At 40.5% G+C, this 57,671-nt stretch carries 41 protein-coding genes (2 of these 41 cut by a window edge); 19 read left to right on the forward strand and 22 right to left on the reverse strand.

Annotated features, from left to right (window positions below; translation table 11 throughout):
• Positions 1-368 carry the 5' portion of an ATP-binding protein gene (locus N483_RS00225; RefSeq protein WP_023399165.1) on the reverse strand. It extends 2,269 nt beyond the left edge of the window, so only the first 368 of its 2,637 coding nucleotides appear in the window; it begins with the start codon at positions 366-368; its stop codon lies off the left edge, out of view.
• A 504-nt stretch (positions 369-872) separates the two neighbouring features.
• Entirely contained in the window at positions 873-3,395 is a 2,523-nt protein-coding gene (locus N483_RS00230; RefSeq protein ID WP_023399166.1) for a GH92 family glycosyl hydrolase, read from the reverse strand.
• 609 nt (positions 3,396-4,004) lie between these two features.
• Between N483_RS00230 and N483_RS00235 the strand changes: the two genes are divergently transcribed.
• The 5 genes from N483_RS00235 (at position 4,005) to N483_RS00255 (ending at position 10,329) form a co-directional block, all read left to right on the forward strand.
• On the forward strand, positions 4,005-4,571 hold the full coding sequence (locus N483_RS00235; protein ID WP_023399167.1) for a hypothetical protein: 567 nt from the start codon (positions 4,005-4,007) through the stop codon (positions 4,569-4,571).
• A 306-nt stretch (positions 4,572-4,877) separates the two neighbouring features.
• A complete protein-coding gene (locus tag N483_RS00240; protein WP_023399168.1) occupies positions 4,878-5,552 on the forward strand; it encodes a response regulator transcription factor in 675 nt (224 codons plus the stop codon).
• A gap of 40 nt (positions 5,553-5,592) precedes the next feature.
• On the forward strand, positions 5,593-6,927 hold the full coding sequence (locus tag N483_RS00245) for a sensor histidine kinase (protein ID WP_023399169.1): 1,335 nt from the start codon (positions 5,593-5,595) through the stop codon (positions 6,925-6,927).
• A 109-nt stretch (positions 6,928-7,036) separates the two neighbouring features.
• On the forward strand, positions 7,037-8,962 hold the full coding sequence (locus N483_RS00250) for a DUF1800 domain-containing protein (protein WP_023399170.1): 1,926 nt from the start codon (positions 7,037-7,039) through the stop codon (positions 8,960-8,962).
• Between the two features lie 11 nt (positions 8,963-8,973).
• Entirely contained in the window at positions 8,974-10,329 is a 1,356-nt protein-coding gene (locus N483_RS00255) for a DUF1501 domain-containing protein (protein WP_023399171.1), read from the forward strand.
• A 527-nt stretch (positions 10,330-10,856) separates the two neighbouring features.
• Here the strand turns inward: N483_RS00255 and N483_RS00260 are convergent.
• Positions 10,857-11,612 carry a hypothetical protein gene (locus tag N483_RS00260; protein WP_023399172.1) on the reverse strand — a complete coding sequence of 252 codons (756 nt, stop codon included), beginning with the start codon at positions 11,610-11,612 and terminating at the stop codon, positions 10,857-10,859.
• Positions 11,613-11,963: 351 nt separating this feature from the next.
• Here N483_RS00260 and N483_RS00265 point away from each other — a divergent pair, with 351 nt between their 5' ends.
• The gene (locus N483_RS00265; RefSeq protein ID WP_023399173.1) at positions 11,964-13,952 is read left to right on the forward strand and encodes a methyl-accepting chemotaxis protein; all 1,989 of its coding nucleotides are present in this window, start codon (positions 11,964-11,966) and stop codon (positions 13,950-13,952) included.
• A 178-nt stretch (positions 13,953-14,130) separates the two neighbouring features.
• The gene (locus N483_RS00270; RefSeq protein ID WP_023399174.1) at positions 14,131-14,787 is read left to right on the forward strand and encodes a DUF1826 domain-containing protein; all 657 of its coding nucleotides are present in this window, start codon (positions 14,131-14,133) and stop codon (positions 14,785-14,787) included.
• A gap of 63 nt (positions 14,788-14,850) precedes the next feature.
• Here the strand turns inward: N483_RS00270 and N483_RS00275 are convergent, their stop codons facing one another.
• Positions 14,851-15,840, reverse strand: a complete 990-nt coding sequence (locus N483_RS00275; RefSeq protein ID WP_023399175.1) for a hypothetical protein — start codon at positions 15,838-15,840, stop codon at positions 14,851-14,853.
• Between the two features lie 542 nt (positions 15,841-16,382).
• On the opposite strand from N483_RS00275, the gene N483_RS00280 reads away from it, so the two are divergent.
• The gene (locus N483_RS00280) at positions 16,383-18,980 is read left to right on the forward strand and encodes an ExeM/NucH family extracellular endonuclease (protein WP_023399176.1); all 2,598 of its coding nucleotides are present in this window, start codon (positions 16,383-16,385) and stop codon (positions 18,978-18,980) included.
• A 26-nt stretch (positions 18,981-19,006) separates the two neighbouring features.
• On the opposite strand, the gene N483_RS00285 is transcribed toward N483_RS00280, so the two are convergent.
• Positions 19,007-20,536, reverse strand: a complete 1,530-nt coding sequence (locus N483_RS00285; protein ID WP_023399177.1) for a cytochrome-c peroxidase — start codon at positions 20,534-20,536, stop codon at positions 19,007-19,009.
• Between the two features lie 80 nt (positions 20,537-20,616).
• Positions 20,617-21,225 (reverse strand): MarR family winged helix-turn-helix transcriptional regulator, encoded by a 609-nt coding sequence (locus N483_RS00290; RefSeq protein WP_023399178.1) that lies wholly within the window; start codon positions 21,223-21,225, stop codon positions 20,617-20,619.
• 65 nt (positions 21,226-21,290) lie between these two features.
• Between N483_RS00290 and N483_RS00295 the strand changes: the two genes are divergently transcribed.
• The 4 genes from N483_RS00295 to N483_RS00310 all read left to right on the forward strand — a co-directional run bounded on the left by N483_RS00295 (position 21,291) and on the right by N483_RS00310 (position 25,168).
• Positions 21,291-21,884: a carboxymuconolactone decarboxylase family protein gene (locus N483_RS00295; protein ID WP_023399179.1), complete on the forward strand. Its 594-nt coding sequence runs from the start codon at positions 21,291-21,293 to the stop codon at positions 21,882-21,884.
• Between the two features lie 381 nt (positions 21,885-22,265).
• On the forward strand, positions 22,266-22,811 hold the full coding sequence (locus N483_RS00300; RefSeq protein WP_023399180.1) for a GbsR/MarR family transcriptional regulator: 546 nt from the start codon (positions 22,266-22,268) through the stop codon (positions 22,809-22,811).
• Between the two features lie 16 nt (positions 22,812-22,827).
• Positions 22,828-24,174, forward strand: coding sequence for a cytochrome ubiquinol oxidase subunit I (locus N483_RS00305; RefSeq protein WP_063383298.1), 1,347 nt, complete (start codon positions 22,828-22,830; stop codon positions 24,172-24,174).
• Positions 24,167-25,168, forward strand: a complete 1,002-nt coding sequence (locus N483_RS00310; RefSeq protein ID WP_023399183.1) for a cytochrome d ubiquinol oxidase subunit II — start codon at positions 24,167-24,169, stop codon at positions 25,166-25,168. The genes N483_RS00305 and N483_RS00310 overlap by 8 nt, the downstream gene beginning before the upstream one ends.
• Positions 25,169-25,227: 59 nt before the next feature.
• Here N483_RS00310 and N483_RS00315 read toward each other — a convergent pair whose 3' ends face one another.
• Complete coding sequence (locus tag N483_RS00315; RefSeq protein WP_036976022.1) at positions 25,228-26,256, reverse strand: lytic murein transglycosylase; 1,029 nt, start codon at positions 26,254-26,256, stop codon at positions 25,228-25,230.
• Positions 26,237-26,518, reverse strand: a complete 282-nt coding sequence (locus N483_RS00320) for a YcgL domain-containing protein (RefSeq protein ID WP_023399185.1) — start codon at positions 26,516-26,518, stop codon at positions 26,237-26,239. The genes N483_RS00315 and N483_RS00320 overlap by 20 nt, the downstream gene beginning before the upstream one ends.
• Before the next feature lie 146 nt (positions 26,519-26,664).
• Here N483_RS00320 and minC point away from each other — a divergent pair, with 146 nt between their 5' ends.
• The 5 genes from minC to N483_RS00345 all read left to right on the forward strand — a co-directional run bounded on the left by minC (position 26,665) and on the right by N483_RS00345 (position 31,838).
• Positions 26,665-27,366 (forward strand): septum site-determining protein MinC, encoded by a 702-nt coding sequence (gene minC / locus N483_RS00325; RefSeq protein WP_023399186.1) that lies wholly within the window; start codon positions 26,665-26,667, stop codon positions 27,364-27,366.
• A 5-nt stretch (positions 27,367-27,371) separates the two neighbouring features.
• On the forward strand, positions 27,372-28,181 hold the full coding sequence (minD, locus tag N483_RS00330; RefSeq protein WP_023399187.1) for a septum site-determining protein MinD: 810 nt from the start codon (positions 27,372-27,374) through the stop codon (positions 28,179-28,181).
• A 1-nt stretch (position 28,182) separates the two neighbouring features.
• The gene (minE, locus tag N483_RS00335; protein ID WP_023399188.1) at positions 28,183-28,446 is read left to right on the forward strand and encodes a cell division topological specificity factor MinE; all 264 of its coding nucleotides are present in this window, start codon (positions 28,183-28,185) and stop codon (positions 28,444-28,446) included.
• A gap of 1,098 nt (positions 28,447-29,544) precedes the next feature.
• Positions 29,545-30,021, forward strand: a complete 477-nt coding sequence (locus N483_RS00340; protein ID WP_172642407.1) for a PLAT/LH2 domain-containing protein — start codon at positions 29,545-29,547, stop codon at positions 30,019-30,021.
• A gap of 173 nt (positions 30,022-30,194) precedes the next feature.
• Positions 30,195-31,838 carry a hypothetical protein gene (locus N483_RS00345; RefSeq protein WP_023399190.1) on the forward strand — a complete coding sequence of 548 codons (1,644 nt, stop codon included), beginning with the start codon at positions 30,195-30,197 and terminating at the stop codon, positions 31,836-31,838.
• Positions 31,839-31,980: 142 nt separating this feature from the next.
• On the opposite strand, the gene N483_RS00350 is transcribed toward N483_RS00345, so the two are convergent.
• The 5 genes from N483_RS00350 to N483_RS00370 form a co-directional block, all read right to left on the reverse strand.
• Positions 31,981-32,883 (reverse strand): hypothetical protein, encoded by a 903-nt coding sequence (locus N483_RS00350; RefSeq protein WP_023399191.1) that lies wholly within the window; start codon positions 32,881-32,883, stop codon positions 31,981-31,983.
• On the reverse strand, positions 32,883-37,097 hold the full coding sequence (locus N483_RS00355; protein ID WP_023399192.1) for a DUF637 domain-containing protein: 4,215 nt from the start codon (positions 37,095-37,097) through the stop codon (positions 32,883-32,885). The genes N483_RS00350 and N483_RS00355 overlap by 1 nt, the downstream gene beginning before the upstream one ends.
• Positions 37,094-40,159: a hypothetical protein gene (locus tag N483_RS00360; RefSeq protein ID WP_023399193.1), complete on the reverse strand. Its 3,066-nt coding sequence runs from the start codon at positions 40,157-40,159 to the stop codon at positions 37,094-37,096. Before N483_RS00360 ends, N483_RS00355 begins: the two co-directional genes overlap by 4 nt.
• 1,142 nt (positions 40,160-41,301) lie before the next feature.
• A complete protein-coding gene (locus N483_RS00365; RefSeq protein ID WP_023399194.1) occupies positions 41,302-41,805 on the reverse strand; it encodes a YcgN family cysteine cluster protein in 504 nt (167 codons plus the stop codon).
• An 81-nt stretch (positions 41,806-41,886) separates the two neighbouring features.
• Positions 41,887-43,860 carry a 7TM diverse intracellular signaling domain-containing protein gene (locus N483_RS00370; RefSeq protein ID WP_023399195.1) on the reverse strand — a complete coding sequence of 658 codons (1,974 nt, stop codon included), beginning with the start codon at positions 43,858-43,860 and terminating at the stop codon, positions 41,887-41,889.
• A 332-nt stretch (positions 43,861-44,192) separates the two neighbouring features.
• On the opposite strand from N483_RS00370, the gene N483_RS00375 reads away from it, so the two are divergent.
• Both N483_RS00375 and N483_RS00380 read left to right on the forward strand, forming a co-directional pair.
• Positions 44,193-45,332, forward strand: coding sequence for a Na/Pi symporter (locus N483_RS00375; RefSeq protein ID WP_023399196.1), 1,140 nt, complete (start codon positions 44,193-44,195; stop codon positions 45,330-45,332).
• A 118-nt stretch (positions 45,333-45,450) separates the two neighbouring features.
• Complete coding sequence (locus tag N483_RS00380) at positions 45,451-45,945, forward strand: hypothetical protein (protein ID WP_023399197.1); 495 nt, start codon at positions 45,451-45,453, stop codon at positions 45,943-45,945.
• Here N483_RS00380 and N483_RS00385 read toward each other — a convergent pair.
• From N483_RS00385 to N483_RS00425, 9 genes are all read right to left on the reverse strand, one after another.
• A complete protein-coding gene (locus N483_RS00385; RefSeq protein WP_023399198.1) occupies positions 45,934-47,121 on the reverse strand; it encodes an anhydro-N-acetylmuramic acid kinase in 1,188 nt (395 codons plus the stop codon). The two genes, N483_RS00380 and N483_RS00385, sit on opposite strands and share 12 nt — an antisense overlap.
• A 2-nt stretch (positions 47,122-47,123) precedes the next feature.
• Positions 47,124-47,537: a hypothetical protein gene (locus tag N483_RS00390; RefSeq protein ID WP_023399199.1), complete on the reverse strand. Its 414-nt coding sequence runs from the start codon at positions 47,535-47,537 to the stop codon at positions 47,124-47,126.
• A gap of 9 nt (positions 47,538-47,546) precedes the next feature.
• Positions 47,547-48,305, reverse strand: coding sequence for a substrate-binding periplasmic protein (locus N483_RS00395; RefSeq protein WP_023399200.1), 759 nt, complete (start codon positions 48,303-48,305; stop codon positions 47,547-47,549).
• A 148-nt stretch (positions 48,306-48,453) separates the two neighbouring features.
• Positions 48,454-50,913: a glycosyl hydrolase family 18 protein gene (locus N483_RS00400; protein WP_023399201.1), complete on the reverse strand. Its 2,460-nt coding sequence runs from the start codon at positions 50,911-50,913 to the stop codon at positions 48,454-48,456.
• Positions 50,914-50,981: 68 nt separating this feature from the next.
• The gene (locus N483_RS00405; protein ID WP_023399202.1) at positions 50,982-52,415 is read right to left on the reverse strand and encodes a lytic polysaccharide monooxygenase; all 1,434 of its coding nucleotides are present in this window, start codon (positions 52,413-52,415) and stop codon (positions 50,982-50,984) included.
• Positions 52,416-52,495: 80 nt separating this feature from the next.
• Positions 52,496-55,618: a glycosyl hydrolase family 18 protein gene (locus tag N483_RS00410; protein ID WP_036976065.1), complete on the reverse strand. Its 3,123-nt coding sequence runs from the start codon at positions 55,616-55,618 to the stop codon at positions 52,496-52,498.
• Between the two features lie 505 nt (positions 55,619-56,123).
• Positions 56,124-57,074, reverse strand: coding sequence for a sensor histidine kinase (locus N483_RS00415; protein ID WP_023399204.1), 951 nt, complete (start codon positions 57,072-57,074; stop codon positions 56,124-56,126).
• 2 nt (positions 57,075-57,076) lie between these two features.
• On the reverse strand, positions 57,077-57,616 hold the full coding sequence (locus N483_RS00420) for a heme NO-binding domain-containing protein (protein ID WP_023399205.1): 540 nt from the start codon (positions 57,614-57,616) through the stop codon (positions 57,077-57,079).
• Positions 57,613-57,671, reverse strand: the 3' portion of a protein-coding gene (locus N483_RS00425) for a response regulator transcription factor (RefSeq protein ID WP_023399206.1). 1,009 nt of this gene lie beyond the right edge of the window; only the last 59 of its 1,068 coding nucleotides appear in the window; the start codon falls outside the window, past its right edge — the gene reads right to left on this strand; its stop codon occupies positions 57,613-57,615. The genes N483_RS00420 and N483_RS00425 overlap by 4 nt, the downstream gene beginning before the upstream one ends.

Raw genomic sequence — 57,671 nt, forward strand, 5'->3', positions numbered from 1 at the left:
ACCGCGATACCCAGTAGCTTTTTTGCAATGTCTGATAGATAGAGAGAGTGCGACGCAAGATTGTAGCGCCAAACGCCGATATTTGAACTAGCAACGGCATCAATCAAAAAACTCATTTCTTCTTTGTTTGAGTCATGTGTCTGAATCAAAAAACAATACCCGGTCTCGCATGGAAATCTTTTAATGCTAAGAGGGATGTTATTATAGTGGCCAAGAGAAAAGTTACCGCTAATTAGCTCTAGATTGAAGACCTCATTGAGGTCCATTCCAATTATGTTGTCTTCGCCCAGCAACGTTTGCAAGGCGGCGCTAATAAATTGGATTTGTAGACAGTCATTGGTAACCAAGTGAGGGACTTTGCTATCCATTGTCTTCCTTGCCGCCTAATGGTCTGTGGTATATCTAAACTATAGCAGTAATAACGTATATAGGAGTTTTTTATTAGTAGAAGGCTGTTTTGGCGCTGTTGTTGTAGGTCGTTTTAACCACAGACATCTGAGGAGCTTGTAAACTTCTGTTTATTTGAGAGTCTTTCGCAAGTTTCTGATTTATTGGTTAAATCGTTGAAGCTATAGATATGATCAATCTCACGATGCGTTTGGACGCAAAAATCCAACGGTTTTTCTTGGTTCGGCTTAATTGTACTAACTATTTATATTAAAAAGTTATTAATTCCACGTTCTCAATTCGCCGCGATAATAGATATAGCGAGGTTAACTAATATACAGACTATTGTGAGTCGGCTTTTGATCGAAAAAGATTAAACAATGCGGAGTTAAGTAGGTTGAAAATTTGGCACGAATCAGATCGTGCCAAACTTTTATCTAAGGTAAAGACAGTATTTTGTTGTGTGTTTTATATAATACACAAGTTTAAAGAATCGACTTTTCCTCAAGATTTGTTGGAGCATAGCTCGGTGGTCTGTGCTCAACGGCTTTACCAAAATCTTGGTTTGGCTCGCTGCTCAAACTAAAATCCAAAGTGACCGGTTTGTTTATATATGTTTCGTCAATCCAGCTTTTCAAGGTGTCATTACCGTTGACTTTTAGTGAATCAATATAAATGTTTTTGCGAGACGCACTTGGCGCATTTATAGTCAAATTACCGATTTTAGCCTGCGTGAATTGAGGGCTAGATAGCACTAAATCTGCACGTCCAGGATACTTAGGGTAGATCCCAAGACTTGCAAAAACATACCACGATGACATTTGCCCAAGGTCATCTTGCCCCGGTATACCGTCAGGTGTGTCTAACCAAAGTTGTGCCATGGTTTCCCGCACAGTTTGCTGTGTTTTGTATGCATTTCCAGTATGTAGGTACATCCATGGCGATAATATTGAAGGTTGGTTTGAGACATCTGCAAATTGTGCTGAATCGCGATAGAGTACCCAAGTGCCATCGGCTTTTCTAAAATGACTATCAAGCCTCTCACTCATGATACGATCTCCACCTAGGACGGTAGCGAGACCAGCGCCGTCATGGGGAACCATCCATAGGTACTGTGCGGGACTTCCCTCTACAAATAAATGGCCTGAATAAGCATCAAATTCTTGCTTCCATGTTCCATCTTTGTTTCGACCTTGAATGTAGCCCAAAGAGTCAGTCGCCGAAGGATTGTAGATATTTCTCCAATACCCTGCCTCATCGACAAAGCGCGAAGCATCGTCTTGCTTTCCTAATCTGTTTGCCAACTGCGCTAAAGAAAAATAGCTTGATGCTTGCTCAAGTGTTTCTGAAGCGCCTTCCCAGCTGTTAGACTGTTCAGATATATAACCAATGCTTTGCCATTCATCCAATGATGGCTTTTGACCGCGACAAAAAACAGGACACCCGATGTCAGTTAAATCAAATTCGGTTGGCTGAGTTGCAGCCTTACGCAGTGAGGTATATGCACCAGATACATCAAAATTGTCTGCACCAAACGCAACAAAATTGGAAATAGCGATTGTAGAAGGGTCACCACTCATCACGCCAGTTGGACCTGCATTATGAGTCCAACGATCCCACACCCCATCAAATTGATTTGCTTGGTTAAACAACGACTGTGCGATATCGCTTCCCCGTTGTTGATCTAATAAAGTTACCAATTGCAGCTGGGAACGATATACATCCCAGCCAGAAAAGTTAGCGTATTGGGCTGTTTGCGTCGATGATATTGTATGTACTTTTTGATCAAAACCTGTGTATTCTCCGTTTACATCCGAGAACACATTGGGGTGGAACAAACTATGGTACAAGGCGGTATAGAAAATGCGCAGTTTGCTTTTGTCATCAGAGACAACTTTGATTTTTGAAAGCTCTGATTCCCACGCCTGTCGCGATTGTTTACGTAGTGCAGCAAAACTTGTACTACCTTGCTCTTTTATTAGGTTTTCTCTGGCGTTTTCTAAACTGACATAAGAAATACCAACGCGCATTTGGACTGTTTCCCCGTCATTCATGTCTAGGTTAACCCAAACTCCTGAACCTTTGCCAATGTCCGGCCAGCCGTTATCACCATAACCCATTGCGCCTTTTGAGGAAGTTGCGCCATCGGACAATTCTGCATCTTTCCAAGCTCCAGAACCTGATATTGGCTTATCAAGTTTAGCGACGAAGTGTAGAGTGTAATAATCTCGTCGATTGTGCTCACCTAAGTACCCACAGAAGTTACCCGAAGTCACATAACCGGTAATTTCACCTCTCTGTGGGTCTACTTTCGCAAATGCGTCACCACTACCAAGTTGGGAATAGGATGTTCTAAATAGGAGTTTTGCGTTATCAGAGTGCTCAAACGTAAAATTTGCAATACCTGTGCGTGTGGTCGATGTGAGCTCTACGTTTACCCCATTGTCTAAACCAACTTGATAATAGCCAGGTATTGCGGTCTCGTTGTCGTGGCTAAAGGCTGCGCTGTAATATCCGTTTATCGGATCAGTAGCAGGTGAAAAAGTAATATCTTTCGTAAAAGGCATAACGGGTATATCACCTGATGCGCCAAGACAACCTGTTCCAGATAGACGAGTAAACGAAAAGCCTTTTACTCGGCTTGCTTGATAGTTGTATCCACCAGGCGATACCGGTACCCGTTTCTTTTCTTCAAGAATCTTTTTTGAAATGCCTTCAGATTCAGCCATTAAGTCTTCTGTATAAGCGTGTTCAGGGCCAAAATTAAACATACCAAATGGGAGTACAGCACCCGGTGTGACATTGCCTGCTTGACGATGATTAAATGGCCCCTTTGTACCTATTAACGGATTGACGTAACTGACGACATCAGAAACGTAATTGGCTTCGGGTGTACCTTGTATCTTAGGTTTGATCGCTTTTTCATTTGGCTTTTCACTACAGCCAATTAAAAAAGCGGAAGTGAATGACAAAACTGCCAAATTTTTAGCTGTTATTTTAAGGTTCATTACAAACTCTCTTTTAGAACGTTCCAATTTCGAAGTCGAAAATTGTGAAAATTTCTTTATACCATGCCACTAATTACACTGTTTGTACAATTTTAATGCGTATATTTAAAAGATTTAAGTGAGAAATTAACAAATTTTAAAATCGGAGCAAGCCTTGCCGGCTATTGAGTTGGGGAATTAGCCAATTACATCAAGTGCTCGTGGACAGGGAAAATGACCGAGGTCTACCGCTTTGTGCGATTTATACTCTACATGCTTAACGGTCTGCCCGGGCTATTATAGAGCTTATGCGTCTTTTTAACTGAGATTTACGATATCCCTTCAGCATATTTTCAACAAGCACTGCGTCTGCTTAATCTGCAATAATATAGTGAAAATGCAATACTTATTTTATAAAGTTTTATGCTGAAATTATTTATGAGTAAATTTATTTTCTTTGTTTGTCCCTATAAATTATTTCCTAAATTAGTGAGCTTTATCTTGTTACTTACATAAGTTTACATATGAGAACAAATGGGAACAAATGGGAACAGTAAGTTTTAATGGTGTTTTTTAATATTTTAAATGTTCTTTCTTGGGATAATTAAAATATAAATAAGGAAAATATAAATGAATGCTATTATAAAAATATCAACTATCTCTGCCCTTAGCGTGTTATTGTTAGGTTGCGGCGCCAATGCCTCTGAACACGGTGAACCAGACAAACCTGTTGCTACGAATCCATTGGTTGACCCCAATGTGGGTAGTGGAATCAAAAACAAAAGTGACCCTACTATGGTTACTTTGAGCTCAGGTGAACTCCCAGCAAATGGAATTGCAGGGAGTAAAAAACTTTATGTAATTCAAGATGAAATTGAATTTGTTGAAACCTGGTATAACTATTCGAATGAAGAATTACCCGATATTGACTTTGACAAGCGTTCAATCGTTTTATGGGAAAGAGGTGCGATAAACCTTAACCATTGTACTTCGTTGCCTAGGGTAACAGGGGTATCATTTGAACAGTTTGATGAGCGACTATCACTAACTTCAATTGATCTTACTAAAGTGTGTGATAGCGCGGAAATCTATTGTCCTTCCGAGTATATCGAAGGAAGCCCTTATAAACTGATTTCAATTCCAAAAACTCAAGAGTCTTTAGTTCAAGAAAACCTCACAGTTATTAAATGCGAATGATTTTTATCAATGGAGTCAAAATATAGTGGCTTCTTGAGGTAGTAAAAGCACCTGCGAGTATTTTAACCGTAGGTGCAATTTTCATTAGAGCTCAAGAGTAATATGATCAGGCTTTAATATAAACTGCATTTCAAAATACTAATTTGTGAGAACAATGCCGATTGGTTATGGTTTAACCAATACAATGAAACCAGCATCGGGTAAGGGTAATCTCAAGCAAGCTGTGACTTTAGTCATACAAATTTGTATCTTCGTTTTAGCAAAGATTGAGTTAAACTTAACTAAAATCAGCAATAGAACCAATTTATGAATGTACTGATCGTTGAAGATGATATGGATACCGCTTCGTTTATAAAAAAGGGATTGGTGCAGCAAGGTGAATCTGTTCAGCACGTCGCGTCTGCCAGTGAAGGTATGATAGTTGCGTCCTCTTCAGAATTTGATGTAATAATATTTGATCGCCTACTCCCTAATATGGATGGTCTAGATGCCGTTAAAGTCTTAAGAGCAAGTAATATTACTACGCCGATTATTATGTTGACGGCTTTGGGTGATACCGCTGATAGGGTCGCAGGACTAGATGCTGGAGCAGACGACTATTTAGTTAAACCATTTGATTTTTCAGAACTGTACGCGAGGCTTAAAGCACTCACTAGGCGAAAACCCATCTCACAATCTACTATGTCTCTTTCTTTGGGGGGTCTCGTCGTTGAAAGAACCAGCCGAAAAGTCACCCGAGATGGTCAGGTTATTGACCTAAATACAAAAGAATATCAGATTCTTGAATTTCTAATGCAGAGCCCTGGCCAATTGGTTACCAAAACGATGCTCCTTGAAAAGGTCTGGGGTTTCAATTTTGATCCTAAAACCAGCTTGGTCCAAACTCACGTAAGTAGGTTAAGAAATAAGGTCGACAAACCTTTCAACATCGAATTGATCAAGACGGTTCGAGGCTGCGGTTATATTATATCTAATGATTAAGTATATTAAAGATCCCTCACTTGTTTTCAAAGCAGTTAAAATGAGCGCTGTTGCAACGATATTAGTTGTGTGTGCAATTTCTATCGTTTCTTTAATCGTGTTATCAGCAATAGATGCTAACCAGCAGACTGAGTTAACTGAATACCTAGATGAAGTTAAGTTACGATACGAAGAAGATGGAATTGATAGCATTTTGGAAGAACTTGATTTGGAACCCCAAACTTTGTGGGATCGCAAAGAAAGTTTCGAAAGATTAAATGAGCATGATGCAATTTTTGCTTTGTTTATTGACGATGAATTGATACTTGGAACTGAACTGACGCTACCTGCTTCGTCTGACGTGCGTTGGCAGACACTGGACTTTGGTTCGAATCAAAGTTTCAAGCTACTGACGCTGACTATTCAATTAGACGAACAGCAACTCTTAAGCATTGCTCAACCAGTCAGTTACGAACATGAGTTTACATCCTCAATATTGGTACGGTTTGGAATCATATTGTCATGTATTTTGGCGTTAAGCTGTTTTATATATTTCCTTATTGCTGGTGGAAATAGCAAGAAGGCTACACAGCAAATCGTTGCAAGACTATCTGAAATTGGGCAATCCCCAGATACAGCGCGTCTTAGCGTCGATAGTAAAATAGAACTTCACAAAGATATAGTACACGCAACTAACGAAATGTTAGACCAAATAACTTTTTTACATGGCAGAGCAAAGACAATGTCTGTGGGGATCGCTCATGATTTAAAAACGCCATTGTCGCGAGTGGCAAATCGCCTGCAATGCATGCGACAAGATTTAGGAGACAACAACGCAATTGATGCGCACATTACTCGCGCAAGTGAGGATCTTAATGCTGTAATCACTACATTCAACAACTTAGTGCGACTTAATAGCATTGAGTCGGGAAAGCATAAGAATAACTTTATTCAAATTAACCTCTCAGAATTGATAACTGATCTCGCGCTTAGCTATCAACCTGTTTTTGAAGACAGCGGACGAGTACTCGAGTTATCAGCAGTCGATAATGTGTATTGCTTTGGTGATAGTGATTTATTGAGTCAATTGATTTGCAACTTGTTTGAAAACGCTTTGGAATACAGTCATTCGACTGCAAATGTTTGGATTAGATTGCAAAGTCATACAGGTAGCGCATTGTTGCAAGTTGGCGATGATGGCCCCGGTATAAGTTTGCAAGACCAGCCGCATATTTTTGAGCGCTTTTATCGAGCGGACGTAAGTAGGTCAAAACCCGGCAATGGCCTAGGCTTGAGTATTGTCAAAGCAATTTGTGATGTGCATGACGCCCAGTTATGTTTATTGCCAGATCAAACAGGTGCCGTGTTCAATATTGAAGTGCCAATTTCAAACTAAATATTGCGATTCATACAATTTTGTATGATGAATGTATGTAAGGTGTAAAACACAAAAACCTAATTTAGCTGTAAACTAATAGTGTCTGATCTATGTTTAAGGCTAAATTATGCACATAAAAAAATATATACAAAGTATTGTATTAGCTTTATTTGTTGGCTTGATGTCCGGGTGTGGAAGCGGTGGCAGTGAGCAAAATAACGCATCTCAAAGCCAAGAGAATACAACCAATCAACCCAGCAGCAATACGCAAGATAATAACAATTCTATCAATAATGGGGGTGAAACGAACAACAGCGGTGATAGCAATACGGACAGCGGCAACAATAGCGATGAAGATGAAAACTCGGTAAATGAGGACGAAAACGAGCAAGAACCAGCAGGCAACGACACAACGTTTTCTTCTAAAATTGAAGTGTCACGCTTTATTCAGCAAGCTACGTTTGGTGTTCAGCCGAGTCAGTTGAATGAGTTAGAGAACACGAGCGCATCAGAGTGGTTTGTTAATCAATTGGATTTGCCTGCGAGCTTGATTTTACCGGGGGTCGAAGCGGCAGCTCCGGCGGACCCTGAGGACGAGTTTAGCTTATTCTACATTGAACAAACTAGCTTTTCGTTTTGGAGAAACGCGATTGCTGGAGAGGATCAGCTCAGGCAACGAATTGCGTTCGCGCTTTCAGAGATCTTAGTGGTTTCAAATGGAGGGGGAGAAGTACTGACTGATGTTCCAGAAGCTGTGGCTTTTTATCAAGATATTCTCATCACAAATGCATTTGGTAATTACAGAACGATTCTAGAACAAGTCACCTACTCTCCTGCTATGGGGCATTATTTAACATACATGGGCAGTGAAAAAGGTGATGCGAAGACCGGTAGGATGCCGGACGAAAATTATGCGCGAGAGTTATTGCAGTTGTTTACATTAGGCGTTGTGGCATTAAACAATGATGGCACAGAGAAGTTAAACGAAAGCGGGGAAAAAGTTGAGCTGTATAACAACACTGATATTACTGGATTGGCAAGAGTATTCACCGGCCTTAATTTGGACGAAGAAGATCCAGAAGCCCCGCTTGGTAAAAGGTTTAGCATGCCCATGGCGGTATTTTCGGAGTCTCATTCAGAGAAAGAAAAATCGTTTTTAGAGCTAACTATTCCAGAAGGCACAGACGCAAAAACGTCAATTACCCAAGCTCTAGATCATATTTTTGCGCATCCAAACTTAGCACCATTTGTGACAAAGCAGCTCATACAGAGATTGGTAACGTCTAATCCAAGCTCTGATTATGTTGGGCGAGTTGTAACCGCCTTTGAGTCTGGGCTGTTTACGCTACCTGACGGTCAGCAGGTAGGTGCCCAGCAGCGAGGTGACCTGACAGCAACCGTGGCAGCTATTCTATTTGATCAAGAAGCGCGAACGCTATCGACACAAACAGGAGGGAAAATACGTGAGCCAATTTTGCGATTTACACAGTGGGCCCGCGCATTTGATGCAAAAAATGTAAACCCTCAATTTGTGAGCATCCTGTGGGAAACCGGTGCCAGTTCAGCGCTTGGCCAACACCCCTATCGCGCTCCTAGCGTATTCAATTATTTTCGTCCAGGTTACAAATCTCCCGGTAGTGTAAGTGCAGCACAAGGGCTCGTGGCTCCAGAATTACAAATTACCAACGCAAGTTCAATTCCTGGGTATGTAAATTTTATGACCTTCTTTATCACTGGGCAGCAACAGGACGCGGATCTTGAGGAGCTTAAAAATGAGTTAGAGGAGTTGGGAATTGAAGCTGATATTGCGCAAGCGCTGGAAAGCTTTGAACCAGACTACGCACCCTTACTCGCCATTGCTGATGAACCGAGCACGTTAGTTGATTATTTGGACTTGATATTGAGTGCACAACAGCTCAGTGAGCAGAGCCGAAAAAATATCTCAGATGTTTTAGCTACCGTTGAAGCTGATGAGGATGATGGCCTTTTACCTCGTGTACAACTTGGCATTTTAATGGTGATGTCATCACCTGATTACTTGGTACAAAAATAGGAGAATGGGCAATGAATAGACGTAATTTTATAAAATCAGCCAGTGCTGGAGTTGTTGCTTCTTCTATTTTAAATATGGGAAAAGTCTTAGCGAATACACAAGTTAATGATAGTGGAGAGTATAAAGCGCTTGTATGTGTCTTTTTGTACGGCGGAATGGATAATCACGACACAATCATTCCTTTTGATGGCGACAGTTACAACAAATGGGCACAAATAAGAGCGCCATTACTTAACCTATATACGACGAAGCGCGATTTGGGGAGCGTATTGCCAATTAATACTCCTTCTCGATTTGCCGGTCGCCAATTTGCGCTACCGCCAGAAATGCCAAATATCGCTAGCTTGTTTCAGCAAGGCAAGCTGTCAGTTGTAGGTAACGTCGGGCCTTTATTGGAAAATGTAACGGCAACGAGTATTCGCCAAGAAACAGCAAAACTGCCATCAAGATTGTTTTCCCATAATGATCAGCAAAGTACTTGGATGTCAGGCAAAGCTGAAGGTGCGCAGTTTGGTTGGGCCGGTCGATTAAATGATGCCTTAATTAACCAAGGAACCGTGCAAACGAACACATTTTCAGCAATCACAACATCCAGTGCAGAGCTACTTGTTACTGGCACAAATACAACTCCTTACCACGTTAATGATGGTCGTGCTGCAACCATAGATGCACTTGATTTTTTTGAAGGTAATGAGCAAGTGCAAGCGCATTTTAGTGCAATGGGAGAGCAGACTACTAACTATTTACAGCAAGATCTTGCTGCAAAAATTAATCAGTCTTTCGAAGCAAACCAGATGTTCAACCAAGCGATTTCTGGGCAGTCTGTTAACGTAGGTGAGTTTCCAAAATCGAGGTTAGGCAGGCAGTTGGAGTCTGTTGCTCGTACGCTGGCGGTAAGAGATCAGTTAAGTGCAAAGAGGCAAATCTTTGTGGTGACAATGGGTGGCTTTGATACGCACTCCGGCCAAGCTCAAAGTTTACCAAAGTTACAAAGTGCTTTGGATACGGCTTTGGCTGCTTTTAACGCGTCGATGGAAAGTATGGGGTTGAGCAATAATGTGACCTTATTCACTGCGTCAGACTTTGGAAGAACTTTGGCGATTAATGGTGACGGCACTGATCACGGTTGGGGGGCTCATCACTTTATAATGGGCGGCGCGATTAATGGAGGCACGATATTTGGCGACATTCCACAAGCGGAATTTGGTCATGAGCTAGATGCGGGCAGTGGTAGGTTGATCCCGACGATGGCCGTTGATCAATATGCCGCTTCGTTGGGCGCTTGGTTAGGGCTATCTGAAACCGAACTGGGACAAGTATTTCCGAATCTGTCGAAATTCTCTGACCGTCCTGCCCTATTCGTCTAAGGCTGATATTCTTGGTATTAAGCAGGTAAGTTGTTAGGAAGAGCTAAGCCCTCTTCCTAGACTTACTATACTTAAAACTGTGTGTTGAAATGGTCCAAGGCAATGGTTTTGACTTATAGTGGAAGTGTATTCCTGATTCTTATTATACTGTTAATTTGTTTGTGTTTTTTATACGGAAATCGTTATAAAGAGAAACTCAAAAAACGTAAAAGCAAGACTGACGAAGATAGAACTAATTAAGCCTCTCTCAGAATCTTACTTTCGTTACTTGAATGGGCTCTGTGCTCTACTAAGATACCCCATAGGAAATCAGGTAATCCCATTCTTGGTTAAATATTTGAGCATTAACTGCATTGGATCAGCAGGACTAAGCTAGGTTTAGATTTGCTATTCGGTGTGGTTATTATCGGGGCAGTGTTTTAGTTTTTGGTTATATAAAGTTATCTGGTTTCAGTCAATAACGCTTTTCCCTAGAAAAAGTTGAGAAAAGCGTTAGTTAGAAACAGAAATTGCAATAATGAAGCTGTTTACCATTCACCTGGATCGCCACCATCACTATCACTGACTTCTTCTACTGTCCCGCCTGTTTGTGCTGCCAACTGTTTGAGAAAATCAAAAGTGGGTACATTTGTAGTATAAGTATTAGGCGACATAGCATAAGCAGGTAGGTCGTTTGCAATGGCTGCATTTAGTTTGTCTGACATTGCTATGCTCTGTACTGTGCCTGTGTATATGGTCGCGTTAAATTGCACTTGTGGCAGTTCCATTAAGTACTTAGCAGTCACATTGGCTTGCCAATTGGCACCTCCGCAATGTGTGACAGGACTTGCGTTTTCGTCGCCATCACTTGAACCATAGACGCGAAGTAATGCACCTCTACTGGCTTCTACTGAAAAGTTGGTGCGTAATTCATCGGCACCATCACACATGGCTTCTGCAAGTGCAGTAGCGCCGCGACATCCCTCTCCATCAAGCTGTTGTAGAGCCATAAACGCACCTGTGAAGTCTACAAACCCATTGGTAATGGATTGGATTTGGCCGCCACTACTAAAGGTTTTAACATTCAACTTTTGGCCATTTATCGAGCTATCTAAAAAGAACTTAGTTGCTTTACTAATGGCTTGTTGTTTTGAGTAGGCACATCGAGATTGTTTGTCTGGTCGCAATGTCATCATAGAACCGCTTCTATCCAAAAACAAAATGCCATAAGACTCTGGTGCGCTTAGTGTAGAAAATGACACTGTAGTCAATGCGCCTAGTAGAATGCTTGCTAAAGTTTTCATATTTAAACTCCATATCCGTATAAGGTGTCGCCACAGTACTTTGTGGCTATCAGTGATCAGCTCTAAATAGACTTCTCTAATTCCAAACTGAGATTCAGCTTGGTCTGTGCTGATGAATGAAGCCTAGTGCGCTTGAGAATGGTTACTATTACACCCTGTTACAGCAACTTAGATAATCGGTACTTACGGTACAATGAGACAAACCTATTCTGTCGATATTTCGCTACAAGTGATTATTTACGTGAAGAAACTTATGACGAACTAGTTATTTTGACTATCTTTTATCTTAAGGAAAGATTTGTAGCCATCCGCTTGAGATTGGCAATTAGGTATACGCCTCGGAGAAATTGAATGAATTTGCTAAAACGCTTATCCATTTTACAACTGACGATTATTAGTTCTCTCGCACTTGTTATTTTCATCTTTATCCTACTATTCAAAATTGCATCGCAATACTGGCAAGACTACAACTCGACATTGCAGGACATAGAATATATTAAGCTTCTAGATGCTATTGAGAAAGTCGCACATCACCATGCTGTGGAACGCGGGCTGTCCGCGGGCTATTTAGGAAGTCCGACAGCAGACAAAAGACAACTCGTATCAGCGCAGAGGATAAAGGCTGATAATGCTGTGAAAGTAGTCAGAGATTTATATTCGGGACAATTCAAAGAAGATGAAAAAGTACAAAAATGGCTGCCATTCTTATTTAGAGAACTCCAAGGGAAATCCGCTGTCAGGCGCGAAGTGGACAACTTGAATAGTAAAAGTGCTTTTAAATATTATAGCCATCTGAATCAAGTAGCTATTGATACAGCTATCCGAATGCAAGCCTACATCAGCAATCGAGATTTAGCATCAAAGCTATCAATTGCATTTTTATTGGCAAAAAGTAAAGAGCGCAAAGGTCAGATCAGAGGGAAGATAAATGGGGTTTTGGCCAAAAAACAAGTTAGCTCAAAGCTCAGAGGTGAGCTCACATACTATCAAACACAACTTGGCGTGTTAAAAGAGCAGCTCGAAGCGATATTAGAAGGAGAGCAACTTGCGAAATACAATCAAGCGATGTCTGATACAACGGCGAAGGAGCTAGATAAAGTAATAAATTACCTATTAACAGAAGACAACCCAGATTTTAATACGCTTTTATCAAGCAATGAATGGTTCCCCAAAGCGACCAATCAGATTGTTGCAGTTAAAAAAATCTTAGATGGTCAGTGGGTTAAAACATTAAATCACAGCTCTTTGGTGAAAAGCGATTTGCTTAACCAAAGTATGTTTATTGGAATAGCTTTTATTTTAGCCATGAGCATAATTGCTGTGATCAACATGCACTTAGTGTCATCTTTAAAACATGAGTTAAATCACTTAACGGGTATTTTGGAAAAAGTTGCTAAAGAAGGTGATTTGACTTTGGATGTACGACTGAAAACCAGTGATGAATTGGGTCAAATATCTGAGTCTATTCACAATACCGTTTATGCTTTTAAAGACTTACTTGTTGGTTTATCCAAGTCTATAAAAGTTGGTACAGAGTTAGGTGTCGAAATGGACAAGGCGGCAAGTCATGTCAACGAAGAAGCGCAGCGCACTCAAAGTATGGCATCTAGCATAGCAACGGCAATAGAAGAAATGGCGGCAACCAGTGAAGAAATAGCTCGCTCAGCTTCAGACACTTTGGCTGCCAGCGATCAGCTTAACAACGAATCTCAAAAACTGTTAGAAGACAACCAAAGAAATTTAGATGCAATGAACAGCCTGTCTGATCACATGGATACGGTCAACGAAATGGCAGCAAATATGGAAAAGCAAGTGTCAGAAATAAACACGATATTGGACTCTATTCGCAGTGTTGCAGATCAAACAAATTTACTCGCTTTAAATGCCGCCATTGAAGCCGCTAGGGCCGGTGAACATGGCCGCGGATTCGCAGTTGTAGCAGACGAAGTACGTGGACTTGCAAACAACAGTAAAGAATCATCAGAACAGATTTCATCACTGTTGAGTAACTTAAATGAAATTAGCCAGAGCGTTGTCAATGCAATAAAAGAAAACACTCAACTAGCCAGCGAAATTATGAGTGAAATAGAAGAAACTCGACTCGTCTCCATGCAAGTGAGCGAACACAGTAATCACGTTGAACAGTTGACAACATCTGTTGCGACGGCGGCTCAACAGCAATCTACCGTGGCACAGGATATATCGACTAACACATCAGCTGTGCTTGATGCTGCAACTGACGAATTAGAGACGTCGATAGCCTTGAAAAAACTTTTTGAAGATATGAAGTTGAACAGTGATACCTTACAAAGAACCATGGATAACTTTAAGATTGACTGATGGTTCTTGGTGTTGGTTTAGCCTATTGAATTTGTCGTGGGGTCCTGACTGCGGCCCCCCTTTGAAGTATGATTGTTGATTGATATCAATTCGTATTCGCAATAAATTGCTGCAATCACTTCAATTCAGTCGTCGAAAGTGGTAATGTTGATACATTATCACATAACAATAGAGATTTATGAGCGTTAATTCTGAAGTTTGTGCTCAAACACAAAGCACAAAATATCTTATTGATGAGTCTGCTAGCGTCCTTTCAGAGATTTATGATCCAAACACCGCCTTAGCTTGTTATTGCACACCCTCTACTTGGGCTAAAAGCCGTGCAGCGGTTCATTATGTTAAAAAATCGCCAGATCACCCTTTTCAGTATCAAGGTGAAATTAGTGAAGAACTGTCAGAGCAAGTTAAAAACCTGTTTGTTGATACAGCGCACGGTGATTTATTGATTGAACATATTGAATTAATGCTCCGCATGTTTGATGCCTTACTTGAGCCAAAAGAAATTGGTTTGAGGATCCTCCCTTGCACTTATGCAATGAGTCCGGCTTTTCATTCTCAAAACGGCATCGTGAGAATGCTCTCCACGTTAGGAGGGAGTGGAGAAAGATGGTTGGAGCATGGCTTCGTCGAATACTACCCTCTTGAAAAAGGTCAATTCACGCCAGCAGTTAAAGAGCCAAAAGAGTGCAATGTAAATACATTATGTGATGGCGATATTGCGTTGGTAAAAGGTAAAAATTGGCTAGATCAAGAACACAATGCGGTTGTTTGCTCTTCTCCTCTATTTGACAATGACACTGCGAAACTTTGTGTCTATATAGATTACATAAGTTAAAGTTATGGCGCCTGATTTATAATAAGAAAGAGAAGTTAGCCTTCTCTTTCTAGGCAGGCATAACTATTTTGCCTGACCTGTCCAGCTCCATCCTGGGTAGAACTTGCCGTTCACATTCGCATTGTTACCAATGATAATTGAATAGGGTTTGTCTACAGCCTTCCAGTTATATGCTGTTGAGTGTTCAAGTTCAAATACAACATTTCCCCATATTCCGTAAGGCCCAGCAATGGTCGACTCTTTGTAAGCTGCAAAGTGGGTTTGCCCTCCCATCATGATTTCGCCTACTCTACTTTTGTTGTTGATTTCCGCAGCACCTTTGCTCCAAACCATAAGTAAATTTATATTACTTTGATTGTCAGCTAAGAAATATCCATTTCCTGCGACCTGAACTGAACTAAAGTGATTTTTATCGTTCGATTTTGCTGAAGACGTGTCGAAAACTTTAAGCTCGATTTGGTCTGTCGCTTTTGTAAACTCGGCGTATGAGCTGCCGTAAACACCAACGGAATTTCCTGAGAAACTTTCAAAATACGCTGTACTATTGTCAGTGACCAAAAATTGTTGGAATGAGTCTTCGCTTGCTGATTTGGCATTAGTGGTAACGTGTTTCAGTTGCCCAACACTGTTGGCTTTAAGTTCAACCGCAGGCATATCATTTGGTACATCGATATTGATGTTCGAAAGTACAACCGAACCAGACTGAACCAACACCGCACTCTGTTGTACGTGCTCCTGATCTTGCTTAACTCGTATTGAGCCTGTTCTTCCAGCGTCATTGATAATTTCGAATCGACTATTCTTAATTTCAATTGGACCTGCGCATTCTCCTGAAACCACGAATTTCACTGTTTGCGCGAGGTAATTGAATGAAACAGCTCTTTGCAGTGCTTCTGGGTGGGCTTGGCAATCAAGATTGAGAGTGATGTTGGCCACTAATTCTTGTTGAGTATTTGTGTCAATAATGCCCTGTTCCTTGTGCGCATTTGCCGGCGCCGCGATCATCATTGGTAGTGATAGTAAGGCGAGTTTCATCAGATTTTTCGTTTCCATTAAATCTTCCTTTTTAGAAATTTCTTTACATGTTGTGATCTAATTAGCTGAGAGTAACTAATTGTTACTGAAAGAGCCTTTGTCATTACTGCCTTCTAAGCGTTGAAATTAAATACGCTGAGCCTCTCAAGACAATCTCGCTATTTCAGAGTTAGTCAATTTAATTGACTTTTAGACAGTAACTTAGTTTTGCGCTGGTGGTCAAAAAAACACCACGTAAAATGGAGTTCATATTGTTATAAGATATCAATAATTATTTTGTTCATTTGAAACGCGCTTGAATATTGTTTCTGTACCCACGGTCATAAGAATGAGATACTTCATTTGATGGACCTATAATGGGGTCTTGCGGTTGATTTAAATTTATTAGACTAAAACTAAATAGTTAGAGCTGTGAAAATCCAACACTTTTCGATGTTCAAAAATAAATTAAAATTCAATAAAAAAGACACAAAAATATTACAATTGAAATATTTTTCATATAGAGTTACATCCCTTATTACTAAATAATTCATTAAAAACCAAAGTAAATGGAAATAACTATGTTCAAAAAATCTCTACTAGCTTCGGCAGTCGCGTGTTTAATGGCACCCGCTTATGCTGAGATCATGATTTCTGAATATGTCGAAGGAAGCAGTTATAACAAAGCAATCGAACTCTACAACAGCGGTGATTCAGAAGTTGATTTGAGTAGCTATCGCCTTGAGTTTTATTTTAACGGTAAGTCTACAGCGGGAACCAGCATTGCGCTTGAAGGCACATTGTTACCAAAAGCTACACACGTCGTAGTGCATGCTAGAGCGACAGAAGAGCTTAGACTCAAGGCGCAACAGCAAAAAGACGGCAGTTGGTATAACGGTGATGATGCCGTTGTATTGTCAAATAGTAATGGCGCAGTAGATAGTATCGGACAAGTAGGCTTCGACCCCGGATCTGCTTGGACTGAGCAAGGCGTTTCCACAAAAGATAAGTCACTGGTACGCATTAGCACTGTTGTAACTGGGGATTCGGTTGTAGATGATGTTTTTTTACCATCTACAGAGTGGGAAGCGCTAGCAAAAGACGACTTTTCAAATATTGGCCTTCACAACGCCACAGATCCAACTGAGCCACCAGCACTCGTTTGTAATGAAAACAATGTTTTAATTCACGCAGTTCAAGGCGAATCTTTTGAAAGCCCTTTAGTTGGTCAACAAGTTGAAATTCAAGGGGTAGTAACAGCGTCTTTTGTCGAAGATGGGCAATTAAAAGGGTTTTTCATCCAAGAAGAAGCTTTTGAGCAGGATAACAACCCCCTGACTTCTGAAGGGATATTTGTTTCATATCAAGATGCGTCAATTGTAGAAGGGCAAGTCATTAAATTATTCGGTAGTGTCAGAGAGTCATACGGACAAACTCAAATTTCAAATGTGAGTAGCGCGATATCTTGTGGTACAGATTCGGTGGTGAGTGTAGACATTAGCTTGCCAGTAGAGTCAGGTTTGGAAGCGTATGAAGGTATGCTCGTGAACATAACCAACGATCTGTTTGTAAATGACACCTACGGCTTAAAGCGCTACGGAGAATTAAAGCTTGGCTCTGAGCGTTTGTATCAAGGTACTCAAGTGGCACTGCCTGGGGAAGCGGCCAATGCTATCGAGCGCCTGAATGTGAGCAAAGAAATTACTTTGGATGATGGCTCGACAGCGCAAAACCCGGAAGTTATACCTTACCCGACCCCTGAGCTGGATGCATACAATACGATTAGACTGGGTGATAAGGTTAGCGGCGTTGAAGGTGTAATTGGATATGGTTTTTCTCAATATCGAATTCATCCAATCACAGCGCCAAACTTCATCCAAGAAAATCCTCGTACCGATTCTCCTCAAGTAACACAAAAAGGTAACTTAAGAATTGCGAGTATGAATGTGCTGAACTTTTTCAATGGTGATGGCCTAGGCGGCGGCTTCCCAACATCACGTGGTGCAGACTCCTTCGAAGAGTTGCAACGCCAAAAAGCCAAGCTTATGACTGCATTGGTGACATTAGATGCAGATGTCATCGGGCTGTTAGAAGTTGAAAACGATGGTTTTAGTGAAAACAGCGCGATCGCTGAGTTGGCGAGCTCATTAAGCGAAGCAGACCCACAAAATACCTATGGCTACGTTAACTTTGGTGCTGATTCTGTAGGTACTGATGCAATAATGTCAGGGATAATCTATCGCAGTAATAAAGTAAAAGAAGTCGGTGTGCCCGCTTTCACAGATGCTGTTCCTTTTGATTACGGTAATCGTCCACCAGTGATGCAGAGCTTCGAGGACTTATCTACCACCGATGTATTTAACGTGGTAGTTGCTCACCTGCGCTCTAAAGGCAGTTGTAGTCGAGCAGAAGGTCTAGATCAGGATCAGAACGATGGACAAGGCTGTTGGAACCAAGCACGTGTAAATGCTGTCAACGAGTTACATGCTTGGTTAGCTGGTACACCAACTACCATTCAAGACGATGACACTGTGATATTGGGGGACTTTAATGCTTACAATATGGAAGACCCAATCAGACAGATGAGTGCAAATGGTTACTCAAATCTAAGGGATATTTTAAACGGGGACGTGAAGAGCTACTCTTACGTATTTAAAGGGCGCTTAGGCAGCCTAGATCATGCGTTTGCAAGTGATTCTATGACTGCAAAAGTTGTGGCTATCTCAGATTGGCACATTAATGCAGACGAGCCTGTTGCATTAGACTACAACGTAGAATACAAGTCAGACAAACATCAACAATCGCTATACGCCGACCATGCTTATCGTTCATCTGATCACGACCCGATTGTAATCGAGGTAAATACACAAGATCCTTATCCGGTAATAGAAGGCAAAATCGACAATATTTACGGCTGGTTTTGGTGGCAGCGAACTGTTGTTGAAGTGCCTGAAGGATATAGTAATTTAGAAGTCAGCATTGAGGGTAATGGAGAGGCAGACCTATATTTAAGACATGGCCAAAAACCGAAATTTTATAAGTTTGATTGCCGTCCATATTTATGGGGAAGTAACGAATCCTGTCAAATACAAAATGCGCAAGTGGGAACTTGGCATATTGGCCTCAGAGGCTTCTTGCCCTATCACAATGTAACTTTGAAATATAAAATTACCAAGTAATAAAAAAGGTGGCGTTGCCACCTTTTTTATGTACGTCCTAATAGTATGTTTTGGACCTTGAGCCTTAGATTATCTGGATCAGGTGTTCTTGGGCTTGGCTCAAACTTTCTGATACAACGCGGGTCTTTAGCGCACTTATCGGTGAGTGCTTTTAAAAATGCAACGAGATCAGCTTGTTGTCCCGTGTTCAATGGTGGAGCTACAAATGGCGACAATTGCAATAGATTTAATGCGGTTTGGCTATTTTCCAGCGCATTTTCATTGAGTGACTGGCAATGTTGGTCCTGAGTGAATTGTCGCAGGCTACAAGCACCACCTTTTTCAAAAAAGTCATTAATTGCATTTTGTGGATCTACATAATGTGCAACAACTTCTTCGAGAGTTTCGTAAGCGCCTGAATGTCCATACGGGGCTGTTAACTCGACATTTAGCAAGCCTGGTACTCTAAACGCAAACATATTCCTCTGCTCAGAATCAATTAAGAACCGCCCTTGATCTGAATTGTGCTCGTTTAAACCAATACCATACTGCGGAAATGCGAGGTTAAAAAAGCCATCATTGGTAAATCGAGTGCCACCATGGCAATTTACGCACCCTGCACCTCCATCACTGATTTGCGTAAAAAATAGTGATGCGCCGCGTTTTTGCGCTTGGGTCATCGCATTTTGGTTGCCGCGCAAATAGTCATGCCATGGGGAATTAACTAGGTTTATAGATGCTTGATATTGTCCAAGTGCCAACGCAATGCTGTCGAATGTAATTAAAGACTGCGAAGTGTCATTACTATTAAATGCCTTTTTGAACTCTCTGATCCATTCATTCTTGTCGAGATCGTTTGCCTGTTCGCCATAGTTACCTATACGTTGGGCGAGGTGTTCTCTAACTGATTGATTATCTAGTGCATTTGGAAATGCCTGACCGCGCATCTCCTCTCTGGATGTCACAGGAAAGCGTGATAGAGCTCCGACAAGGTCATTACCTACTCGCTCGTCAATATTACCAAAACCGGAGTCTGGTGTTGTTATTCCTGAAACCTCGTTTCCAGAGGTATCCGTCGTGGTTATACGTTGCACTCGCCCATCCCAAAATAAACTCGAATTAGCGAGTCCAACATTGAAAATAGTCGGCGAGTTTCTCGGAATATTGATCGTATCTGAGGTTAATCTAAGTGGGCCGATGATATCTGGATTGATGGCGTTGGTACCAATCGGTAACGACAGTCCATCAGCTCCACCGAGTCTCGGGTGGTGACAACTGGCGCATGCCACAGTCTTCTCAGCACCGAGCGCCTTGCTGAAGAAAAGCTTCATACCGAGTTGCGGCAATGGCTCTGATATATGCGGCAGCGCAGATAGATCAGGAATTGTCGAGCTTAGGTTTTGGTCAGCTACTATCTCCTGTAGTTGAATATCAACCGCCGTCTGAATTTGAACAAACGGCTTCCCATGTCCTTTTTTCGGTCTATGAGGTTCGTTGCTGGGTTTTGCTTGCAAATGAACACTGGATACGCTTAAAAATATTAACGCACCCAGGCTTATTCGGTTTTTATGTTTCATATTTTAGCCCCTTGATGATGTAATAACTAGCTTGTTCATCAAATGTGCAAAAAGTATGTTACCGAAACAGATTTATGTTGTTACGTATCTTTTTTGGTTGTGCGACTGTGCCATCGTACAATTTCTTTGTGGTCACGAGTTACTGAACCACCGAGAGATTCGCAATGTTGTACCTCTTTAGCGAGCACTGCTTCGGCATTAATCTCCAACTTCTGTAGCAGTTGTCTTAGCGTACTTTGCTCATCAGACGTTAACGTTTCGAGCAATTTTTCTTCTCGGTTTTGTAGATGATCTGTGACCTTTGCGTATATGGACTGCCCTTCTTCTGAAAGCTCGACAGGTTTACTGCGGGTTTGCTCTTGCCCTTGTACATATTGAGCCAGCCCCTTTTTAATCAGCGCTGCGATAGCCCGTGTTGTTGAATAAGGATCCAACCTCGTTTGGTATGCGATGTCTGATGCGGTTATTGGACTATATGAGCCGATATTAACCAGTATGCGCAGTTCCCTCGTATCCAAATCTGTCAGACTACGAATTATCGGATCTCTGGATATAGAAAGTAGGTTACTGACGACAGCAACTTGAAACGGGATATGGTTTTCTAGAGACAGTATTTGTCTATTGTCGCCTTGCGCGAAGCTTTCCAATCTGTTTTTTAATGCATTTTTATATGAAATATCACTAGACAACTAGTTTCTCCAGGAGTATGTTATGTTGCATATGCAACAAAAAATAAATTTAACAGGAGCTGATTATGCCTTTAGTTACCCCTTTATCTCAAGACCACGATCAGGAAGTAACTGAACTTGCGAAATTCTTTAATGAAACACTAGGCTTTTGCCCTAATAGTGTACTCACGATGCAAATTCGACCTGCAATTGCACGCGCATTCATTAACTTAAATAAAGCAGTCATGGAAAACCATGGGCGCGTGACATCTGAGCTTAAAAGGCTAGTTGGTTATATTACAAGTGCAAATACGGGTTGCCGCTATTGTGAAGCGCATACAATTTTGGCTGCACAGCGATATGGCGGAACAGACTCTAGATTGGCTCAAATTTGGCAATTTAGAGAGTCAGACGTATTTACAGATGGTGAAAAGGCAGCATTTGAGTTTGCACTGGCGGCCTCAAGTGTACCTAACGCTGTTGATGAACCTATTCAAACAGAACTGAGAAAATACTGGGACGATGGCGAAATTGTCGAGCTACTTGGTGTGATATCTCTATTTGGCTACCTTAATCGTTGGAACGACTCTATGGGTACTACATTAGAGTCAGGAGCAATTGATGCTGGCGAGACTTTATTAAAACAAAACAACTGGGAAGTTGGAAAACATCAGTCTTAAACCTACCTTTACATCTCAACTACCAAAGGCTTTTTCATATGATCAAGCCTTTTTATTTTCAAACTGCATAGTGCATTCATCGCCGTCGTAGAGCAATGTCAAAGGGTAACCATTTGGAGGCTATAACAAATTGGCTACTAAATGCGCAAATCAAGTGCCGAAGTTTCATTATTTATCGAAACTTTTAAAAGATTTTCATCAGGCAATATACAAATACGTGAAAAGCGACTAGATTACAGTCTGGCTTTAGGTACTAACTCGATTATCCAAGTTTATTGCATAAACTATTTGTGAAGTTTCAGAAAAAAATGAAACTTCAGTTGATCTGAGTCAATTACCTCTGTATATTTAACTTTCAATAATTACTGAACGTTTAGAATTATGAATTTATCACCAAAAATCGAAAACTTCGTGCTCCATTGCGGTGAAATGGGCAGTCGTTGGGGATTTAACAGAACCATTGGGCAAATGGTGGGGTTACTCGTTATCAATGAGCACCCGCTAACTGCGAATCAAATCGCAGAAGCCTTAAAGATTTCCCGAGGCAATGTCAGTATGGGGATCAAAGAGTTGCAATCATGGCAGCTAGTAAAAGTTCAACATATCCCCGGCGATAGAAAAGAATATTATGCGCCGAACGGTACAATATGGGACCTTGCTAACAAAGTGTTCGAAGAACGACGTAAGCGAGAAATAGACCCTACTCTGACGTTATTACGCGACCAAATACTTGATACAGCTAATACGCCAGAGGAAAAGTACGCTCAGGAGCAAATGCAATCCATCCATGACCTGTTAGAAACAGTAACAAAATGGTCGGCGGAATTGCAGAGGTTGACACCTGAACAATTGCAATCATTGATGAAACTTGGTTCATCGGTAAGTAAGGTGATCGACCTCAAGGACAAGTTATTGAAAAAGTCGTAAATAACAGAGGTGTGTCATGCTTGATACCTTATTGCTGTCGCGAATTCAGTTCGCGACAAATATAAGCTTCCATATACTTTTCCCGACCATATCCATAGCGCTTGCTTGGTTTTTGGTTTTTTTTAAAGTCAGATATGTTCAAACAAACCAGCCCGTTTGGCTCCGGGCTTATCGGTTTTGGGTGAAAATATTCGCGCTAACCTTTGCACTTGGTGTGGTAAGTGGTATCACCATGTCGTTCCAATTTGGCACTAACTGGCCTGGTTTTATGGAACGAATAGGCAATATTGCTGGCCCCTTGTTGGGATATGAAGTTCTGACTGCTTTCTTTATGGAAGCGACATTTCTGGGAGTTATGCTATTTGGTATGAAGCGTGTCAGCCCTGCTGTTCATACGTTTTCAACTATTGTAGTTGCTATTGGCACTTCAATATCTGCATTTTGGATTCTCTCTTTAAACAGCTGGATGCAAACACCAGTTGGTTATGAAATTATTGATGGTGTATTTTACCCAAAAGATTGGTTTGCCATCATTTTTAATCCGTCTTTTGGTTACCGTTTATCCCATATGTTACTTGCGTCCGGGATCACAGCGTCGTTTTTGGTTGCTGGAATAAGCGCTTATCGTCTACTGAAAGATGACCATAAACATGCACCAAAGTTAACCTTAAAAGTTGCTCTAACGGTCGCTGTTATTTTAACTCCGTTACAGGCGTTTGTAGGAGATCTTCACGGATTAAACACATTTGAACACCAGCCTCAAAAAGTCGCCGCAATGGAAGGTGTTTGGGAGACCGAAAAAGGCGCTCCACTTCTATTGTTCGCAATTCCCGATGAAGAGGCTCGAGCAAATCACTTCGAACTTGCTATTCCAAACCTCGCAAGTTTAATACTGACTCATGAATTGGATGGCGAAATTAAAGGCTTGAATGAGTTCAAAGGCGAGCACCCGCCCGTTAAGCCCGTTTTTTATGGTTTTAGAGTCATGGTTGGGCTAGGTCTGCTAATGATCTTGATTTCAGTTGTAGCCAGATTTACCTTGTTTAAAACCGGAGAACTGCCTCGTTGGCAACTAAAAGCATTAGTTGTAATGACGTTTTCTGGTTGGATTGCAACACTCGCAGGTTGGTATGTTACCGAAATAGGCCGACAGCCATATATGGTCCAAGGTTTAGTAAAAATAGAAGAGTTGGTGACACAAGTTCCGTCAGAGCATGTGTTATATACCCTTATTGGTTATATTTGTATTTATGCACTATTACTCGCAGCCTACATCAAGACCTTATTTTATACTGCCGATAAGTCCGTTGAGGTCGAGGAATACGAGCTTAATCCACCAATGCGAGGAGAGCAACATGCTTAGTACAGAGTTTTTGGCGCAGTTTTATGGTGCCTTAATGGCATTGGCGATTTTGGTGTATGCAATACTCGACGGTTACGACCTCGGAGTTGGTATTTTGCTACCGCCAGATAACAAAGAACAAGCAGACACCATGATTGCATCAATTGGCCCTTTTTGGGATGCAAATGAAACATGGTTAGTTTTAGCTGTAGGCTTGGCATTAATTGCCTTCCCGTTGGCTCACTCAGTTATTTTGCAAGCACTGTATCTACCGGTTGCACTTATGCTGCTAGGTTTGATCTTAAGAGGCGTTGCTTTTGACTTTAGGGCAAAAGCAAAAACAAAGTATCAGGATGCATGGGACATTAGTTTTAAGCTAGGGAGCGTCATAACGGCATTTTCGCAAGGGTTTATGCTTGGGTTATACGTGATGTCTTTTGATTCAAGCCTCGAAAGCTATGCGTTTGCAATACTTAGTGGTATTGGTGTTGTCTCGGCATATGGTTTAATTGGCTCTGCGTGGCTAGTAATGAAAACCACAGATAGTTTGCAAGCAAAAGCGGTTGCATGGTGTAGAAAATTCAATTTGGTTGCGTTACTAGGGGTGGTAGCTGTTTCAATTATAAATCCCCTTATCAATGACTTTGTTGCAGATAAATGGTTTGGCGATGAGCTATCGACGTTACTATTGCCAGTACCTTTTGCTTGTATTGCGCTATTTATCTATCAAGATAGGTTGTTGGCAAACTACAAAATGCAACAATCGATTGGCAGCAGTTGGAAACCATTCGCGATCACAACTTTAATATTTCTGCTGTGCTTTTTTGGCCTGTTATATAGTTTTTACCCCTACGTGGTTCCAAATCAATTGACAATTTATGAATCGTTAGCGGACGCTTCTGCTTTGACATTCATGATGTATGGTGTGGTGCTTGTGGTTCCAGCAATCATCGGCTACACAATTTTTTCTTACAGGGTGTTTTGGGGAAAAACAGAGGCACTTTCTTATTATTAATGTCGCTATATCAGCCCAACTAAAAAGCAGCTTTTAAAGCTGCTTTTTTTCGAATAAATTTAAATCTTTGGATAGCCAATTCTATCGGAGAGGTATCCAACGCTTGTTACGAAGTAGTAGCTTCTGTTCCAATTCATTAATGCTTTGTAATTGTCATAGGCTAAATACATTCTGCCATTTATATCATCGGGCATAACAAGAGCTGCACTAATATTCACGTTGGGTAAGTCTGTACCATCTGTGCGTCTGATCCCAAGTGATTGCCAATCGGATAAAGAGCGTTCAGAGTTCTTGAAAAACTCTAGCCATTGGCTGTGATTTCGGGTGCCACGTTGTAGCACATAGTTTTCAGAAAACCCTTCAGGTAACTTGACTTGACGGCCCCAAGTCAAATTATTATTCCATCCAACACTCTTTAGGTAATTTGCAATAGAGGCAAAGGCATCTTCTTTAGTTGTCCAAATGTCCTTGCGGCCATCTTTGTTGTAGTCAACAGCGTAGGAGTTGAATGAGGTTGGCATAAATTGGGTTTGACCCATTGCCCCTGCCCATGAACCTTTAAACTTATCTAAGCCAATGTGACCATCGCGTAAAATGTCTAGCGCGGCCCAAAGTTGGCGTTTATATAGAGCTTCACGCCTACCGTCAAATGCGAGGGTGACAAGTGAACTTATAACTGGATATCCGCCTTGAACTCGCCCAAAACTACTTTCAAGGCCCCAAAGAGCGATAATAAAGCGCCCTTGCACACCAAAATCTCTTTCAATTTGATCTAGGAGTTGTTTGTTTTCTTTGTACAGCTTTCTTGCACGTTTGATTTTCCAATCAGGAACGCGTTTTGGCAAATATGTTTCAAGTGTCTCGACAATTTCTGGTTGGGTTTTGTCAGCTTTAATTACTTTCTTTTTGAATTTAGCTGTTGCAAACGCTGATTCTACTAAAGATTGTTCATAACCTTTTGCAATGGCTTCTGATTTTAGTTTTTGTACGTATTTATCAAAATCAGCTTCTGTGGTTGCACTCACAGAAGCCGAAAAACACAGAGATGTAAGTATTACTTTGAAAGTCTTAGTCACTCTTTGCTCCATTTCGTTTTTTAAATTCGTCTAGAAGGTTTTCTTCAGGTGGTGGAATTTGTAAGTAAAACCCTTGTTCAGTTAATTGTTCCTTAACAAGGCTCAAATCTGCAACACCAAGTTTTTCTCTTTTAGCAAGATCAACTAACATTACAAATAATGGGGTGCCAAAAGTGGTCATTAAAGGCTCTGGAACTTTGCTGAAATCGTCTCTTTTTTCAATAAAAAGGTAGGTGTCGGCTTTTTTACTACTTTTGTATACTGCACTTAGCATTATAACCCTATAAATTCTTGCTTATCTTAGAGCAGCACTATACCATGACATATACAATAATTGGAAAGTTTTGCTGCTCTCAAACGTACACAGTACGGGGTCAAAATAAGATTTAATAAAGAGTACGCAGTTATATTTGAGCGCTTATGTCTACACAATCTTTTGAACTTAAGGGGAACCTTTTCACTTTGTCGGTGTTACAACTTTTGAACGCTGACCTGAGTGTTGTAAAAGCACAGTTAAGTGAAAAAATTTCTCAAGCGCCTAAGTTTTTCAAAGGTGCACCTATTGTCATTAATCTAGCAGAAGTTCAAAGTGAACCTTTGGTACTCTCAGATTTAAAGTCTATCTTAAGTGAGTTGTCACTTAACCCAGTTGGAATTTGCAACGGCAGCGAGGAACAGAACGAAACGGCTAAGTCTATTGGTATGTCAGTTCTAAACTACACTAAAGATGTTGCGCCAACCGTTGCATCTAGCGCAAAAACAGAAGTCGTCGAAAAACATGTCTATGTGCCGGCACAAGTTGTCAACGGTACGGTTAGGTCTGGTCAACAAATATATGCAAAAGATCGAGACTTAATCATCATCGGTGCAGTGAGTCACGGCGCTGAAGTCATTGCAGATGGGAATATTCATATCTATGGAACATTGCGCGGACGCGCTATTGCTGGAGCGCAAGGCAATGATTCGGCGAGTATTTACTGTCAAAAATTGGAAGCTGAACTAGTATCTGTAAATGGCAGTTACTGGATAAGCGATTCTCTGCAAGGAGAATTTTGGGGTAATCCATGTCAGATAACCCAAACAAACGAATCTTTAGAATTAACAGCATTGGTCAAAGGATAAATCTAATGGCAAAAATTATTGTCGTAACTTCCGGTAAAGGTGGCGTAGGTAAAACTACATCGAGTGCAGCAATTGGTACGGGGCTAGCACTGAAAGGCTATAAAACAGCCATCATCGATTTTGATATTGGCCTACGTAACCTCGATTTAATAATGGGTTGTGAGCGACGCGTTGTTTATGATTTTGTAAATGTAATCAACGGCGAAGCAAACTTAAACCAAGCGCTTATCAAAGATAAGCGCGTAGAAAAACTTTTCATTCTTCCTGCATCTCAAACTCGTGACAAGGACGCTTTGACTCGTGAAGGAGTTGAAAAAGTCCTAGAAGAACTAAAAGAAGAATTTGACTTTATCATTTGTGACTCCCCTGCTGGTATTGAAGCGGGTGCGATGATGGCGTTATATTTTGCAGATGAAGCAATCGTCACGACAAACCCTGAAGTCTCATCAGTAAGAGATTCAGACAGGATACTTGGTATATTACAAAGTAAGTCCAAGCGCGCAGAACAAGGTGAACAGCCAGTAAAAGAACACCTTTTATTGACTCGTTATAATCCGGAGCGAGTATCTACTGGTGAAATGTTGTCAGTGGAAGATGTTCAAGAAATATTGGCGATTGACTTACTTGGTGTAATTCCTGAGTCTAAATCAGTGTTAAATGCGTCTAACTCAGGACAACCAGTCATTTTAGACAGTGAATCTGATGCGGGCCAAGCATACAGCGATGCAATTGAAAGGCTGCTAGGTGAAATTATCGACTTTAGATTCCTTAATGTCGAAAAGAAAGGTTTACTGAAAAGAATATTCGGAGGTTAATTTGTCTCTATTAGATTATTTCCGTTCAGAGAAAAAGAACAGCGCTTCGCTAGCCAAAGAGCGGTTGCAGATAATTGTTGCACACGAGCGTTCTAAGCGCGGCACCCCTGATTACCTGCCACAGTTAAAACAGGATATTCTAGAGGTGATCAGTAAGTACGTTAAAGTGGACTCAGATGCAGTGAACGTTCAGTTTGAACAAAATGAAGACGATCTAGCTGTATTGGAATTAAACGTTACATTGCCAGAAGATGAGAGCAAGTAACTTAAGCCTTTTAACTAAGGTAGCTGGTTAAAGCAATCTTGCTTCTATAAGCGAATTTTAAGACCTGAATTATGTTGAACTGTATTCAGGTCTTTTTATATTTACTATTTTTTGACACTGTCCGTGAAAATCCTAGGTTTTCATATTAGAACAAGCAGTGTATTAACCCCATTGTAATAAGCGACTATCTCATCTTTAGAAGCCCAGTATCGGCTTATCCTATGCTTCAAAAGTTTAATTTTTTAGCACTTTTTTTAAGAACTTAACCCCATTGCGTTTGATATGAATGCACTTCCTATTGTTGTTCATCGTGTATTATTTGTCGTCAGTTTTCTATAAAAACTCACCTATAGCTGAATTGAAAATAGCGTGTCTGATAACAGACTTAAAATTTAAGGTGATTTTTCTTTCTTAATTATAATCGCAAGGTCGTTCTTTAATGCTTCACTAAGTTTTTGAACGTGTAATCGCCCCCTTTTTTGAATAATAATTATAGATTTTAATCGACTGGCATTTTACGTTCGTTTCAAAAAACGTAATGTTGTTGATTCTCCATCCTGAATGACATCATCAGCTAACATGCTCTAGAGCCTAATGTGCGCCCTTTACATTAGGCCATTATGGGTTTTGTTGTAAAAGTTGAAGCTGCACATGAGTACTATTGAAGACGGTTGTAATTGATTTAAATTAAGGTTTTTCTAAAATAAAAATTTTAGTTAAAAATATATATTCCTACCTATTGGAATAAATGTGACTTAATTTTTATCTTTGTATTTAATTTAAATCATTAAATCATAGGTTTGCTCTACCTCTTTGTATTTAGCTTTACTTGTTTGTTCACCAAATTAAAATTGTTTTGATTTTTTATCAGTTTTCACTGGTTGCTTTGCTTGTCATATTTCTTTAATGTATTTTTAATCACTTTTAGGTGGTTGGTTTTTATTTTAAATAATAAGGAAATTTAAAATGGTAAAACACATTGTTACATCAATTATACTTGCTGGATTATTTTCAACTACTAGTTCTTTTGCAAATGAGCAGGAAGAGCTTTTCCAGGGCACTAAAATCTCAGATAGCATATCTTCATTTGAAGAAAGTATGTTAAGAAACGGAGTTATAGACGAAGAGGCTTACATCCAAGAATACGTATTGAAATTCGGTAATGGTGACGACGGGAAAGCATACGAAAGAGCGTCTTTCTGTCAGGGAAGAGAAGCTGAATATATCGTAAATGTTTATACTTCAGATATTTATAGAGCTGGTACAGACTCAAGAATACACATGCAAATAAACTGGGGCGCAGGCGCAAGCTCTAATTGGGCTCGTTTAGATGTTTCTGGAAGAGATGATTTTGAACAAGGCGCGGTAAATGATTTTTATGTCTTTCTCAGAAACAATGGCTCATTGGCTAATACTGCGCTGACAATAAAAAGCGATGGTTCTGGAGACAAGCATGGTTGGCACCTTGATAGAGTTACCATAGAAGATACGTGTACCGGTGAAGTAGCAACTGCTCGGTTTAATAGATGGATCTCTAAGTCTGTAGGATTAATCTCTACACGAAGAATGCGTTAAAAAAAGAAAGTACTAAAAACATGAATAACAGTTTGGTTATATACCAAGCTGTTATTCATTATTATAAAGTTTATTAGAATGAAACTTTCTTATCCCTTTTAGCTGTTATCTATTGGTATAAAATTTGTGATGTATTAAAATTATTTTTTAAACAAAAAATAAGATGTAAAATAATGGTAATAAACCAAACTGAATTTAAATTGCGCTTCATCAATATCCCGCTTTTTTTACTTTTTGTATTTTCTGTAGTATTTGGCTTTCGAGCTGTGGCGTCTAGCTTTGCTGCAATACCAGATCTAGCAACTACTCCACTTGGAAACAAGGTCGCCGTGTCTTGTCATAACTGTTATAACGGGCCGTGGAACCAGATTTATAATTTGGGGCAGGCAAATTCAAAAATTAATAAAGCATTAAGTAATGGTGCCAATTTAATTGAGCTTGATCTTGCATACAATACAAATAACTCTCCAAACATATGCGTTAGCCACGAAGGTGTTGAAGCCAATTTATGCAAGAGCCCACAGCCAAGTTTGGAAGGAATTTTAAGCAATTCGACACTAAAACGGTCTAAGGCGTCTTTATTTATTGAGATCACTAGGATCACAGCCGAAGACGAGCAAAACTTTACGACCGAATTTTTAGATACTCTGCTTAAATACCCTGAATATGCAGCTTCTCATCGCCCTATTTACTTTAGAGCATTTCAAAACAAGCTAGGTTATTTGACAAAAATTCAAAATGAACTAAACAACAACCACCGCTACGCGTCTATTCGAAACCATGTGCGTTTTTCAGTTCTATACATTGATAGAAACTGGGGAGGTGCAGGTTCAATTAAAGCACTGCAACAACAGATTAAAAAACAAATCGCTGACAATAATTTTCATATTGCAGAGTTTAATTTTCAAATGAAAGACCTATTGAGTGCAACTCGTTACTCAAAATCACTAGGATTGGATGTCGGTATTTTTACGATTCCGCAGCGCTTTGGTGATGCTATGACGGCTGCGCTTAGAAACGAAGTTGACCAAATTACCACTGAATATCGAGTTGATCTTACTCGAGACGTGATAGAAGAGAAAAACCAAATCGCATACTTGAATGCCGCAGACTGCCAATCTCAATCGGATAGTCAGGTGTCTTATTCTTACAATTATCTTGGCGGAAAGAATACAGTAAATGAATTAGTCAATATACCCGCTACGTCAAGCAGTTATGGTACGCCTGCGCTATGGTTTGACTCATCAGGTGAAGATAGATTTTCATGTTCACTCGACTTCAGAAGTAACCAGAACTTATCATCTCGTGCTTTGTCACTTGGAAATAGGAGTAATGCGTTAGGTGAAGGGTTTTTAGTCACAGCGAATGTTAACTTTGATAAATTGAACACTCTGCCTGAGGGCACTATGGCGATTGTAAATAAAGCTCAATCTGGTGGGTTTGCTTTAGAGTTGGCCAAACAAGGAAGCCAAGTAAAAGTAAGATTTGGTGTTCACATTAATGGCGCTTATCGCTATAAAAGCTACGATGTAAACAATACAGGTATCCGAGGTGCCAATTCTGAGCTTAACTTAACCGATGCGTACTTTTTAGTAGGCGCTTACGATGGAAATGGTGGTGTTTATTTATGGATAGATAATCAGCAATCTGGACACATTACTAGCTATAACGGCACCGTAACGAGACATAATGAAGATATTCTGATTGGTGCAGATCCAGAGCCTTCTGCGGCAAAAGATGCGCGCTTTTTCTTTGATGGGTTGATTCAACAAGTGTCTGTCTTAGCTTGGGACGATCACAATACAGGCACTAATTAGTGTTAAAAAAGAGTCCAAAATATCATAGCAGCATTTAGGTTCTAGCTTGAGTCAATGCAAAATACTAGGCCCTACCATTTTGGTAGGGCCTAAGAATTGAAAAGAGCACGTGTACTTTCACGCTCCCTAACTTTTCATGTTATTAACACTTCAAGTTAGCATCAGGAAAGTACTGCTCTTTAAATTCGATAAGTTCTGCTTCAGTAATATCAATTAGATTGTATGCTACAAGCTCTTTTACCTTTGGCATTTGGTGCTGTGATAGCGTGTTAAGGCAATCTCTAGTCATATCAGAAATTTTAAATTCATCAATTGACCATTCACTTAACTGTTTGCAAATTTGCCCTAAATCTTCCGGAGGAACATTGAAAAGCTCAATACTAAGCGGTCCAGTCCCCATGTATTGCTCTAAACTAGGAAGATCTGCAAGACTAAACAGTTCATCATTATCATACCCACATGCATCAAAAAGCTGGTAACCGTTCTTATAGATATTTAATGTGCTAATTGTATTATTAGGACCCGCAAAATACACATTAATCGCACCGCTGTCGTCGATGCTGGATAGCTGTTCAACAGCGGATATGCGGTATGAACTTAACTTATCTGGGGAGTTCCAAGAATAAGTGTGTTGTATATTACCTTTGCTAATAACTAAATCAGAATATGCGTTTGAGTCGCTAAAGTGTTGACAACACCCCTCCTCGGCTTTGCCATCAACATAACACTCAATATCACTGATTAGACTATTAGGTCCAGGTACAAAAACATAACCTGTATAGGGTTTACCCTGAAACTCTAAAACTCGATAGCTCTCCCAATATTCATCCAATAAATCATCAAGTATTCCCATGGACGGCGACTGTTGATATGGAAACTGGTGCTCTTCACTCGTTTCCCCTTCGGTATATGATTGAAAGCGAGTAACAACTCCCTTTTCGGAAAATAGTGCAATGCCCGAAAAGGGCACTCCACTATAATAAACGCGGTTGTCTTTAAGCAATAGAGCCTCAGACAACACGACCATAGGCGCATAATATGGCACTAGGGTGCCCCTTCTGTACTAGTTCTTCCTGTAAGTATTCTAAACCTATCAAGAATTCCAGTACAGTTTTGGCAAGCGTGAAACGATGTACCTGCGCCATCACCTTTTAATCGAACCGTGGCAATCCTAAATTGACTGGGGCTGACATGTGGATATTTGTGCAGTATAGCGTTTGCAGCTCTAACCTCAGCGTGCAGTGCAGGCGCAGCTGCGTGCGTTGATGAGATTAATGTTCCATGCTCTTGTGCATTTTTTAAATATCGCTTTATTTCAGCTTCCATAATAGGATGCAAGGGTTCGACGTCCGATTTATAGAACTGGTTTTTAATGTGATTTAAGTATTTCTCATGATCTGTAATAACCAAGGTTTGAGGTTTCGAACCATATTCAATACCGTTTTCTGGTTTCACTATTTTATTTAGCTTTGAAGGTTTTCCTGTGAAATTAAAGAAGGTCTTAGTCGTAGTATCTATTGACAAGCCGGGTACAAAAGCTTGGGCTATCGCTGTTCTATTTTTAACCTCAGGTGTATTGCCGTCACCATGCTTAAGTAAATATTCAGCTTCGTCAATTAGTTGTCGAACAAAGTTCTTCTCATCATTTTGCATGATCTTCCGAGCAAGATCTTCCCTAGTTGTGCGCTTTAGTGCGTTTTTAAGAGCAGCAGATCCAAGTTTAGCCAATAGTGGAGCAGAGGCGAAATTCTCCAAAGCTTCAAATAGAGGTAAGTGTTCAACATATCTATTCCAGCGATTCTGGAATATCTCTCTAATAGCTTCAATACCTTTAACACCATGCAAATTTGCGGCGTCAATCGTTAACTTCATTTCGACGAACGCATTCACAGCACCAGAAGTAGCCGCCATCTGACCGAACTCTTTCCAGTTAAAATGTATTATCTGACTATCGAGGTTATTTAAAGAGTTTGTAACGGACATACCATACTCTTCTACAAGTTCGGCCTGTTGTACAGGGGTACCTTTAGAAAGGAGTTCCATAACAGCAATATCATGCAGAAGTGCAGCCTCAGCCCCTGAAATTTCAGTATTAGCCAGCGTGCTATTATTAAATGCAGAAGGAAGTTTAACGCCATCCTTAAGCAAGTCACCAACCGTATAAGTTTCTAAAAATGCAGCTTGCAGTAGTTCGTATTCTTCTAGAGCGCCAAGGAGTACAACCGCCCTTCTATGCTCGAGGCTCATTGTTCTAAAAGTAGAACCTTGAGAAATAGCTTGTCCGTTGCTAGCAGCAGAGTTAATCGCACTAGCTGTGCCTTTTGCAACAAATGCAGAAAGTCCGGCGATTAGCCTAGTTATATCTGCACTCTGGGCTTGTAGTGTATTAAGTTCAGATATTGCCTCACGAAGTCGCGTCCAATTATAGAGCTCTGTTGGGCTGATTTTATTGTTTTCATAGTAGTACTTGATTTCTTCTGCGGACATACCGGTCGCATCGACGCCGACATGCTTTTGCAACCAAGCAGCTACATCTTCACCTTCTTTAGTGAGCTTATCTACTTGTGGATCATATTGACTCGCGACAAATTTAGCCGCGACTGAACCAGAAGCGCCAGCAGCACAATCTTGCGATTTATTACCTGAAGTCGACTGAACTGAGGCTAAAAGACAACCCGTAGCAGCATGTGCAATATACTTCATTGCTTCATTGAAACTACTTTTCTCAATATTTTGCGTAATCCCCTTACCAACTTCATTTATAGCTTGAAGTTTGAGTGAATTAACGAACGCATTGCCTAAAGTATCAAGAGATTTTCCACTTATGAGCGTCTCAACCCCTGCTCTAACGGCTGAAGACACAACAACTTGAGCGGCTTGATTACCTATAGAAATCAATTCATCGGCGTTGGCTATAGCAGCGTCTGGCAAAATTTTATCAAAGAATTTAATGCCCTCTAGTTCTTGCAGAAGACCCGCAGTTACCATAGAGATAGCCAAAGATCGAAGGTTATCACTTTCGGTGATGGATTTGATAGCGCCATCTATCCCTTCACCGTTGGCGATACTCGTCGCAGCTTGAGTCGCAAGTGTTGCTGCGCCCGCTGAAAGTGCTGCGGCAGAAAAAGTGCCTTGGCCAACAGCCTGTGCAATCGCTCCTTCCGCTCCAATCCAGTTTGCGCCAGCAGGACCCATTGCAACCGATACCGCGATAGCAATAATCGCCATTGCAGCCGGACTTAAGTTGCTTGTTTTTTCGTGTTTGTGGACTTTCTCAAGTTTCGTATAAACCACATCAAGCAAGCTGTTGCACTGTTTAAAGTCGGGATCTGCTTCTATTGCCGCATAGGCATATTCAGAGAAACCGTCTGGTGTGATCGCCGAAGCCTGGGGAGGACAAGCGTATTTCGGATCATTGTATATATCAGCCATCCAAGAGAGGCTCTTGGTAGAGCTTAACCCATTTACGACATCGGTAATCGACTCGCCCTGGTATTGACCTAATTCTAAGGTAAGTCCAGCAGTGGCATTAACACGTACTCCGCCGATGATGTCATTGTATATGGCTGTATCAACAGTATCTTGCTTAGTTTCTGTCTTTATTTTCCAGAAACCTTTTTTCACTTTGTTGTAGAAGTAATGATCTTGCTGTTTCGCTAGAAGTAAATGCACTTTTCCGTTGTGAGCATCTATTTCAGCGCCTTGAGTTGACGTGATTTTGGTAGCTTTTAATGTGATGTCGCCATATTCAGAACTGATTACGATACCCTTGCCAGCGTCTAACACAGAGCGGATTGCAATTGTCTCGAATTCTTGTTCAGTCTCAGTGGTTTTACCCCACTTCCTGTCCATGGTGCCAGAGTATTCGTCAAATTCATTGAGAATGTATATACCGTTGTCAGACAGAATTTCGATTACACCTTTATCTGCATGCAACTCAGAAGCAATTATTTCGATAATACCGGATGCATATAGACTAATATTATCTTTTGCAGTCAAAATAGACTGAATATAGTTAGTGCCGTCTTTTGTCTTGTGGCCACCTCTAATCTTAAAGCTCGCTGCGTTTTGTAGTTTGACTGCACCGATCAAGATATTACCGTCAGCTGAAAGTGTAATACTCCCACCATTGGCATTCGCAGTTGCGCCAGCAAACTCCATGTCGCCGTACGTTTTAATTGAAATGCTGCCACCAGCATTTATAGAGGCGATAGAGCCTAAATAGTCTGAGTAACCATGCACCGTTTTAAACCTATGTACAAAGGTCTTTTGGACATAATTGCCCGCGACTATGTCGACGTTCCGTTCAGAGTTTATCTGTCCATAGTTGTATAAAGTTCCTGTCGCTACACCTTGAACTTTACCTGAAGCATCAGGCAAAAAGCTCACACCCGCATAAATACGCGACGCGGAATTGTCGATGCTGATGCTTGATTTAGAGCCGATGACCAAGTCGTTGATAGTGGTAAATACAGTATCGCGCTGTAATTTAATATCGGCATTGGTGATCTGAGCTGATTTGAAAGTTGCATTAGATTTTCTAAACTCTACAGTATGTTGGCCGTCAGTATCACGGTCTTCTACGGTAGCTTTTTGTAGGTGAACAACTGGCACTAATACGTATTCACCTCCTATTGAGCGACGTTCTGGCCAGATAAAGTCGGCCTTCATCGTATCGGCGATACCCTCGGGCAACGTATCGCCAAACTGGTATTTGAAAGTACTCTTACTGGCAACAGTTTTTGCGTTAGCATATAACTGGCTGATTTGAGCCTGTTCGCTGGTAAACGTAGTTTTGTAATAAGTACGTCCTATCAGACGCTTGATTTGCGAACCGATAAGTTTGCGCTGAACAAAGCTATCGCCAACGAGTTTTTTTAGTGGATAGATGGTCCTTTCTTGAGGAACAAAAATAGTGATATCGCCAGCTATCGGGATCCAATCAATAGCGATTTCACTAGGTACACGATGCAAGTAGCTTGACTGTAATACAGAGTGAAATTCTTCTATTGTCTGGTTTGCGTAATTCCCTGGTGGTTTTGGAATATACTTCGAGCGTTCATACAAATATGTTTGTATCGCAGAGCGAGCAAACAATTGCTCAGCAGATAATTCCTGCTGAAAGAGTCCATTTGATGCACTTGTCATCGCCGCAGCAACACTAGGAATAGTAAGCTGCAACATCATAAATAAAGTTAAAACGTAGCTAGTGGCTCTGTGCCATAAAGAACGCTTCATTGTATCCATAGGCGCATTCATTTTAAATTGCCTCCTTGTTCATTACTACCTAACGAAGCAGATGACTGGATTGGTAGTGTGTGAATAGAGCAGCCTTCACACGGTGGTGGCTCAATTGGGCCTCCGCCGCCTCCGCCACCGTTGCCGCCACCGACGTAATCAACAGTTTTGGTCTTGTTCGCACTGTAACTTCCGCAGAGCTTATTGCCATTGTATTGCGTACAAGCACGTACTCTATATCGGATTTTACCGTCACTGCGTTTTGAGAAAGTTCGGTTTAGGCCTGTGGAGGTTGCACTGCCAAGTGACGAATCAATTTCATAAGTAGTATTTGGAACCAATACTGGCGACCAGCTGAATGTAACTGCACCCGTGTTTTGGTTGTAGCCAATGTCTCTTATAACTGGTGTTTTTGGCTTAGCGTTTTTAAATGTAGAGTAAAGCACTGTTTTAGAGTGGAGGTGACTTGGGTTATAGCTAACAACGTCTGTCACAAATTGAGTGCGCGCTAAATCGTGAAAGAAACGGTTATAGTAACGGAAAGTGATTTCAATATTACCGCTGCTATTTTGAGCTATATCGTATCGGCTATTTGGAAATGAATTGCCCCAGTACCCATTAACTGTTCTTAAATCTGGTTCACTTGGATTGTGATAAAATCTCTGTTGTACAGAACCCGCGCCATTGAAATTACCTTGATATATGGCGATCATTTCTTTAATTTGTGCGTCGGTCTGTTCTGTTCCCGGTACGATCCCATCTTTCGCAGCCTCTGCTGCTATATTTGTGACCCCCGCTGAGTGGTCAGATGGAAAACAGCGCTTATCATAGAAATCTTCTCCATCTAATAACAAGCGGCATTTATAGATAGTGATGACCAAAATGTCGCCGTGATCATATTTGTCTACACGACTGTTGTAGAAGAACATTTTGCCGAATTTAGTGGTTAATAAGTTTCCAGCGTTAACAAAAGCGTCCTGCTCTTTCTTTGTGTATGCTTCAATATAGTCGTCGATACTTTTTTGTAAGAAATCTTCCACTTTAACTTGGGTTTCAACTAATATTTCTGAGCTCAACCCGTCAACATCATCTAAGAAAGAGGTGAATGTAGTTTGTGTGTAGTTGTCTTGGTAATTATCATTGCCACAACCTGTGACAATACATTTTACAGAAGTACCTGCATTGGTTTCTGAAGAAGCCACAATTGCTATTGACGCAAAATTAGTGTTATAGAAATTTGAGCGGCCATGAATTTGCATAAAGCTCATTAAGTTATTAAATACAGTTGATGACGTGCTAGTTAAAGGTGAATAATCAAATCTGCCAAAGCTATATAGAATAGCCATAGGAGATAACGCGTCTACGTGAGTTTCTAACTCGGTCCCATGTGTAATGTGTTTTTCTTCAGTACTATTTTGTTCTTTGCGAGCAAAAATATAACCCTTAGTGTCTACTCTATATCGCTCGTTCTGCATTACAGGGGTATTTATTGTGAAGGTTCCTGGGTTGTCCAAACCTAATATAGAGCTACTGTTTAGCAAATACTTACTCGCGTAAATATTAATAGAGTTTTGCGCCGTGATGCTCACACGTCGTGATTTGGCATAGTTCAGTTCTACTTTATCATCCCATATCTCGACTGAGCGACGAACTCTATAGTACGGGTTGATGTTCTCAACTTGAGCCGCATTTATTGACAATTCAGAAGCAGAGATATGTGCTGAAAGTTCACTGACTGCAGACGATGGTGTGTTGTATCCGTTGCTGTTGTAAATACCGTAATCTGCGGCGTCTGATAGGTCACTTTGAATTGTTAGGTCGGATTTTTTAGCAATACTAGGCGCGACTTCTTGACGTGAACCATTGATGAAATAGCTGGTATCAAGCGTGACAACATTACCTAATATACGACCACCTAAGTGATTGAAAATAGCATCTTCAGCATATACCTTTAATGAGGTTGCATTGAGTGCCCGGCGGTTATCAAGTATTTTTGAGCCTACCTCTAGGTTCCCTGCGACTTCAATATAGCCGGTATTTTTTAACGTGCCTTTAATTGATATTTCTGAATTATGACTGGCAATCATTCCAGTGTTCTCAAAATGCTCACCACTGAGAATATTTGCACCAGTATCAGATAATAATGTGCCCGCATTAGTGACTTTGCCATGGTTACTTTTTTTACTTGTGGTAACAATATCTATGTTGCCCGTAGGTACGAAGAAATCATCACCGACATGTCCCGATGCCATTAAGTCAGATTGTGTTGATAATTTTGTGCCTTTTGTAATTGTGATAGGTCGTGCACTGACAATTGCAATACCTGCACCGTGAATATTGCCACTGAAAGAGTTTACTGAGCTGACAGTTTCATCGGCATCTACAACTTCATGATTATTGTAATTGACTGTGAGTGGTCCTGTAAAAAAGCTAAACCCTCCATTAACGCCAATTAACCCTGAATCGCTGACAACGTGATTGCTACCCTGTTTCTGTGCTCTAAAAACAGATTGAATATTGCCTGCTGTGCTAATTGTTCTTGCATGTGTTTCAATGGATACGGCATCAGGGGCACTCAAGTTATTTAACGAAACTTTTCCGCCTGATGTATTTGTTAAGTTGCCTACACTACTCATACTTGAAGATAGTCCAGTGGAGTTAGTGGACGCAGCTAGTGTGATCCGTGGGTATCCGGTAAATGAGCAACTAGTACATGAAATGGACCCATTTGTTGAGCTAACGATGAATATGATATTTGCAGAAATATCGCCAGATACAAAAGAAAGCGAACTGTTCAAGCTAATTGTGTCTGCATGTATAACAATTGTTTTTAGCTGATTTTTTGGCGTTATTCCTGGTAATGAGTTGTGATCAAGCATTAACAAGGGACGCGTGATGTTGAAATTTTTAAGGCGATTGTATGATATGCCGTGACTGTTTGCTTCTGTCACGATAAATTTATCGACATCCCCACTTAAATAGTTGGGAGAAGTTTTTGTATTTGTCAGTGTTATCGTGGAAGCGGATGAAATCCACGACTGACTGAGAATCAAAAACAATAAAACGGATTTTAGTAGTTTCATTTGACCTCGTACTATATTAGTTATTATTAATTCGTTTCAACTGAGTAGTTAAAACAGTGTCTCAGTAAAAAGAAGTTGTTAATGGATCAAGGCTTATAAATAAGCTCAAAGTTGGCATGTGGGTTTTAATACATGAATACAATTTTAAGCCATTGTTAAAATGGATATAACGTTAGGTAACACTGCTAATTTCAAAAATCCATACGCTTAAAATCTTACAAGTCAAATTGTTTTTAACTTGCTTATATGCACTGTAGAAAGCTTTATTCCTAATTACTTATAGCCAGGTTGATCAATTAACTTTGAAATGGTATTACATCAAAGTATCCCAAAACAACGCCAAATGTTAATTTGCCCGCTTTTAATGTGAAAAAATTAATCATTTAATAAAGTGTGTGTTAATTTAAAGAAAATTAATAATTTTATATCCTATCCTTGCGAATCTAATTAATAGATATTTTTTCTTTAGATTTACTTTGCTAAAAGCGACTACTTTCGGGTAGGGGTGAAGCTGTTAATACTGGAGGAGCTAAAACTCAATGTTGTCTATTTACTGTTGAAAACTTTTAGCACTTTGTCTTGTAAAGAACTTTAACATAATGATTTTAATGAGGTTTAATCTGGGAAAGAGATGTTTTTAACTTGAGCTTGTCTGTTATAAGTAAGACACTTAATAGTGTCGGATGTTGACTTGTGTGAGCATTTTTTTTAATCCGATATTGTAGTGGTCATAATATTAGGCAATATTGCATTATCATGAATTTATTGAGATTTCGCATAACGCCTATTGGGTGTGTTTAAAAAATAATCAGTCAATGTGATGTGGGGTTATGAAGTTTTCAGCAAGATACTTTTAATATTCACTGTAACCAAAAGTAAAATCGTAAATGCTAAATTTTTATTTCTATTTTATAAAACCTATGTTTGAAATATCTTCATTTTTTGGTATGTTTTTGTTGAATTGTTAAGAGAAAATAGGCGGTTAAACAGAGGATATAATATTGAAAAAATTGATTTGGTACTTGGAAAAAATGAAGTCGAGGTTGATTGAAGAGCGTGTTTTTCACTGAACACAGCGAGGTTGCGTGCTCAGTGAGCTAGATAAACAAACTAGCGACTAACCAATAAAAAAGTTATACGGTTTAATCACAATCGTGCTCAGGCCATTCTACGATATGCTCTTCGAACACTTCTTCTAAATCTATTTCTGTTTCTTTTACAACTTTATTTTGAATGCTGACGCCGAGATCATGCATTAGCTGTTTGGAGCCGTTATTCCTGAGTGGGTGCCATGATGCAAGGCCTCTGCCCTCATAAAGTCTTCTATAGCTACATGATTGGGGCATGAAGAAAATATCTTTTAGGTTGTCTTTTGTTAATTGAACACAAGTAGGCACCAATGTCTGTCGCTCGCTATAACGTGTGCATCCACCTGTTTTGACATCGCTATACTGACAAATGACGTTGGTGTATAACAGTTCCTCACCGTCTCTGAGTACGTCAGTGCTTTCAAAATGCTCTTCTTCTTCATCACTGTTAATAAATGAGTGAAGACAACACTTTCCACACCCATCGCAAATTGACTCCCACTCTTGGGGGGACATATCAGCTAAAGACTTAGCTTCCCAAAACTGTATACTGCTCATATTTAACGCCCAAAAAATTGAACGACGGATTCTACTGTATAGTTAGTTATAGCGCAAAGAGTAAAATGCGCTAAGACTCTCCTACTGAGATACTGCGATCGTAGCTTTTGAATCCATTGGTAATGAGATTTCAATACACAGGCCACCAAGTAGACTGTTATGAGATTCAATTTTTCCATTATGGGATTCAACTATTTTTTTACACACTGCCAATCCCATGCCTTTACCACCCATAAGCGTGCTTCTCGACACCTCTTCTCTAAATAAGGGTTGAAACAACTGCTGATGTGCTTCATAGGATAGCGGCATACCTGAATCTTCGATTCGAATTATTAAGTCGTCATTGTGTACATGAGTATTAAGAGATATTTCTACCCCTTCTCCGCCAAATCGCAATGCATTTTTAACAACTTCGCATACGGCATTTTGTATCGTTTGCTTGTCTAGCGTAATTGAAACCGTATCACTTAATTTGTTGGAAATTGAAAATTTGGACGTTTTGGGGTCTCCCTCACTGAGACAGGTTTGAAATACTTCATTGACATAGACTTTGGCATTGGTTGGTTCTTTGTTTAGCAAAGACGCAATATCTTTGTCGTCTGTCACCAGCATCAATTGATCAATGAAAGTGTTTAGCTCATCGATTTTAGTCATTAACTTATTGTAAGAATCTTGAACGTTTTCGACGATGTTGTATTGTAGCGACTCTACCTGAATCTTCATGACTGTTAATGGCGTTCTTAGCTCGTGGGAAAGATCCGTGAACAGTTTTTCTTCTTTTTCTTTAAGCTTGACCTCTTTGTCGTTGACTTCTTTATGCTTTGTATTGACGGTTTGGTTTAGAGCGTGAACCTGATGCTGCAACTGACTAAGTAGTCGAGATTGCAAAGACTTATGTTGAAGTGCAAGGGCAACTGTAAATAGCAACACTTCGATTAAGTAACCAATTTTTATAAAGGATGTAATATCGAAAACATCGATCAAGTTGCCGTAGCTGGCACCAACTATTGTGAAAATGTTTAGAAACAATAAGTGATTAATCAAACTAAAGGTGAAGGTTCTCATACCTGGGCCTTTCTGTTTCGCACTCCAAGTAACGGTATAAACGAAAACAGGTATGACAACGGTGCTTAGAATGAGATTGAAATAGACACTGTTAATGATCAGTGCTGTTGGTACTAACATCGCGTATAAGCATATGAAAGCGCAATAGACTTTATTCAGCGTTGGATGGTAGTGTTTAAGTTGTAAGAAGCCTCTCACAAATAATAGATGAAAGAGTGGCACGGTGGCCATTAAGAAAATTGAAAACTGCCCAGAAAACGCATTATGGTCAGGCCAAAAGTATTGAAAGCTAAAGCCCGCTGTATCCACCACGATTAAAAAGAATAAAAATGTCCAAGCTGCGTAGTACACGTTTGTACTATTTCGATTGAAAAACAAATTAACCAATACAATGAGTAATATTGCTGCTATTACACCGGTAAGACTGGCATTGGTAATTAAGCTTTTGTGGGACTCCTTAAGAAAGTTTTCAGGTGTGTGGACTCTTATATTGGCAGGCGCATTGGCAAAAGTCTGATATTCAATGAGGTATATATTTTCGCCAAAATCCAGATCTAGGGGGATATACATCTGAGGGTCTTGGATCGGCCTTTTGCTGAATGGGTCTGATTCATCAAGGTTTAATAAATCTTGCCAACCGTAAAGGGTTTTTTTATAGACTGATAGTTTTGCCAGGCGCGGAAAGCCAAACGACATCATCCATTTTTTTTGGTCACTCGAATTGTCTAGTTTTATGTATGCCCATTTAGAATATATTCCCATTTTGGGCTTTTTGTTTATCTCGTTGAGTGGTCTAAAGTTGTTTGTGTGATGTTCAAAGTCAAAAGCGCTGCGAAATTTACCGTCATAATCGAAAAAAAACATAGCTTCTTGATTTAATGGTAAGACTTGAGTGCCTTTGGTAACACTGCTCGATTTCATATCTGAAAGTGGGCTAGCTTGTATGGCTGTACAAAAAAAACACAGCATTATCAGCAAAAAACAGCGCATTACTTATTCTCTTTACCTTTTTCAACAATGCTAACCCTCAATCATGTAGCAAATATGGAGGCTGAGAATGATTGTTGTTTAGCTAAACTTCTAATGTAAATGATTGTAACACAACAAAATCTCATAAAAATACGTTAAAACAGTTATATAGCAAATTCAGTTGCTTCATTTATCGCGAATTGTTTGATGATGGACATTAATTGGTAATCGTTTCTAGGTACAATTATCGTGACTGAAATATTTCTGTCATATTTCTTTGTTTAAATGCGTCCTGAAACAAAAACGTCATCAAAATGCCATAAAAAATGGCATTGACAAAATGAGATAAATCAATGAGTGAATATAGCCAAAAGTCATTACCATCAAAGTTACTAACCTGGGGTGCAATAGCATTTCTTGTTTATTTAGTGCTAGTCGCAGTAGGTACAGTCAGTGGTGGTTTTAAACTTGCTTCCGGCGGTTCTGAAGGTGCGAAAGAAATTTTCGCTTTTGCTACTAACCCATTTGTTGCGCTTTTATTAGGTGCACTTGCTACAGCCCTTGTCCAATCTTCTTCTACTGTTACGTCTGTAATAGTTGGTCTAGTTGCGGGTGGTTTACCACTACAAATTGCCATTCCGATGATAATGGGTGCGAACATTGGTACTACGATCACAAATACACTTGTATCAATCGGTCATATTCGCTCAAAAGAAGAGTTTCAGCGTGCATTTGCAGCTTCAACAGTACACGACTTCTTTAACTTATTCGCGGTTGCCATTTTCTTACCACTAGAAATCATGTTTGGTTTGTTAGAAAAGTTTTCTGCAAGTTTGGCGCACCTTTTTGTTGGCGATGCGGACTTATCAATCAAGAGTTATAACTTTATTAAGCCTCTAGTTAAACCTGCTGTTGGTATTGTTAAAGATGGTGTAAGTTTCCTTGACGGCAAAGCCGCAGGTATCGCAATGGTTGTTATCGGTATAGCGTTAATCTTATTCGCTGTAACAACACTTGGAAAGCTTCTTAAGCAAGCATTGGTAGGTAAAGCAAAAGACTTGTTACATGGTGCAATTGGCCGTGGTCCGGTTGCTGGGATCAGCTCAGGTGCAGTAGTTACTGTTATGGTTCAGTCTTCATCAACAACAACAAGCTTGATGATCCCTCTTGCAGGTAGCGGTGTTTTCACTACACGCCAAATTTACCCTTTCACTTTAGGTGCTAATATCGGCACGACGATTACTGCATTGCTCGCAGCAACGTCTATTACTGGCCCTGCAGGTGAAGTAGCTCTAACAGTTGCGCTTGTACACGTCATGTTTAATGTGTTTGCTGTAGGTCTTATCTACGGCCTACCACTACTACGTGAGATTCCAATTAAGTGTGCTGAGAAGCTAGCTGAAGTTGGCGCTAAGAACAAAACTGCTGCATTTGGATACGTACTTGGTTCTTTCTTTGTAGTACCAGGACTAATTATGCTAGCAGTTCGTTAAGCTTCACGAGCTCACTTAAGCCTCGGCTGGACTTTTGCAAAGTCGCCGAGGCTTTGTTCATACTATTGCAATAAAACATTGTCACAATATCACTGTTTTAATTTTTCAGTACTCACAAATGCCAAATACTAGAACCATTCAATTTGAACTTTATACACATACAGACCCGCTGTTTCCTATCGGTAAGGCGTCTGCGCTAGATGAAATCGTATTTGATACGCAAGGTGATGAACTTGTTCTTGATTGTTTGTTACCTAGTGACGCTGTCAGCGGCAACAAGTTAATTATTACAGCGACGCATTTAGATGCTAGGTATGTAAACTTTAGTGGCACTTTACAATTGGATGATATGGATATTATGCGAGGTTCCGTTGAGTTGATCTTGCAAGGGAGTGGGCAAGCTGGAAGTTACATGACACAGCTCAGTTTACTAGGTGAAACTGATGGCGTTAAAAATATAGTAGACGCTCAAGTAGAGCTATCGCATCCACTGTATGGAAAAGACACTTCAGAGCAGTCGACAAAAAGTAATCAGCCGTTTTTCAAAACTTTATCTGCAAAGCTATCTGAATTGAAAAACGACGTTTTGAATGGCTTGGCATTACAAAGGTAAAGATATTTTGCCCATAGTTAAGTTGGAATTGTCTGGTTTCTTCCGAGCTCCACCCATAACTGCTTCATTTGCTAACACCGCAAATAATACGGCCTCCTTAGATTCTGCGCAAATGCCGTTTTGATCCATAATAGTGAGATTAATGTCCGATACCAACATGTTTTTGATACTTGCTATCAAAAAGGTATTGTAGGCCCCACCGCCACTTATCAGTATTTCTAACTCCGCATCTATGTCGAGTAGTTCAATGTGTTTTACAATACATAACGCAGTAAATTTGTTTAATGTGGCCAGAACATCCTGATGGTCAAGTTGACTTAGGCTCAAAGAATCCAACATACTTTCGAGCAATGTTAAGTTAAATAGCTCGGGACCTGTTGTTTTTGGCATTGGTTGGTTTACGAACTCTAACTCTAAAAGTTCTTGAAGTAATTGTTCACTTACCTGACCAGAGGCTGCAAAGTATCCATTTTCATCATAATCTAGGTTAAGGTGTTTGCGAACATATTGATCCATAATGGTGTTACCTGGACCAATATCTGAACAGATCAGATCGTTACCTAAGCTGTCTTTTTTAATCAAAGTGAAGTTAGCGATGCCACCGATATTTAATAATAAAGTGTGCCGTTTATCATTAGCAAATAGACAGTAGTCTCCATACTGGGCCAAAGGTGCACCTTCATAGCCTGCGGCAATATGTTTTTGCCTGAAATCCGATAACGTAATTATTCCTGTATTTACTGCTATATGATCGCCGTCACCTATTTGCAAAGTTGCATTGTTAAAGTCACTGTATTGATGGAAGCTACTGGGGCAATGATAGATTGTCTGTCCGTGACTTGCTATTAAATCAATGCTCTGTTGGTCGATGTGCCAACGTTGTAGTTGTTCGTTGATGTATCTCGCATGCAGTTCCCCTATCCAAGGGTTAAGTAACGTAAGGTACTTTAGGTCGACTTGCTCCTTTGCAAACACATTCAAGATTTTTGATTTAGTTGCTTCGTCGTATGCAATAGTCGCGAAATGAGAAACCTTACAAAAAGTATCCCTACCTTGACCTGAAATTTTACATACTGCGATATCCAAACCGTCTAATGATGTTCCGCTCATTAGCCCAATGATAGTACGTTCTGATTTTTTAGATAAGTTGTATAGTTTATCAATGTAGGGGTTCATAGTTACTGCTTCAGATTATTAGAAGTTAATACCGATATAATGGGGTAAATATTGTAGCCTAGCTCTATGGTGATGTTTATGCTTGCACCGCCATTAACCGTAAGTTTTTTGGGCAATGAGCTAAGTCTTGTGACATCACCATTAGCATACATGACAACTATTTGTTCGGGCTCGAGTATTCTTCGCCCTGAGGAAAGGTTTTCAATGCTAACAAGTACCGCTCGGTTACCCTCTTCGTTTGACATTGCGATAGTACTTTTAATCTTAAAATCGCTCTTTTGCGGTCTTGTTTTATCTTCTCGATAAAACTCGTATACATTTATGGGTGGCAAATAGCTGTCAATTCTATATGGCTTCTCTTCTGCTGAAGATGATAAAGAAATTATTAGAAGACTCAATGCGGTTAAATATTTCAAATATACCTCCTAGCGAAATCCCTCGGGTTGCGCTGCTTTTAGAATTTTGTTTATTTTCGGCTCTAATGTACGAATTGCATTATTTACCGCTTGTATTTCTTTTTTAGAGAAGTTTGTACGGCTAAGCATAAAGTGTATAGCATTATCATTGACGATATATGAGTGTAGCCTTAACCCATCGTATCCTAGCCTGTTGATATAGTAGTAACCGCTATATTCATCTTCAATTAGAAAGTCAATTCGCTTTTTATTCACAAGTTCCATTCTTCTCGAAGCACTAGACACTTCAACTAAACGCTGCCGATACCAAGAAATTTGTAAGATTTGCTTCAGCTCTTCACCGTAATATGCTCCTGGGTTTGTGACAAAAGTAAATTCATCGGCAAACAGCTCGGTCAAACTTTTAATTGGTGGTAAGTCTAATCTTGTAAACAGGCGCATTCGTTCTCTTCTATAAGGTACAGTAAAATGCGCATTTTGCGCTCTTTCAATGTTAAAACTGGCTGAGGGAAGAACGTCGACAAATCCTTTATATAGCTCCACCAGCCCTCTGGCTGAACTCGGTAAACGTAAAAACTGTATGCATATTTTTGCTTCTGCAAATACTAATTTCGTGATTGCGATATCTACACCGCTCGGTACATCATCTTTATATGTGATGTAGGGAGGCCAATTTCCGCCAATTCCGATTTTTTTTTCTGACTTACAGTTTGGGGCTGAATGTGCGAAATTTGTAATAAAAATTAGTGTAAGTATTAGTCGTTTCACATTCTTTTTCTGGGTGGAATTATAAATTTATTATGATTTATTTGTAGAAAAAAACAAAGGTGCGAGCACCTTTGTTTTTCATGGATTGGCCTATCCCTAGGTCAATTGACAGCATCGCCACCAATGTCAATCCGATAATGAAGACTCGTTAAAGTGCTTTCCAAACTTGCGCTTTTCCTGGCTCTTCACCTCTAGTCCACCATTTGGCTTGATATAATGCACCATTGTGTGAAACTTTATCTCCGCCAACATAGACTGTGTTTGCATCCCATGGTGCTGCGCCTACATCTACATTTTTGATAGTGACATCGAATGAAGATGAAGTCGTATAAGTACCATCTGATACATCAACAGTCACAGTTACCGTAGTATCTTGTGCTACTTCGCCAGCGGTTAGGGATACAGCAGAACCTTGACCTACAACAGTTAAGCTAGTAGGAACATTCCAAGTATAAGTAAGTGGGTCATTGTTTGGATCTGTTGCTACAGCAGCTACATTCACCGATTTTGTTTCTTCAACTGTTACATTGCTGATTGGCTGAACAACTGGTGCGCCAGCTGGAACGTCAGCTTTTACAAGCACTGACACTGTTTTTTCAGTTGCTGCATTTTGGTCGTCAGTCACAACAATCTTCAATTGATATGTAGTATCAGTCGTTACTGTTGGAGCTGTAATACCTACAGTCGCAGTGCTTGCACCTGTTAATGTTAGTCCTTGAGCAGACCAAGCATAAGTTAACGCTTGTCCTTCAGGGTCAGTTGCATTAACAGTTAGGTTTGCCATTTGACCTGAGTTCAATGTTAGGTTTGCATCAACATTTACTACCGGCGCTCTGTTTACAGGCACACCACCAGTTAACCCGTCGTACATAGCGTTTAGAATGTCACCGTTATCCGCATCGATTTCCCATGCGAACAAGCCGCCTAAGTTATGAAGGTTTACGTATTGGCCTTTTGCACGAACTGAGCGAGGGCTATCGTAAGTAAGTAGTTTTCCTTTAGACTTGTTCCAAACCCAAGCTGCTTCTGCTTGTTCATCGTAACCAACTGTGAACCCATTAGCTCCATTTCCACCGCCGACTAGGTTTTTAGCAATGGCTTTATAGTCCATGATACCAGCTTCCCATACACCTTCACTGGTTGAGCCTGAGTATTTTCCATTACCAGGTGCAGTCATTGGGTTACCTGGGATTGTAGTATTTGAATCTAAAACGCCATCCCAGCCACGTCCGTACATAGCCGCGCCAACAACGATCTTCTTAGAGTTTACACCTTGTGCCAATAATGCCTTAACTGCGTTATCAAGTGTGTAAGCAGGACCTTTTCTAGGTTCGCCATTGTCATCTAAGCCAGTACCTTCACATTCGCCTTGACTAAGGTGTGAACCACAGTAAATAGCTGTTTGGTGTCCGGTTACGTTATTCCAGCCACCGAAAAAGTCATATGTCATGGCGAAGATATAGTCCATGTATTGTTGAGCTACTTGGTAGTCTACATCTTCTATTTTGTCATAACCTGAACCAATTGCAGAAGTCAGCTCGTATTTACGGCCCGTTTCAGCTTCTAACTCATCTAACATGACTCTTAGTTCTTGCATTAACGCGATATATGCAGGACCGTCATTGACTGGATCACCTAGACCAGGGTTAGGACCGTCACCACCTGGGAATTCCCAGTCAATATCTACACCGTCATAGAACTTCCAAGTTTTAAGGAACTGCTTCATAGAAGCTACAAATGTGTCCCTATTCGCTTTGGTCGTAAAGCCATGGAATGGGTCTGAAAGTGTCCAGCCACCCACTGAAGGTAGAATTTTAAGGTCAGGATAACGCTGCTTAAGTGCCATCAATTGTGCATACGTACCACGGATAGGGTCGTTGTTGTCTGTGCCTGGAAGTGTCTTTTGAACCGCTGCCCAAGGGTCATGAATTACCACTTCGTAATCTTGTGAATCAGCACATGCTTTTTGCAATGCGCGCCAGCTATTTCCATTCTCAATTTCTTTTAGCGATTCATTGGCGCCACAAATCGGAATGAAGCCATATAGTAAGTGAGACAGATTGTGAGCAGGGATATTCGATACATCGAAATCGCGACCATATATACCCCACTCTACAAAGTAAGCGCCTGTAACCATACCCGGGATAGTACCGTTATTAGCATTATTCGGATCTACGTCCATTGTTAATGGCTGTAAGTGCCCGCCATCAGTGTCTGCAATTACAATTGGTTTTCCGGCACTTTTTGCACAACCAGTCGCATCACAGAGTTCTAAATACAGTGTATGACGACCTGATTTAGTATAAGGGAAGGTAACTGTTCCACCCTTGGTACCAGCTGCCAGTGAGCCCTGGTTTACAACTTGGTTATCAAAATAAACTTTGTAACTATCGCCGCCAGTACCACTCCATGAGTTCCACTTAATGTTTACTGTGACTACGTCCTTAGCTTGAACAATCTGTTTGTAAGAACCATTTCCCTCTAGATTTACATCTACAAAAGAGTAAGTCTGTGGTTCCCAACTGATCTGTGGTGCTGAAGGCGCTGCCATGAGTCCAGTAGACATTAGAGCCAGTCCTATAGCTGCAGTTAAATTATTAATTTTCATTACTATCTCAACCTTATTTTACATGTTATATCCAAACCCCAATAAATTGGAGTGACCTTTACATCTGTTTAAATCTTTTTCCAAACTTGTGTGGTGCCGGGCTCTTCGCCTCTGTTCCACCATTTAGCTTCGTAATCAACGCCTTTGTGACTCACTTTGTCCCCAGCAACATAAGTTTTGGATTTACTCCAAGGCTTTAGCGCACTGACGACATCTTTAACCGTAATGTCTGCTGAGGTTGTTGACGAAAGTTCTCCATCCGACACAGTGATATTTATCGTATAGTTAGTATCTGCTGCGACATCCGACGCTTTGAGTGTTATAGTTGCGCCAGTTCCTGTATATGTCAGGCCATTTGGGACATCCCAGGTGTATGTCAAATCCATGGTGTGTTCGTCAAACGCATGAACATGAAGCTGTGTTTCAGTGAGTTCATTCATAACGATAGGGTCTGGTTTGTGCACAGTCGGTGGCGTATTTGGCTGCTTAACTTGGATTGTTAAGTTATATGTATGTGCTGCATCAGCTACATATACTTCATTACTCAGTAAGTTGTTTTGGTCGAAGTTTATATTGCCAGCTGTATCTTTAACGCCAACTTGTACATCAGTTGCGTAATTTGTATTGAGTGTAGTTGCTAATTCTGTTTGCCAATTTAGAGCATTTGTCGTTGTTATTTTTAGAGATTGTTTAACTATTTCTTGCCCATTTGCATCAAAAACACGTGCCCATACCGTGTCCCCAGCATTGGCATCTTGTCCTTGTTTGATGAAATAGCCTGCGGAATACCAATTTACTGGTTGCGTGTCCGACACGATATTTATATCAGAGCAATTGTAGAACCCTTCTCCCGCTACGTCGTTACGTTGCCAACGAGTGTACAGTACTGCTCTTCCACTTCTATCTTGTGGAATGTTTACAGTCATTTCGTAGAATTTTTTACCGTCAGGGTCAGTTACAAAATTGATATTGCCAACTTCGGTAATTAGATCTAAATCAGCCCAGTTTAAAAGGTCTGTAGTTGGGTTGTAGGTAGGTTTAGTTAGGTAAAACTTCCAAAAACTTGGATTGTGAGGAGTTGTTGCACGAAATCGTACGGCGACATCTCCATTTGCATTTGGTTTTATGTCAGTTGTTTGCCAATCTGCGTGCGGTAGGTTCATTCCTCGTTTTTCATTTGAACCAGCAGCACAAAGTGTTCCGTTTGGCACAGCAGCTTCTACGGCTGCTTGATTATTGTAGTCAGCGATAAGAGACGCGAATTCATGTTCTTGAACAAACTGTACATAACCTGATTCTAAAAAGGCCGCTCTACAAGCAAGATTCGGAATATTCGAGCCGTCATCTGGCCACCAATAACCGCCTTGGGCTTCACATATGGATTGTCTAGCTTTTGGATGATCCATAAAGCCGTGCGCAGCAACATTGACAGAATGTAATGACAAATACGCTGTGCATGCGACAGAAACAGAGGTTAATACCTTTCCTTTGATTGTTTTCATTTCGCTCACCTTATTGACTACATGTTGTTTTTGTTAAGTACTCAAATGGAAGGTGGAGGTCGCCCTCCACCGGCTCTTAGTTAAAGCGAGCAGACTTTTTGGTAGTCTGAACTCGTAGATGGTTGTTTATTACTCCACCATTTCGCTTTGTAAACACCTTTGCCATCGATGATTAAATCACCAGCACCAGCGTGGGTTTGACGCGGGAATGTTGGGTAAACTACGATGTCCGCAATAGGTGTACCTTCACAGTGAGTAATTGGACCACCATTACCATCACCTGGCTTTGCTGCAGGTAGCGTAGGATGTTCAAATTTAAAGGCATAACGCTTACCGTCTTTTTCTGCTGTAAAGTTAACAGGACCTGTAACTGGCATGTAATACATCACCTGCGCATTGACGGTTTCTCCAGGTGCAAAAGACTTAGGAGTATTGCCCCACTCGTCTACAAAAGTAATGGAGAATCTGTGGAAGTCATTGTCAAAACCACCGATATTGTTACCTGCTGCGTTGGAGTTGTTTACGTCTACTGCCATTTTAAGTTTTTCTTGGGCGTTCCAATTAGACTTAAGTATTGCAGATGTCGACACTGGCACATCAAACGATATTTTCGCGCCAGAGAGGTCAATATTCGAATTGTTGGTAAATGCAAATGTTGGTGCTATTGGGTAATTGTCGTCGCCTACTGGGAAGTTTTTAGCTTCAAAAGAAACGTCAACCTGTTCAGTTGGTACTTGGAATGCAATATCACCGCGGTGAATATCATATTGCAAGCCTGACTGCTTAAACTTGTCATACGCAAGTGTTGTCATGCTTGAACCCATGAAGTATTCACCTTTAGCCGCGTCATAGTCGAAGTCGCCTGCCAGCTCCCAGAACATGATGCCGCCTAAACCTTGATTAATGACGTAATCAACTTTTGTACCCATTGATTCTTCGTCTTCAATTGAAATAAAGACATTTTTCTGAGCATTCCATAGCCATGGCGCAACTGCGACTGAGTCATAGTGGCGAGCATATGTACCAGTTAATTGGTCCGAAGGATCTGTGTCCGGCGTTAAGCCGTATGCAGCAAGATAGCTAGGAACGACTCCATTTTGTAAATTCTTAGCGTGCCATAGCGGATTCGAACCCGCTGGAACTTCTAAGCCTACGTCGTTCTTGTCATGCCAAAGGTTGTCAATTCCGATAGCACCGTTACCACATTTGTTCTTTTCACCAGAACCTGTGCCTGGAGGACAGTCGGCTTGATTTGGTAGCGGAGCCTGCCCCCATAGACCGTTAGTCCCGCCTTGAACATTTTGGAATCCACGTGTGTAGTAAGGAATACCAATGTTAATACGTCCAGCTGACAAACCACCTTGGAAGTATTTAACAGCCCAATCAGTGTTTAAGTAACCAATGCCTTCGAACTCTTTAGTGCCGTATACATCCCACGCTTTAAGCTCAGAGTCTTCGCCCGTATCGTATAAAGCTGCATTGTGACCAACGTGCGAGTTCCACGCACCGTGTAAGTCATAAGACATAATGTTTACGTAATCTAAGTACTTAGTGGTCTGGAAAGTCTCCATGCCGCGCAACAAATAACCTGATGATGGTGACGCAATTGTTAACATGTAATGCACGCCATCTTGCTGACCTGCTTTGTCTAGCTCTTCACGAAGACGCTTCATTAGCACTTGGTAAGATGCATTTAACCCAGCTCTTCTTGCATTCGAAATTGGGAAATCATCTGGGTGGCCAGAGTCTTTCATAGAAGAAGGGTATTCATAGTCTATATCAACACCGTCAAAGCCATACTTACGAATAAACTCCACAGAACTGGCTACGAAAGTCTCGATGCCTGCGTTGTTTACTGTACCGTCTGCATTGGTCGTCATTGTGTAGAAACCGCCGCTGTTGACGCGCTTACCGTCAGGGCCAAAGAAGCCACCAGTTTCAGCCCAACCGCCAACACTAATTAGTGTTTTGACATCAGGGTATTGTTTTTTGTATTTATTGAGTAGGTTGAAATGACCTTTGTACGGCAGCGTCGGGTCCAATTCAGCTCCAGCGACTCCAGGCCATTCCATATTGGTGGCAGGGTTTCCTGCTGCATTAGGATCGCCGATTGACACTTTGTTTCCTGCATCGACATGAGCGAAGGCGTAGTTTATGTGTGTGATTTTATCCCAAGGAATGTCGTTAACTAAGTAAGATGGTTGACCATTAGCGCCATTTCTCCAGCTCGTGAAGTAACCGATCACGCGACGTGGATGATCAGGACCCATTAGCTCACGGCCATTCGCGTCGTAAATCGTACAGTAAGGCGTATTGACACCTGGAGTTTGATACAGTCCGTCTGGTTTACATGCATCTCTATCACCAGGTACCTGAGCACCAACTTGAAGTTGCGTAGAGACACTAGTAACAGCGCTGTCATTATCAGTCACAGATAAAGTAAAATTATAAGTACCGTCTGCTTCTGCTACCCAGGTATGTTCTGTAGCCGTACCGTTTGTAGTTAACACCTCTGTACCGTTAACTGCAAAGCTTAGTTTTGTTAACGTACCGTCGGTATCGCTGCCTGAAAGTGAGAAAACAACTTGACTGCCAACAACTAGCTCTACCGGTTTAGACTTTATATCCAGTGTAGCAACAGGCGCTTCATTGACTGGCGTCGCTGTTTTAACTGTCAGTAAGTTTGTTAAAACGTTTGAAGCTTCGTTTTTGTCGTCAAATGCTTTAGCGCTTATTTGGTATTGACCAGGCTGTCCAGCTGTCCAATTTGCATCAAACACATCAGCTGTACCTGTTGAATCAGTCGCGACTAACGTGTTGTCTACATAGAATTCAACGCGGTTAACGTTTCCGTCAACGTCAACTGCATTTACACTTATGGCAACGCTGTCATTTTGATTAAATTCAGATCCGGAAACTGGCTTTAACTGACTGATTACCGGTGGTTTATTTACTCCTGAGCCACTACAGTCACCAAGTTTTTTCCATTCCTGATTTGGCCCTGAATGTGAAGCAGGTTCTGAACGTGTCCACCATTTAGCTTCATAGGCAGTGTTATTTTGTACCACTTGATTACCGCCGACGTAAGTAGAGCCACTTTGCCAGTCAGCTAAACCAGTACAATCATAAGCGTGGGCATATGTTGTGCTAATTGCAATTGCTATTGAGCTCAACTTGAGCGCATTTATAATATGATTTCTCATTTTCATTTTATCACCAACCTTTACATTAATTGTGATTAACATTTGTTAAATAAAGCTAACATAGAAATTAAACACGTCAATGTTGCAGTGGTTAAATAATGAGCATCTTTTTCCAGTTGTTAATACTTATGTACTGCTTTTAAAGTGGCTATATGAAATAAACTAATTTTTGTACTGAAAACCAACGTATGAATCCAATTCATCTCTTTTTTAGGTAAAATTTTATACTATTGCATATATAACAGTTGGTTAATTAATATCTGTGTCTGAAGTGGGTCTAAATGTAAACTTTCGCATTAAAAAAAGTTATGCGAAAGTTTACGTGCACGTAAATTTAAAATGGTTATAATATATGATTATTGGTTATATAAATTAATGATTAAATCTTCGTGAAATTGATTTTGCGCAGGGACTTTTAAATTATTTGATGGAAGCTTAAGTGAAACAGATTAGACTTATGTCTAATGTTTTACAATAAATAGGCTTTTGTAGACAGAGGCTTAGGTTAAAAAGCCAGAGGTAATTCGAGGCTTAGTGTGACACCAGAATCAGGATTGTTGCTGATTGATACTGTACCAAGGTGATTTGAAATGATGCCATATACAACAGCCAAGCCCATTCCCGTGCCCTCTCCCAATGGTTTAGTTGTATAAAAAGGATCGAATACACGATTTGCATCAGCTTCTTCTAAGCCTGTTCCGTTATCCTTTATTTTAATAACGACCATTTTATCAGACTTAAAGGCGGATATTTGAATATGGCCACGAAACGACGAGTCAGCGTTTCTTGCTTCAGCGCATGACTGTGCCGCATTAACTAGAGTGTTGATCAACACCTGAGTTAAATTGGGTTTACTTCCTTTTAGTAATAGGTTCTTTTCGCAATCTATATCAAGTTGTAGGAGCTTTAGTTTGTTCTCTAACAATTGCGTAGCGTGTGTAATAATCTCAGAAGCCTCAAATTCAATTGAGCTGTCGGCTTTTGGTTTGGCAAAGTCGAGTAAGTTTTTTACTATAAGGCTGATCCGATCACAGCCTTCTTTGCAATCTTCAGAAATATCGCTAAGGTCCTCTATTAATTCAGCAATGTCGGTTGCTTGTTGTAGCTTATGAAAACGCTCAAAAAATTCATCGCGGGAAACTTTTTCATCTATATAGTTGCTTGTAAGAGACAAAAATTCGTTTATATCTTTCGAGTAGACTGCTAGGGTGTCTATGTTACAAGTAAGATACGCAAGAGGGTTATTTATTTCATGTGCGACGCCAGCTGAAAGAGTACCTAAGGTCGCCATTTTTTCTGATTGTACTACCGCGACTTGTTGACGTTCTAACAGCTCTATTTTTTTCTCGAGCTCTACATTTAGTGCATATAATTTACTTGTTTTTTCTTCTAGCAACTCTTCTAATTCATCTCGAGCTTGCTTCTCTCGCATATATGCTTTGTAATAATTTTGCATAACTACCCGTGTTTGATAATGAAAGTACACATTGAGTCACCATGATGACTACAAGTTGTTTGTTGTATATCGACACTTTCATTAAAATGCTGAGCACAACCATAAATCAAACCTTCAGCGCAAAAACACAGCTGCCGAGGTGAATTATAAATTAGCTTGATAGTTTCTGAGTCCACTACAGTCGCATCGATCATTGGCAGATTTGGTTCATCATACAGCTTTTGAACTTCACTGTGGATCACTTTATCAATGGAAAGTATAAGCTGCTCAAAGCTATGAAACTCTTTAACAATAGAGGTGTGTTTTTTTGCTAAAAATGAAAACAGGTAAGTGCCAAATGCTTTTAATGTCTCTGGCATGTTCAAATTTAGAGCTTTTGAGACACTGGTTGCTAATGCCACCAACTCTTCGTCAGGATAAGACTGTGCACTAATATAGACTCTATCAGTGGGGCAATGTTGCTCTAAAAGCTGCTCCCATAAATCCATTCCTTTTGTCTCGATTACAAGTTCTTCCAAACAACGAAAAATCACACCTTTCATAATATACCCTCTTTGATTATATCTTCGCGCTTCGAACCGTCCAAATACATAGTCA

Origin of the sequence: Pseudoalteromonas luteoviolacea NCIMB 1944, from assembly GCF_001625565.1 — a bacterium.
Taxonomy (GTDB): domain Bacteria; phylum Pseudomonadota; class Gammaproteobacteria; order Enterobacterales; family Alteromonadaceae; genus Pseudoalteromonas; species Pseudoalteromonas luteoviolacea_F.

Coding starts and splice junctions, on each gene's coding strand:
- N483_RS00355 (WP_023399192.1), bottom strand. CDS start 37,097: ATGAATGCGCCTATGGATACAATGAAGCGTTCTTTATGGCACAGAGCC.
- minD (WP_023399187.1), top strand. CDS start 27,372: ATGGCAAAAATTATTGTCGTAACTTCCGGTAAAGGTGGCGTAGGTAAA.
- N483_RS00340 (WP_172642407.1), top strand. CDS start 29,545: ATGTTAAGAAACGGAGTTATAGACGAAGAGGCTTACATCCAAGAATAC.
- N483_RS00365 (WP_023399194.1), bottom strand. CDS start 41,805: ATGAGCAGTATACAGTTTTGGGAAGCTAAGTCTTTAGCTGATATGTCC.
- N483_RS00235 (WP_023399167.1), top strand. CDS start 4,005: ATGAATGCTATTATAAAAATATCAACTATCTCTGCCCTTAGCGTGTTA.
- N483_RS00360 (WP_023399193.1), bottom strand. CDS start 40,159: ATGAAACTACTAAAATCCGTTTTATTGTTTTTGATTCTCAGTCAGTCG.
- N483_RS00345 (WP_023399190.1), top strand. CDS start 30,195: ATGGTAATAAACCAAACTGAATTTAAATTGCGCTTCATCAATATCCCG.
- N483_RS00245 (WP_023399169.1), top strand. CDS start 5,593: ATGAGCGCTGTTGCAACGATATTAGTTGTGTGTGCAATTTCTATCGTT.
- N483_RS00260 (WP_023399172.1), bottom strand. CDS start 11,612: ATGAAAACTTTAGCAAGCATTCTACTAGGCGCATTGACTACAGTGTCA.
- N483_RS00385 (WP_023399198.1), bottom strand. CDS start 47,121: ATGAACCCCTACATTGATAAACTATACAACTTATCTAAAAAATCAGAA.
- N483_RS00305 (WP_063383298.1), top strand. CDS start 22,828: ATGCTTGATACCTTATTGCTGTCGCGAATTCAGTTCGCGACAAATATA.
- N483_RS00320 (WP_023399185.1), bottom strand. CDS start 26,518: ATGCTAAGTGCAGTATACAAAAGTAGTAAAAAAGCCGACACCTACCTT.
- minC (WP_023399186.1), top strand. CDS start 26,665: ATGTCTACACAATCTTTTGAACTTAAGGGGAACCTTTTCACTTTGTCG.
- N483_RS00410 (WP_036976065.1), bottom strand. CDS start 55,618: ATGAGAAATCATATTATAAATGCGCTCAAGTTGAGCTCAATAGCAATT.
- N483_RS00380 (WP_023399197.1), top strand. CDS start 45,451: ATGCCAAATACTAGAACCATTCAATTTGAACTTTATACACATACAGAC.
- N483_RS00285 (WP_023399177.1), bottom strand. CDS start 20,536: ATGAAACATAAAAACCGAATAAGCCTGGGTGCGTTAATATTTTTAAGC.
- N483_RS00420 (WP_023399205.1), bottom strand. CDS start 57,616: ATGAAAGGTGTGATTTTTCGTTGTTTGGAAGAACTTGTAATCGAGACA.
- N483_RS00250 (WP_023399170.1), top strand. CDS start 7,037: ATGCACATAAAAAAATATATACAAAGTATTGTATTAGCTTTATTTGTT.
- N483_RS00310 (WP_023399183.1), top strand. CDS start 24,167: ATGCTTAGTACAGAGTTTTTGGCGCAGTTTTATGGTGCCTTAATGGCA.
- N483_RS00230 (WP_023399166.1), bottom strand. CDS start 3,395: ATGAACCTTAAAATAACAGCTAAAAATTTGGCAGTTTTGTCATTCACT.
- N483_RS00270 (WP_023399174.1), top strand. CDS start 14,131: ATGAGCGTTAATTCTGAAGTTTGTGCTCAAACACAAAGCACAAAATAT.
- N483_RS00275 (WP_023399175.1), bottom strand. CDS start 15,840: ATGGAAACGAAAAATCTGATGAAACTCGCCTTACTATCACTACCAATG.
- N483_RS00255 (WP_023399171.1), top strand. CDS start 8,974: ATGAATAGACGTAATTTTATAAAATCAGCCAGTGCTGGAGTTGTTGCT.
- N483_RS00240 (WP_023399168.1), top strand. CDS start 4,878: ATGAATGTACTGATCGTTGAAGATGATATGGATACCGCTTCGTTTATA.
- N483_RS00370 (WP_023399195.1), bottom strand. CDS start 43,860: ATGCGCTGTTTTTTGCTGATAATGCTGTGTTTTTTTTGTACAGCCATA.
- N483_RS00415 (WP_023399204.1), bottom strand. CDS start 57,074: ATGCAAAATTATTACAAAGCATATATGCGAGAGAAGCAAGCTCGAGAT.
- N483_RS00265 (WP_023399173.1), top strand. CDS start 11,964: ATGAATTTGCTAAAACGCTTATCCATTTTACAACTGACGATTATTAGT.
- N483_RS00405 (WP_023399202.1), bottom strand. CDS start 52,415: ATGAAAACAATCAAAGGAAAGGTATTAACCTCTGTTTCTGTCGCATGC.
- N483_RS00375 (WP_023399196.1), top strand. CDS start 44,193: ATGAGTGAATATAGCCAAAAGTCATTACCATCAAAGTTACTAACCTGG.
- N483_RS00295 (WP_023399179.1), top strand. CDS start 21,291: ATGCCTTTAGTTACCCCTTTATCTCAAGACCACGATCAGGAAGTAACT.
- N483_RS00315 (WP_036976022.1), bottom strand. CDS start 26,256: ATGGAGCAAAGAGTGACTAAGACTTTCAAAGTAATACTTACATCTCTG.
- N483_RS00400 (WP_023399201.1), bottom strand. CDS start 50,913: ATGAAAATTAATAATTTAACTGCAGCTATAGGACTGGCTCTAATGTCT.
- N483_RS00300 (WP_023399180.1), top strand. CDS start 22,266: ATGAATTTATCACCAAAAATCGAAAACTTCGTGCTCCATTGCGGTGAA.
- N483_RS00280 (WP_023399176.1), top strand. CDS start 16,383: ATGTTCAAAAAATCTCTACTAGCTTCGGCAGTCGCGTGTTTAATGGCA.